This is a genomic window from Pseudoalteromonas sp. SG45-2, from assembly GCF_014164115.1.
In the GTDB taxonomy this organism is placed as follows: Bacteria; Pseudomonadota; Gammaproteobacteria; order Enterobacterales; family Alteromonadaceae; genus Pseudoalteromonas; species Pseudoalteromonas distincta.
This window is the reverse complement of record NZ_JACJEO010000025.1, coordinates 1-57,671: the sequence shown is the minus strand read 5'-3', so window position 1 is coordinate 57,671 and position 57,671 is coordinate 1. Positions and strand designations below refer to the sequence as shown.

Here is a 57,671-nt window from a genome sequence, read left to right as displayed (position 1 = left end):
CTGAGGAGAGGCACCGGGGTAATTAGCCTCAATATTAATGTAGTTAATCTCTACATTAGGAAACATTTGGCGTTGGATATTTAGAAAGCTAATAATTCCCATCACCACAATAAAAATCATCATTAGGTTGGCAGCAACGGAGTTATTAGCGAAGTAAGCAATAATACCGGTTTGTTTTTCAGCGTTAGGCGCTGTATTTGGTAGTTCAGTGTTACTCATAACTCAGCCTACCTTTATAATTTTTCAGTGGAAGCATTTTCAAGTGCCTCTGTATTTTTAGTATTTTGAAGGCCCGCAATTTTTACAGCCATGCCTTTTTGCGGATATTCTGGCAAAGTAATCACCAACATATCATCTGCTTGCAAACCATCACTGATGTAAAAGTACTCACCCTCTTCACGAATAACTGTGACTTTGCGCGGCTCAAGTTGCTGCTCTTCATTAACGATCCATACGGTTTTGTTATTAACTAACTCTTGCGGTAAGCGGTAAATATTATTGAGCATTGCACCTGCAAAATTTACCTGTACGTAGCTACCAAACTTAATGGCTGGTTGTATATTCTTAAGACCGTATGGGTCTTCTATACGCACTACTAAACTGCTCATACGCGTAGCGTTATCAACAATCCCTAGATCGCGGTCAATTACACCTTCACGGGTGAAGCTGTTTAGGCCTTTTTGAATAATCGTTGCGGTAATACCTTTAATACGCTCTGGCAAAAAAACGCTATCGAACCCTGCTATAGGAATAATCACTTCAGCGGTCTCAATATTATTGAGTTCAGCAACTTGCGAACCCATAGTGACAAATTGTCCAACACCTATATTTCGGCTAATCACCAATGCGTCGTAAGGGGCTGTAACATCACAATTATCCAAATCACGTTGCGCGCGCTTTAATGCAGCTTGCGCCGACTTTACAGATGCCTGCGCACTGAGCACTTGAGGTTTACGTAAAAATAAATCTGTGCGCGCTTTACTTGGAAAGCGCTTGGCTTCGTCTTCGGCTACTTGAGCTTGAGCTTGTTCCTCTATTAAACCCGCTTGTGCGCGAGCAAGCTCGGCCTCTGCAACAAGTACTGCTGCTTCATAGTTGTCTTTTTCGATAGTGAATAAGGTTTCACCGCGAGCAACTATGCCACCGGCTACAAAATTAGGATGCCAACTTAACACCTCGCCCGACACCTGCGCCGAGAGCAGTGTATTTTCAAGAGGCTTTACTTCACCGTAGCTATTAATAATAACTTGATGATCGTTTGCAATCACTGGCTCAACTTGCACTGTTGGACGAGTATCAATTACTTCTTTTTTTTCTGGATCTTTTGCAATGGCATTGATTCCCATAAAGCCAACAACACCAACAATGAGCGCTACAAATGGAAAAACCCATCTAAGTGAATTTGTTTGCATATCCTATTATCCCCAAAATTCTATTAACGCCATAATACCAGAGCCATATGAAACATTAAGGTGACATTTGTAAGCAACTGTTGCAAATACATATAAACCGCTGCTATTTAGGGCTATAGAATATAACTTCACATGCAGCTCACCTCATTCGTTATATTTTGTTACAAACTTTTATTCATTAATATCAGTTTATTAGCGTTAAACACTTAAATTTCATCGCGAAGATGTGCGAAATTAAATTAATTTACGTACAGTCCAATTAAATTAACAAATATTAAAAGTCTCAAAATGAAATTAACGACCATCACCCTTGCGCTTAGCTTAGCGTTTGGCAGCCATGCATTTGCAGCCGATAAAAAAGATGAAAAAGAGTCAAAAACACTTAGCGAAATGATCAAAGGACAAACCGAATTTGCCGGTATATTTAGCCTTTATCAAGACGAAAAAACCGGTAAGCACCTTATGGTGATTAACGAATCCCAACTCAATACGCCGTTTGTGTATTTTGCGCACACTGTCGATGGCGTTACAGATGCAGGCCATTATCGTGGTTCGTACCGCGAAACTAAGTTAATTGAATTTAGAAAATACTTTGACCGTATCGATATTATTAGCAAAACACCTCGCTACAAATTTGACGAAAGCAGTGCAATTTCAAAAGCGAGTGATGCCAATATTAGTGAAGCGGTACTTGCGAGCATTAAAATAGAAAAAGAAGAAGACGGTAAAATAGCATTTAATGTAAATAAGTTATTTTTAAGCGAAGCACTTCATAAAGTATCACCTACGCCAAATCCAGCAGATAAAAACGCTAAAAAACGCTTTAAAGTAGGTAAACTAGACGATAAAAAATCACGCATTATTAAACAGCGTCCATATCCTAATAACTTAGACGTAGTTGTTGATTACGTATTTACTAACCCAAGCCCAACGGTACGTGGCTCAAATGCAGTAAGCGACCCGCGTAGCGTATCGGTAAAAGTTCAGCACTCGTTTGTCGCTCTACCTAGCAATAACTACGCACCACGTATGGATGATGCGCGCATTGGTTATTTTACAAATCAATTTGATCAAATGACATCTACCGATTGGGCACCTTATCAAGATGTTATAAAACGCTGGGACTTACAAAAGAAAGACCCAAGTGCAGCGCTTTCAGAGCCAGTAAAACCGATTACTTGGTGGATAGAAAACACCACACCCATTGAATGGCGCGATACTATTCGTGACGCTGTTTTAACGTGGAATACCTCTTTTGAAAAAGCCGGCTTTAAAAATGCCTTAGAGGTAAAAGTACAACCAGACGGTGCAGACTGGGATGCGGGCGATATCAATTACAACGTACTGCGTTGGACTTCGTCACCTAAGCCTCCATTTGGCGGATACGGGCCAGCACTTGCTAACCCATTAACAGGCGAAATACTGGGCTCAGACATTATGCTTGAGTTTGTATTTATGAAAAACCGCTGGATTTACGACACACTTTTCACACAAGGAACAATGAGCCACGGTGAAACAACAAATACCGGCGAGCTAAATTGCTCTCTTGGGCATGAGATTCAACAAAATCTAATGCTTGCCAAAGGCCTTGCTAGCGGCGACAAAATTGAAGATAAAGAAATGCTTCGCCAAGGTCTAACGCAATTGGTACTTCACGAAGTTGGCCATACTTTAGGTCTTAACCATAATATGAAATCATCAATTTTGTGGGATGAAAAAGAAGTACACGATAAAAACAAAACCCAAGGCATAGTAACCGGTTCTGTTATGGATTATGCACCCGCTAACATTGCCCCAATTGGTATGCAGCAAGGTGATATTTTTCAAACAAAACCTGGTCCTTACGATGATTGGGCAATTAACTATGGCTACAGCGTAGCGCTTGCAGATGAAGCTGCTGAGCAAGCTCGACTTGAAAAAATACTTGCTCGTTCAAGTGAACATGCCCTTGCCTTTGGTAACGATGCAGACGATATGCGCGCACCAGGTCGCCATATCGATCCACGTGTAATGATTGGTGATTTGTCGTCAAACCCTGCTGCCTATGGCGCAGATCGTATGGCACTAATTAATAAACTATTTACTGAGCTAAAAGATAAAGCAACGGTTAAAGGTGAGTCTTACCAACAGCTTGTTACCTCTGCTAATAGCTTATTTGGTCAGTACCGAGCTCAAGCAGGTGTGGTTTCTCGCCAGATTGGTGGCGTATACGTTGAGCGCGCTGTAGTGGGTGATACAAATGCAGATAAACCATTTACACCGGTATCGCTTGAGCGTCAAACACAAGCAATGGATATACTAGCCAAGTTTGTATTTGCGCCAGACGTACTACAAAACATGCAACCTCTTTATAGCTACTTACAGCTGCAACGTCGTGGCTTTAATCACTATGGCAAAAATGAAGACCCTAAAGCACACCAAATGATTTTAGGGATGCAAAAGTCTGTACTTGCACAGCTATTACACCCAGCGGTATTACTGCGTATTTCTGACACAGCTCTGTACGGTAACGAATATAGCCTAACTCAGTTTATGGAAGATTTAACCGCCAGCATTTTCGTGAAAAGCAAAGACGCCAACTCTATTAGCCACAACTTACAAATTGAGTATGTTAACCAGTTAATTGCAATTGCGGGTCTTGGCAAAGCAAGCAAATACGATAACTTAGCTAAAACAGCAGCGTTATATCAGCTAACTCAAATAGCCGACACCAGTGTTGCTTGGGGTGCAGATACAGCAACTAAAGCGCATAAAAAATATATTGATCGCTTAATTGCAAAAGCGCTAGAAGCATAAAATACCTCTACTAATTGAGTAAACCAAGGCCACGATTTACGTGGCCTTTTTTATAACTTAATTCACAGTTTAAATATAAATAGTGCCTTTTAAATACCTTACAGCATGCCCGGTCAAAGTGACGGTTGTATCATCCACTTTGCAAATTAAATGCCCGCCTCTGCTTGAAGCCTGATAAGCACTTAACGTAGTTTTACCAAATTGCTGCGCCCAGTAAGGTGCCAAGCCAGTATGAATTGAGCCCGTTACATAATCTTCGTCGCCACCGCTTGCAGGCCAAAAATAGCGAGATATAAAATCATATTCAGCACTAGGTGCTGTAGCCACTACATCAAGTGGATAAAGCGTTTTTAAAAGCTCAGAGTTAGTTTTTAATTCAAGTATTTGATCGGCATTTTCATAAATAGCAAAGTAAGCTTGGCGATTTTTAAGTACTTTACTCGGTTGTATAGACAAGCCATCAAGCAATTGCTGCGGTACATTTTGTACCTCAATCGGTGCTTGCTTAGGAAAGGTCATTGCAAAGCTGCCATCAGCGTTTCTATTAACGATTAACTCGCCCACCGCATCAGCAACAAAGCGAATTTGCGATATATTATGCTCTTCACATAAAACATAGGCAGCCGCAAGTGTGGCGTGACCACAAAAGTCGATTTCCATTAACGGTGAAAACCAGCGAATAACAAAACTTCCATCGTCTTGCAGGCAGGTAAAAGCAGTTTCAGATACGTTATTCTCAGCGCCAATCTTTAGCATTAAATCGTCACTTAACCACGATTCTAGTGGGATCACTGCCGCATAGTTACCTTTAAATAACTCATTCGTAAACGCATCAATTTGATGAATAGCTAATTGCATTGTTTAAACTTTGTAATGATTAATAGCTTAAAACTGCCATACCTAAACTAAATTAGCACTTTTATTTTTGCTTTAAGCCATTACAGGTCGCATTCTATAGTATTGCATACAACCAAATTGCACAGCATTGGTAAGCAATAGCATAATAAACATAAGTAAGTGCGCCGTGCTTGGAGCAACTGTCGTAAGCTCAACAACTAAGCCGCAAATACCAGCAATAAACTGCAAGCTAAAGTAGCGCGCGCTTAAATTACTCACATTACCCGTACGCAATGTTTTATAAGTTTGCGGCATAACACGTACCGAACTCATCACAAGACCAACATACGTTAAAGCGCTTAATACCGTTGCAGTATCAAGGCTTGAATTTAAAAGCAGTGAAAAAGGCAGTAACGAAAAACCTAGCATAGTAACCAGCTGTACACGTTCTCGTTTAGCTGCATTGAAACGTGCAAAAAAATATAAAATAAGCCCGCTTAACGCACCGGTTACAATAAATGGTAACGCAATATAATAGCGCTCAAAGAAAATATTGTAGGTTATAAAATAAAGGCTTTGTGCTAATCCAAATGTCATCATTAATAGTGACAAACCAGAGACACTACGATTTTTTCGAATTTTGTTTAGTAATGGTAAAAAACTAAAAACCAAAATAAAAGAAGACAATATAGGCAAATAATGCGCCAAAGCAACCTCGCTCGTTATATAAATGTTAATTAAAAACAGAAATAAAAACATTTAATAAACATCTGTTTTTAAAAGGCTTTTACTATGAGCGCGGCATTGTAGAGCCGCGTAAATTTAACTCAACTAAATAAGACATTCTTATTTTAGGTACTGGCAAGCTAGGTATACAAAAACCGTAGAATTAAGTTCACGGTTTACTTATTTAATAGGAAACCTACTCACAAGCTATTAAATGAAAATGATAGTTGTTATCATGCGCAAGTCATTAACTGCAATATATAAAACTATCTATGAGAAAAACTCTTTTTAAAATTCACAGTTGGATCGCTCTTATAGCTCTCATTCCCTTGATTGTTATTAGTATTACAGGGAGCGTATTAGTTTTTAAAAGTGAAATAGATGGCTTACTTATGCCAAGCAGTCACTATGTTGTAAAAGCACTGCCAGAGCGCATGCCAATCGACAAATTAATCGCAAAAACAGAGCTTGCTTACCCTGAGTATGTAGTAGGTAGTTGGGAGATATTTAACGATGATACTGCTGATCGGGTTTACTTAGTTAAACGCGGGACAGAGCAATGGTATAAGTTTCATTTAAACCAGTATACGGGTGACATTTTGTCAGAGCCTGTTGGTACCAGCCATTATTTTACTGATTGGTTTTTAGAACTGCATTACACCTTTTTACTTAACGACTTTAAAAACCTGCCAGGGCAAACAGGCACAGTACTAGGCTTCTTTTTTGCTCTGTTTTTATTGGTATTAGGTATTACAGGACTTATTATTTATCGTAAATTTTGGCAGCGCCTATTTAGTGTGCGCTGGCGTGCAACACTGCAAATTGTACTTAGCGACATTCATAAAATGACTGGGGTGATAGGGTCGCCCATCATTATTATTTTAGCTATTACAGGTGGCTACTTTAACTGGGCTGTGTGGTATCACGAAGTTATTGAACACGCTGAGGAAGAGCACTTTGTACTAACCAAAAACTTGCACAGTAGCGATATTTCGTTTCAACACATACTCGATGACAGTAAAAAGCAAATACCCACTTTTAATGGTACGTTTTTAGTTATGCCGCTCGAGCCTGACGAAAATATCACCTTATTCGGCGAAGTCGACACAAATAACCCGCTTGCGAGCGAATACGCTAATACGGTTAGCTACGATAAGCATACAGGCGAACATTTAACTAACTGGGATATTCGCGAAGTAGGCGTTGGCTGGCAAGTAATTGATAGCTTTAGAAAACTTCATTTTGGCTACTTTGCAGGGCTAATAAGTAAAATACTGTGGTGCGTAATTGGTTTGAGCCCAGTGTGGCTAGCAGGTACTGGTTTTTACTTGTGGTTTACCCGCCGTAAACGTAAAAAACAATCACAAAAAAATCGCTCAAGTAAACGCAGTACAGCAAGTGCTTGATTAAAAACCCACCACATTGTAATGTAAAATTTAACAATGGAGTGGGTTTATGATGTTTTATAAAATAGCAGTCTGTATTACTTTTTTATATTTAGTTGGATGTAACACAACCAAGGTTCACCAAGTAGAACAACAAATAGAGCTTGAACAACTATTAAACCATTCTTTGTTTAATAAACTCGACACTCCTTCTGAGTACAGTATTTTCGAGCTGCCAAATGCTGAAAAAGAAAAATTTTTAGCCTATGCCGAAAAACAAAAACAGTCTGAAATCCGTCATGACCGCATTATTTACAACTACCTCGAAAGCAACTTAGCTAACTTTAAATACCACGGCGATACACTTACTTCAGCCCAAGCCTTAAAACTTTCGCAAGGCAACTGCATTAGCTTAGCTGTTTTAACACAAAGCTATGCACAAGCTCTCGGATTAGAAACGAGCTTTCAAGAAGTAACAAGTCAGCCTGTATACGCAAAAGAAAATAATGTTGTTTATGTAGCAAGCCACTTTAGAACAAGAGTATACGCCCCAAAAGTAGAGAAAAAAGATGATAATATTGTTGAATTTTTCAGAGCGGGCACCTTAATCGACTACTTTCCTACCCGTCGCAGCTTTTATTCAAGCAGTGCAGATTATAACGATTTAGTTTCTAAGTTTTACAGTAATTTAGCTGCAACAGCGCTAGCAGACAAACAGCTGGATATTGCTTACTCACTTATTTTACAAGCAAACAAATACACTCCCAATGATCCTGAATTATTTAATATAGCGGGCGTTTTGCATCGTCGGGCAGGTGATTTACGAAGCGCTAAAAATATCTATCAAACAGCACTTAGTAATAATGAAATAAGCATTAATTTAATCAGCAACTATCAGCTTTTAGCTAAAAAATTAGGCGACAAAGAGCTTGTTAAAGAGCTCACGTCACAATTAGTTAATAAAGAAAAAGACCCATATGAATTACTAGTAATCGCTAAAAACAACTTACAAGCTGGCCATGCTCATCAGGCTAAAGCACACCTTGAGCAAGCTATTACTAAAGCGCCTTACATTGCTGAGTTATACTTGGAACTCGCAAAAGTTCGCTATCAACAAGGTAATATTAAACAAACACAAACCTTGCTTGAGAAAGCTATCGAACTAGAACGTGATAACCAAAAAATCGATGTATATCAAGCTAAGTTACTATCCTTGCAGATGGATAAGTAACTTAGCCAATTAATATTTATAGCGAATAATAAAAGCTCAGCCACGCTCGCATTTCATCCTCAAAACTGTCGCCTTCTACTCGCGACAGTCCCATATTAAATATTAAGTCATTTATACCAGCAGGCCCCATTCCAAAACTAAAATCACCTTGGTGTTTTATCCCGTAACTTTGTGCATATACGGTGCCGTCGAGTTGATGCTGCTTGTAATAAAGCCACGGCATGCCTTCTTTAAAGCTAAAGCCGCCACCGTAACCTTGATAGCGCTTTGCAACTGCGCTATAAAAAGGCAGCTCAGATGAAAGTACATATTCACTATTTTGCTGCTGATTAATAAGATTTGAGCTAAAGCCACCTAATGCAAGGCTCCTGTCGTCACGTTGTTTTTGAGAAAAATTTGCATAAAGAGGAATACCAAACGCTTTACCAAAAATTTTGGCGGCTAAATCATAACCTTGCCAATTATTACTTTTGCTACTGCCATCGTACCAACTCGCATAAATACTTTGGCCTATAGCAAAGTCTTGACGATCATATTGCCAATTTTGAGCAATACCTAAACGCGTCCAACTTTTATGGCTTTGCTTATAATCAGTGTAATTGTAGGCAAGCTCTGGCGTTAAACTTAACTGCCCAAATTTAACGGGGTAACTTATTGCGGCAAAACCACCACGGGCATCCATGTCTGCACTTAGACTTTGCTGAGACTGGCGCGATGTATCTAAATTGTAGTCAAACAGTGCAAGTTTCAGTTTTACATCAAGCGCATTATATTTTGCCTGCACATAACCACCGTGCAATGCCCCATCGTGTAAATCAGTGCTATAACCCGCTTGTAAGTCGAGCTGCTTTAATAAGTCGCTACTTTTAATGCTTAAATCTAACAAACTGGTAGAAGCCGAATAATACTGCGTCCCTAGTGCAAAAGTAGCGTGCTGCTCGAGCACGTTGTAATTTGTTTGCTGCGTTGTTTGATGCGTATATATTTTAGCTTTTGGAAGCGTATGTTCGTTTACAATGAGCAGCGGTGCTTTTTTATTAGCCGAAAATTCAGTAACTACAGTGCTGTTTATAGCTTTTGGCAATGTTTTTACATTTGGCCCATCTGCGGTTATCGAAAAATAGAGTAACGAGCCATCGGCCATTTCAATCGGGTGGGCAACGGCTTCCTGCCCTTGAGTTAACTTGGTGAGTTTTTTACTCTCTATGTTGTAGTTATAAATATCAGTAGCGCTATTTAAGCCTGCAACAAAGTAAAGTGACTCGCCATTATGGCTAAAGCTAGGCTGACTTAAATATTGATACCCGTTTGGCATAGGTACTGACAGCTGTTGTTCGTCGTTTATACCTTGTATATACAATTGCCAATTTTCATTTAATGACGTTGATAAATAAGCTAATTTAGTTTCATCAGGACTGAGTATTGGGTAATCGTAGGTTGTCTCAAGGCTTTTTGTAAATAATGGTGTGATGGTTTGCGTATTGAGATCAACCTTTACTAATTCAGAGTAGCCATCTCTTATTTGCTCGCCATACAAGGTTTCGCCGTTACTGGTTACGCTAAATCGTCGTATACCAGCAAGTTCGGTAAGTTGTGTAATATTTCCAGTGTCAGTGTTATAGCTAAATATGTCAGACACTTTGTTATAAATACCCGACTCTTCATTGCTGTACGCATTAAAATATAACGTTGTGCTATTTACCCATTGCGGGTTTGCAATACCGGCTCGATTAATTTGATTAAGCACTTGTTTTTGTTCGCGCTTAAACACACTTGGCGCTGTATCGGGGATGTCTTGTGCATCGTTTTTGAGTAGCTCTTTTTGCGCTTTAGTAAACTCCTCTTGCGCCTTTATGTTGTCGTCCGTGCTATAAATTATAAGCTTGGTATTACTCTCTTTATCTCGCTCAACAATCGCAATTTTACTACCATCTTTTGAAAGTACTGGGTTACTTGCATATAAGTTAAGTTCAAGCCAAAGTTCACTATTAAGTAACGGCTCCCCTTGCTCTATTTGCATTGCTTTATAGGTATATTCAGCTATAAATCGGCGATATAGCTTGGCTGCACTTTGCCCAAACACACCGCTAAATGCCTCATCAAAATTCCGCGTTTTTACGCCTTGCATTCGCGTCCAAACACTATCGAGTGTTTGTTCTGAATAGTTTTTCTCTAACCAATTTAAAAAGCGACTACCCATTAAATACACCATTGAGCCGCCCATAAAGCCCTGCTCGCCATTTAACTGCCCATAGGTTGGCAGTGCGCCCTGTTGAGCAAATTCTCGCAGTATTGACTCTGAGTAGTTATCAAACAAACGTCCACGCCCCGTCATTTTAGACTCAATCAATGTGGCATAACCTTCGGCTACCCAGCGCGGCGTATCACTGTAGGTTAAGTCGTATAAATCCCATATACCACGTACTTTCTGCTGCCAGTGATTGCGTGTAGGCTGTGCTAAGTGCACTAAGTGAATATATTCATGCAACACAAGCAACTGCTGCCAGCCAGAGCTGTTTGATATAACTGTGTCGGATTGTGGTGGGGTTGTAAAAAGTGCCATTACAGGGTTACTTGAGGTAGGTAACGCAAAGCCGTTTGCTGCATTTAGGGGATCAAACACCACTACATCAACTGTTTTATCAAGTGCTCGGTTTTGCTGCTCAAGCACTTTGGTGCGAACTATTTCAAGCTCTGTTGCAGTTGATTTAGCAAAATCAGCATGCTCAATACTGTAGTGAATATTAAAGTGTTCGGTATGAATAGTTTGCCAATCGGCTGCAAAGCTTGGTGCTGCTAGTAATATAGCTGATGCGATAAGTGTTTTTTTCATGAGCGTCCCTAAAAGAATTCCTTAATACCATCTAGGGTATTATTAAATGTCTTTCATGGGCAGTAAGAAAGTGTAATAAAGCATGTGCAAATGTGTATTTACACATGTTTTACTAGGGGAGTTTACATCCAGCTGCGAGTATCTGACTCAATCTGCTTAATTGTAAAATCAATAATAAAGTCAGCATCTTGCTGCTTTATGTAGGGCATAAATGCAAACCCTGAAGCAAGTTGTATATACAGGCTTTTTAAGCCTGACTTTCTCATTAGGTACGTACTTATACTGCGCGCACTTTGCGCTTTATAAAGCTCAAAAACACGGTAATGAACGCCAATCATACCTTTGCGTACAACCATGTAAAATCGACCATTATCCTCATGCATGTAATAACCATAACGCTGATACGACAAAGTCACCAAGCCAGAAAACACCACTAAAACACCAAGGCTTATCAAAGTATTAATATCAGCAATAAAACAAAAGCCAAACACTAATACACTGGGTAACAGTGAATAAAAGCCTAAATTTTTATACAAAAGCGCTCGCTCTGCGCGCTTAAAAGCGAGTTTTTTACTATTAAACCACGGGTAAATCCATTGGCATACACTATCAACTTGTTCGCTATTTAATACAGGTAGTACTAACGTTTGTTTATTTTTTTTAGCCGCCACACCGGCTGCTATTCCGCCGCTACTTGCTTGTAAACACTCAACGGTAAATCGCTTTAGTAATCGCCCCATTAGGTTTTGTTTAATAACAATAGATTGCACCTTGTCCATGCTCATTGAAAGCTGATGGCGCTCTAACAAGCCAGCAATACGTTTAAACTTTTGACCTTTAAAATAAAGCTCAAAGTTATAAAAACGAATAAGCGACATAGTCACCGATAGCATTACAGCCACCAAAACTAACAAACCAATTAAGGTGATCATCGCAAAAGTAGCAGCGCTGGCCAGCATACCAAGCTCTTGTTGGTAAAAGCCTTCTACTTTCGCAATAATTTGCTTCTCTAAAAAATCAACAATTAGGTTTATAAAAGGGGCAAAAGCAGCGATTGCTAAAATAGCCATATTCGACATTAAACCAAATTTGGCTATTTCTTTATTGCTAATGCTTAGGCTGTTTTCGATAGTGTCTGTTTCGCTTTGTTCAGTATTTGGTGCTTCTTGCTGTTGCTGCGCTTTAAAATCAAATATTTGTTTACGCATTTGCTGTGCATAATCTTTAGTGACACCTGGTAAAACAACTTCTTGCGACACACTGCCAGCGGCATCAAAAATACAATTAACTAAGTTTACGGGGGTAAAATAAAACGGCTCGGCAATATTAACGTTTTGCACACGGCCAAATTTAAGCGTAAGTCGCTCTTTTTTAAATACACCTTTGTTAAGCAATATTTCGTTGTCGATACTAATACTAAACTTAAAATTTAAATAATATAAAAATGAGTAAACAAGTAGCAAAATTAGTGCAATACCGCCTGCAACCTGCGCCCAAAACAACTTATTTTCTACTTGAGTAACAAACACGACAAGCATGGGCAGTAAGTTTAAAAGGCCATCTTTTACAAAGCGCACACTAAAGTGCACAACAAAGTATAAAAGTGCCCAGGGCGATACTTTTTGCCAGTAAATAGGGCTGGCTTTATCTTCGATAGTTGTATTACTCATCGACTAAAGCTGCCTGAGTAGTTGCGTCGTCTTGGCGGTAGTTTTGTACAAATTGGCGCATATTTTTACAATCATCATGGGTTAGCCCACTAATTTGTAAATCGGCACTTACACCGCCAGCGCTAAATAATTTAATGCTCGCAAGACTAAGTTTTCGCTCTATTGGCCCTTGGTGTATTTCCATATGCTGTACACGCGCTAAAGGTAATACCGTCACTTGTTGCCAAATAACGCCTTTTTTAAAAGCAATGTCATGTTCTCGTACTGCAAAACCTCGCAACCTCACACTTATTATGTTGTACGCCATAGATACGGCTACCAAAATTGGCATACCAATTAGCAAATACGTTTGTGCATTATTAGCAAAGGCTTCATTAAAATAACAAACAGCAATAAGCGCTCCAATTAGCGGTACATAAAACAGAAGCGAGCTAAGTTGTGTATGTAATAAGGCTTTATCAGCCAATGGCTTAAAGCTAATATCACTATGCTTTGGCAAATCCATTATTTGTTGATTGTTAAACACTATTTGTCCCTATTTCTGCTTTTAATTATGACTAGCTTACCAACTAATGGTGGTTATTAATGTGTGGCTTTGTTTTGGCTCAAGCGTTACTTTATCTGTCAGTACATTAGCGGCCTCTAGACACAGCATTGTTTTATATTCATCATCAGCAAAGTTAGATAAGCGTTTTGACTTTTCTATCCATGGGTTCCACAGCACACACGAACTTGAGTTTTCGCGGCTCACATTAATAACACCTTCTGGCGTATTAATGCTTTGCATTGTACTTGCTTGTGTATAAACCATGTCGGTTTCGCGATTAAAGCTTACAACATCATTTTGTACAAATGGCCCTTCACTAAACTCAATATATTGCGCGCCTTGCAAACCATCAACATGGGTGTTTGTAATATCTGAGGTTGGAAAATAGGTATGCAGTGCTTGAGTGAAGCTAAATGGCACACTTCCTAAGTTAGTGGTCGTTAAGCGAACCTGTAATTTATCGCTTAATATAAACTCAACTTTTAATGCGGACTGATGCGGCCAATACGTTGTATTAACAAGTTTCATGGGGAGCTTTAAACTAACTGTAATTTGCTCATCAGATTCGTGTACTTCATCGGCTTGCCATACGCTTGTGCGCGCAAAACCGTGGGCAGGCCACCCATCATTAGCGTGTGTACCAAACCACGGCCAACAAATAGGAATACCGCCTCGAATACTCGCCCCTTCTTGATAGGTTTCCTCTTGTGAAACCCAAATAAGTGGCTTGTTATTTTTAGGGATAAACTCGGTAATTTGCCCACCTTGCAAAAATATTTTTGCGTCGCACTTTTCACTAGCTACTTTAATAAACTCAAGTCCGGATTCGCTTTGCTCAATGCTAACTGATGGCGATAATTTCATACCTTCCCCTATAATACTGATACTAAAGATTTTTAATGTTTACATCTAAACAATAATGCATGCTTAAAGTATACGCTATTGATATTAAATATTGATTGCTGAATTTGTTCATTGCCGATTAATACATATACAGTAAACTCACAAACAATTACTTTGTACTAACAGCTGTAAATGAATAATACTAAAGTCTATACAATAAGACTTGCCAATTATTCACAACATACGTACTGTGCGCAACTTAATGCACACAAGGTGCTAAGAAAATTTACCAATATTTAAACAATATAATTTTACATTAGTTACTGCTCTAACTATTAAAAACCAATAAAAGCGGGCTAAAGTACAATATATTATTTGAATTCAATTTATTTGATGTGTAACATTTCGCGATTACGGCAAACTACCGCCCCATCGACGAGATAAGCAAATGCAAAAATATGACGAGTTATTGGTTTCTTTACGTAAAGTTATCCGCGCGATTGACTTACATTCTAAGCAGCTAAATAAAACTTCGGGTTTAACTGGCCCACAATTGCTTATAATGCAAGAAGTGCAAAAAACCGATGGAATAACGGCGAGCCGTATTGCTCAAAATGTAAATTTAAGCCCAGCAACGGTCACCAATATTCTCGACAGAATAGAAAGCAGAAACTTAGTAACACGCGTACGCAGTCAAATGGATAAACGCAGAGTGAGCTTATACCTCACCGATAAAGGAAAAGAGTTACTTGATAAAGCACCTCAGCCATTGCAAGAACACTTTATTGAAAAGTTTTCTGCACTTGCTGAATGGGAACAGAGCCTTTTACTCTCATCAATGCAGCGTGTAGCCGCAATGATGGATGCAGATAAATTAGATGCATCGCCCCTTCTAGAAGTTGGTGCGCTTACTCAAGCTCCTAAAGAATAAATAATAAAAAAAATACATAGTTTTTGTACTTACCCTAAACGTAAGGCGTTTTTTTACGTCTTGAATTTTTTATTTTTTAATCAAAATCTGAGCGGCAATTATGACTAAACTCTCAAAATTAACACTAGCACTAGTTCTAGGTGGTGTTACAAGTACTTCTTATGCGTCTGATGATCTAGACACGTTACAAAGCCAACTTAAGCAGTTAAAGCAACAAATGCAACTGCTTGAAAATAAGTTAGCTGATGAAAAAACAAAACAGCAAAAAATTAATGAGCAACACAAGCAAGAAGTTGCAAAAATTAGTAAAAAAGCTGATAACAAAGAAGTTGTTGTTGCTGCCGCCGAATCTGAGAAAAAAGACGAAGGCGTTAAAATTGGTGGCGCAGTGCGTTTTAATTACAGCACTAATTCATACGATGAAGACACTCAAGATCGTAGCGGCGACTTAGACTTTGAAGTATTTCGCATTAACTTATCTGGCGAAATAAACGATATTTCTGTTAATGGTGATTTTCGCTTTTACGATTACATGACCATTGTTAAGTATGCATACTTAGGTTACGAATTTACTGATGGCTGGGAAGCACAAGCTGGTATTGCACCTGTCCCTTTTGGTAATGGCCCATACAACTCACACAGCTACTTTTTTAGCACTAACTACTATGTTGGCCTAGAAGACGACTTTGACTTGGGTGTAACAGTAAACCGTAAACTAAAAGATAACTGGAAACTAGACCTAGGCTTTTTCAAAAATGATGAAGTAGGCGGCGTTGATGGCAGCTCTGAAGTTAACGAGCGTTACTCTTTTGATATAGTTGGTAGCCGTGCAACAGCCGAAGGCACATACGATGCACCTGGCTCTCGCCTTGGTGAATACAACACATTTGCAGCTCGTACAGTGTACCAAATTGAGCATGGCGAAAACGCTAAAACCGATGTGGGTGTATCACTATTAAGCGGTGGCTTACATGATGGTAACGACCGTGCAGGTAACTACGGCGCATGGGCGTTCCACGTAAACAGCCAAATAAATAACTGGAATATTCAATTTCAGCACGGTGAGTACGACTACGACCTAGACGACAACAGCAACCGCTTTGTTGTAGGTGCGTTTGACTACTACGACACCGTATCAAGCGAAGCTACCATGACTAACTTTAACGTAGCTTACGACCTATCGGTTGATTTAGGCCCTATAACAGGCGTACAGTTTTACAACGATTACGGGATCATTTATGACAAATCTGACGACAGTGCAGATACATGGATGAACGTAACAGGTATGAGCGTATCAGCAGGCCCGTTATTTACGTACTTTGACTTTATTCAAGCACGTAACCAGCCATTTATTGGCGGAACAATTATTGGTGATGGCGATACAGAGCGTCGCTTTAACATCAACGTAGGTTACTACTTCTAGATAAGTAAAACCTATTTTATAAATTTAAAAGGGCAAACTTAGTTTGCCCTTTTTTATGTTTTTACACTTCGATTTTATAACTATTTGGCCTACAATCGAAAGTATCAGCCATTACTAAAAAGAGCCTAAGTGAATATAAAAGCAGTGTTTATTTGTTATAAAAACTTATGGTTTAAAGCACTTGGCTTAATACTTGTAGCCTTGGGTATTATTGGCATTGTGCTGCCGGTCATGCCTACCACTATATTTTTTATTTTAGCGCTCACCTGCTTTACTCGCTCATCACCCGCGCTTGAACAATGGCTGTTAAACCACCCTCGTTACGGTGTAACTTTGCAGCAATGGCAAGCCCATAAAGTAGTGCCTGTAAAAGCCAAATGCTACGCCGCCATTGGCATGTTAATTGGATTTACATTTTTACTGTATTCAGCCGCCCCTATTTGGGTTATTTATCTCGTTGCAGTAATAGAAGTATTGGTAATGATTTACCTTATTTTAAGACCTTCCAGCCCTCCTAAGCGTTAAATATTCATTTTTTACCTGCTTACCGCCTTTGTTTTAAAGTTTTTATGTAAAGATAAGTAAGTAAATTTGTAATAGCTAATGCAAATCATTATCATGCTGTAAATTTAATTTATTTACTGTTTTTATGTCGTTTATTAACAAGCGGGCTTTGTATAGCACAAGCCGTGCTCTACATATTTATATTTCTACAGCTTTGTTTTTTTTGCTTATCTTATTTTGCGTTAGCGGCATTGTGCTCAACCATATTGATTGGCTTAAAAACGATAAAAATAATGGCCAAGTAACGGCGGTAATTCCAGCAGAGCTAGTTACCAAAGCGAATGAGCAGCTAAATACGCTGCCAACGCTTTACCCTGAAATAGAAGCTTACCTAGCCGAGCAATATGCACTTACAAAAGTAAAAAGCATTGAGTGGGAAAAAGAAGACGCGCTTGTCATGCTCGACTACCCACTGCCTGCTGGGTTTGCCTACGCAGAGCTTGATTTTACAACTGGCGAGCTAAATCTTGATTACCAAACAGGTGGCTTTTTAAGCCTTATTGGCGACTTACATAAAGGCCGCCACAGCGGTGACGTATGGAGTTGGGTAATTGATATATCTGCCGTACTAATGATTTTATTTGCCATCACCGGCATGATTATTTTGTTTCAAAATAGAAAAAAACGCTTAGCAGGAATATGGATAACCGTACTCGGAGTGGCAACTCCACTGGTTATTTATTTATGTTGGGTTCCACAAATAAAAGGAGTGTCTTAATGGTTAAATTTAAATTATTTATAAGCGCCGCATTACTGCTCGTAGCTGCGTTTTTTCAAACAACGGCGCATGCAAAAACACCACAGCTAGAGGTTGAATTAACACTTCCTGACTTAGAAGTACAACCGTATCACCGCCCATACGTTGCAGTTTGGCTTGAAACACCAGAGCGCAAACACGTTACAACGCTTGCACTTTGGGTGCAAAAAGCAGAATGGTTTAAAGACTTACGCCAATGGTGGCGTAAAGCCGGTAAAAGCGATGCCAACTTTGACGGCATTAGCGGCGCAACAAAACGCGCAGGTACTTACACCATAAATTGGCAAGGTAATGATTTAGACGGTAACCCAGTAAAACCAGGTAAATACTTACTAAATATTGAAGTTGTACGCGAAGAAGGCGGCAGAGACTACACCCGCGTTGAGCTCGATTTAACTAAATCAGGCAAACTAACAATTGATGGTAAAAACGAGTTTTCTAAAAGCTTCGTCACTGTAAGCACTAAGTAGCTGCTACTTAATCATTTGAATTTAAGGAAATACAATGAAAATTAATTTATTAAAAACGGCATTAATCGGCGCATTGAGCTTATCTGCTTTAGTGTCAACTTCAGCAAGTGCACACGGACGTTGGTTACTACCTTCGCATACATCTTTATCAGGCGATAAAGCGCATTACGTAATGATTGACGCTAGTATCTCTAACGAAATGTTTGCACCAGACAAAGCCTTTAAACCTAAAGAAAAAGGCGCCGAGTACGACGACACATTATTAATGGCACTTGCGCCTAATGGTGAGCCAGTATCTGAAACCATTCGTGCTTATTACTTAAAGCGTAAAAGCTCAGCTGCGGTAAGCTTAACAGAGCAAGGCACTTACCACATTGCAATGACCCAAAAGCCAATGTACATGACCTTCTATAAAAACGAAGAAGGTAAGCGCAAGCGCGTATTTGGTAAAAAAACAGAAGCCGAGTTACCTAGCAATGCAAAAGATGTAACCACAACGAAGGTTGTTTCAACAGTAGATACATTTGTAAGCCGAAATGGCACCTCAAAACCTGCACAACTTGGTTTAGGCCTTGAGCTTAGCGGTCCAACGCATCCAAACGATTTATTTGTAGGTGAACAAGCACGTTTTCAGTTACTACAAGATGGTAAATCTGCTGGTGAAGGCGTTGAAGTAAGTATTTTAAAAGGCGACACACGCTACCGTAACGAGCGTGGCGAAGTAAAAGTAACGACCGATAAAGACGGTATGTTTACAATTACGTGGAAAGAGCCAGGCCTATACCTAATCGAAACCTCTAACAAGGTTACCGTAAATGAAGAAGGCGTAGATGCAGGACGTTATGCATTATTTACAACGCTTGAAGTTGCCCCTGAATAATTTAAATTACTAAATTTAAAAAATTGAAAGGCCAAGCATTTGCTTGGCCTTTTTACGTCTTACTAACTTTTATCTAAAATCCCCTTGAATTCGCAACCATTCGACACAAGATTGCAACTACAACGATCCAAACGCCTATATCACGCGTAGACAGTGACCTTACTTGTTAACAACTTAGAATATCTTAGATAGTTTTTATCTTTGCACTAGGGTAGTCGCTTCTATATGATGCGCTCCTTTTTAAAATCAATAGTCAGCAGCCCTCAAGGGAATCAACATCATGTTAAAGCCATTATCAGCCAAAAAAGTAGCACTTAGCCTGGCCGTTTCTTCTGCACTTAGTGCACCCTATTCTTCTGTATTTGCTGCAGAACAAGATGTTCAAGCCGAAAAAAGCATTGAAGTGATTTCAGTAACAGGTACTCGCCGTAGCTTACGCAGTATTGCCGAAAGCTCAGTACCTGTAGATATTATTACCAGCGGTGATATGCAAAGTACGGGTCAGCTAGAAATAAGCCAAATACTAGCAAACCAAGTACCTAGCTTTAACTACCCAAGTGCCACTATGGGTGATGGTACTGACCATGCAAAACCAGCTGTTTTACGTGGATTAGCACCCGATCACACATTAGTACTTATAAACGGTAAGCGCCGCCATGCCGGTGCGCTATTAAACTTAGCAGGTGTTGTTGGTCGAGGCTCTACCGCTGTTGATTTGAACATGATCCCAACCTCTGCAATTAAACGTGTTGAAGTACTTCGTGATGGCGCAGCCGCACAGTACGGTTCTGATGCAATTGCTGGGGTAATTAACATTGTACTTAAAGATGCCTCAGAAGGCGGCAGCGTTAGCGTAACGTACGGTAAATACGATACTCAAATGGCTGGCGTACCTCAGCTAGAAAGCACCTACGCAGATGCAAACGGCGACTTAGCCTTTAATACCGGTGGCGACAGAGAAGTAAACGACGGTGCAACACGCACTGTCAGCGCAAACTCTGGTTTTGCGTTATCTGATAACGGCTTTGTAAACGTATCAATTGAATACCGCGATAACGACTCAACGCAGCGCTCAGGCTTTGACCCACGCGAACAATACAGCCGTCTTGATGATGGCAGCCTAGACCCACGCGAATTTACTATCGATCGTTACAACCACCGTTTTGGTAAAGCAGACCTTGAAGATTACGCGTTGTTTTACAACATGGGTTACGACTTTGATAACGGCTTAAACCTTTATTCATTTGGTAGCTACTCAAAGCGTGAAGGTAATTCAGGTGGTTTTTACCGCCGTGCAAAAGACAGCCGTAACGTTTTAGAAGTGTACCCAGATGGATTTTTGCCGCAGATTGAAACAGACGTACAAGACTACTCATTTGCACTGGGCTTAAAAGGCGAAACTAACGACTGGACATGGGATGTAAGTACCAACTACGGCCGTAACGACTTTGGCTTTGGTGTTGTAAATAGTATAAACACATCACTAGGTGCCGACAGCCCAACCGAATTTGACAACGGTGCATTGGTTTACGATCAGTTTTTAGTAAACGCAACAGCCAATACCACACTCGATTTAGGCTTACCTGATGACGTATTTTTTACCGTAGGTACTGAATACCGCCACGAAAGCTACAAAATAGAAGAAGGCGAAGAAGCGTCTTACATCACCGCACTTGATAGCGACGGTAACCCAATTGCAGCCGGTGGCGCGCAAGTACTTGCTGGTTTTGGACCAGAAAGTGCGACTGACGAAAGCCGTCATAACATCGCTTTATTTGTTGAGTTTGATACCTACTTAACAGAAAAATGGAACGTCGTTTTAGCGGGTCGTTATGAAGATTACAGCGACTTTGGCGACACATTTACCTCTAAACTTGCCTCGCGTTACAGCATTACTGAAAACCTATCGCTGCGCGGTGCAATTAGCACCGGTTTCCGTGCGCCATCTTTAGCGCAAAGCTCGTACCGCCAAATATCAACAGTACTTGAAAACAACCAACCATTTGAAGTTGGTTTATTCCCAACCGATTCAGCCGCAGCGCAAGCACTCGGTGCTCAGCCGTTAGATGCTGAAGAGTCAGTAAACGTTACTGCGGGCTTTATGTACACGCAAGGCAGCTTTAGCTTAACCGTTGATGCGTACCGTATTGATATTGATGACCGTATTGTATTGTCTGAAAACTTAGAGGGCGATGCCGTAGTAGAAATACTACAAAATGCCGGTGAGCTAAATACCGAAAGCGTACGTTACTTTACCAACGCTATCGATTCACGCACGCAAGGTGTAGATATAGTTGCCACTTATAACCTAGATTTAGACAACTTAGGTGATTTACGCCTAAACGTAGCAGCTAACTTTAACGACACCGAAGTAACACACGTAAACGACAACCCAAGCGAACTTAACTCACTAGGTGACGACTACGTAGTGTTTGCGCGTCGTGAAGTAGGTCGCTTTGAAGAAGGCACGCCAGATAGCAAATGGAACCTATCAGCAGTGTGGAACTTTAACGAATGGCAAACAACGCTTCGTGCCACACGTTATGGTGAAGTCGCTGACATATCAACTACAGCTGATCGCGATGAATACTTAGACCCTAAATGGATCACCGACCTAGAAGTGGCATACCGTCCAGACGAATATTGGAAATTTGCCGTTGGTGCAAACAACTTGTTCGATCAGTACCCACAAGCCACCGTGGATAACATTGGTTACTCTGACTTTGGTCAAATATTCCCGTACACACCGTATGCACCTTACGGATTAGACGGACGTTTCTTATACGGTAATATTACTTACAGCTTTTAATTAGTTTACTAATAAAAGCAGAGCAATTATAAAAGGATGCATCACGCATCCTTTTATATTAATAATTAGTTATTTTAACCACTTATTAGTATTTCAACTTTCATAAAAAACCACCACCCTATATAAAACAACAGCTTACATTTCGGCCTCATTTTTGCTCTATATTGTTTATATAAATACAAACAAAAATACAAAGGACTAAACATGAGCTCATCAACTGTATCTAACATTACAAAACCACTTTCACTTATTGGCGGCATTTTATTATTAAGTGGCTGTGTATTTCACATATCGCCAAGCGTTGCCTCAGTAAAGCAAACTCAACAGCTATCACTGCCAAGCAATAATCTTGAATATTTAAATGTATTAAGCGGTGCAGGTAGCCTTGAAATAAAAGGCTCAAAAACGGCCACCAGCATTAGTGTTGATGCCACTATTTACACAGCCGACATTGAAGACGAATACGAACTAACGCTGGAGCAAGACGGTAAACAAGCAAAGCTTGTTGCCCAAAATAAAAGCCGTAATGGTATTAGCTTTTACAGTGGTCAATCTCCAAGTATTAATTTAGTGGTTACTGTGCCAAGTAATCTAAATTTAGATATTGATGATGGCTCTGGCGATATTTTAATAAGTGCTATGCAAAGCAATATTGATGTTAAAGACGGCTCGGGGAATTTAACGATAAGTGGGGCTAAAAACCTAACTGTTGACGATGGTTCTGGTGAAGTAAACCTTGAAAACATCGCAGGTAATTTAGAATTAACCGACGGCTCTGGCAGTATTCATATAAACAACGTAAGCGGTAATGCAACTATTGACGATGGTTCTGGCGAAATGCACGTGAGCAACATAACCGGTTTGCTAAACGTTGAAGATGGATCGGGTGATTTAGTGATAAGCCATATAAGCGGTGCAGTTAATGTTGATGATAACTCTGGTGACCTGCTTATTGAGCATATTGGTTCAAGCGTAACAATTGAAGACGGTTCGGGTGATATTCGCGTTAACCATGCAAAGGGGCTGACTATTACTGAGTCGGGCTCGGGCGATGTAAGTATCGATAATATTAGCGGTTCAGTAAAAGTAGCTGACTAACTTTATTTAAGCGTTATTCAACTGCCATTTAATATACTTTATGCCCTCTCAATCTGGGCATAAAGCACTCCCCTCAAAGTATAAATTATTTAAAAGCAGCACTGTTTCACGTTAACTATTTCCTAAAATAATGAAAATTTACTTATTTGATTTATTTTTTTGCTTTATATCTAATTTAGGTACATATTAATATTCAACTTTATTAAAAGGATATTAATACTATGAAATGGAAACTCTTAATTCTAATCACGACTCTATTCACGCTTGTTGCATGTGGCTCTGGAGGTTCAGACCCCAAAACAGTAACTAAACCGCTCAGCACTAACACAAAGCCTATTGCGGTTATTACCACCGAGCAATCGGAGTTTAAAGTAAATACCACCCTCGTTTTTAGCGCAGCACAAAGTAGTGACCCCGATGGCGATGCACTCAGCTATCAATGGCAATTAACCAGCAAAAACGAACAAGTAGAAATACCGATTACGGTTAATAACGAAAGTACCGTTGAGTTTTCAGTATCTGAAGCACAAGAGTACCAATTAGTATTAACCGTGAGTGACGGCAAGCTTTCAAGCACACCTGCACAAAAACAACTCACCGTTACTGCAAATACCCAACTAATTGCTAACGCAGGTAGCACACAAACCGTTAAGCAAGGGGATGTTGTGCTTTTAAATGGCGCGCAAAGTAGCACAACCAGCGGCGCCATTAATCAATACAAATGGCAATTTATTACCAAGCCCGTAGCAAGTAATGCAACGCTTGAAAATGCGACTCAAGTTAAAAGCCAGTTTGTTGCAGACGAAATAGGCGAGTTTAAGGTTGAGCTTACCGTTACTAATTCACAAGGTGATACGGCAAGCACTGTTGTACTCATAAAAAGTGAATCGCTTAATTCTAACTCATCGCCACAAGCGGTTATTAACGTAGAAAATAAAACAATTGCCCCAAATGAAGTTGTTACGCTTTATGGTAACCAAAGTACTGATCCCGATAAAAACGATACGCTTAGTTATGCGTGGGCAATTACATCAAAACCCGAGGGCAGCACGCCGGCTCTTTCAAACATGCAAAATCATACCGCTGGGTTTTCAGCGTCAACAGCTGGAGATTACTCGCTTTCACTCACTGTTACCGACCAACAAAACAAAAGCGATACCGCATCAGTTACTTTAACTGTTACCACAAGTAATAAAGCCCCCGTTGCAACACTTGAATCCGAACGTGATATTACGTTAAACGAATCTACCACTTTGCAGTGCCAACAATGTAGCGACCCTGACGGAGATACACTGAGCTATAACTGGCAGTTACAAGCTAAGCCTGTAAATAGTGCATCACAACTGACTAACAGCACATCAGCAACACCCTCTATTGTTGCCGATAAAGAAGGCGACTACGTTGTAGTACTTACAGTGTCTGATGGCCAATTAAGCTCAAACCAAGCAACCTCAGCACTGCATGCCAGTAGCAATAAAAAGCCTATCACTTTGGTAACTTATGAAACCTCTATAACGGTTGATGAACAAGTTTTACTTGATGCCTCGACTAGTTACGATCCAGAAGGCCAACCACTAAGCTACCAATGGGAAATCATTTCGTCGCAAGGCCAAGCAACGCTTAGCAGTAATACAATATCAAAACCAACGTTTAGCGCATCAGTAGAGGGGCAAGTTGTTATTTCGTTACGCACTAACGATGGCGTGCAGTTCTCTGACACAAAAACCCTAACAATTGATGTAATACAAAACGCATTGCCAGTAATTAGCTTCACGGGGGAGCAATCACGCTACGATGTAGTGGGCAATGCAGTTAAATTTGATGTAAGCCAAAGTTACGACCCAGAAGGAACCACTCTCGATTACGCTTGGACACTATCAGCCCCATCAGGCTCGAGCACCAGCTTAAGCAATGCAAACCAAAGTATTACCGAATTTATCGCCGATATGACAGGTAGTTACACGCTAACCGTTGTAGCAACTGATGCTGATGGATTTTCAAAAAGTGTGCAATTCTCAATTACAGTAACTAACTCTGCCCTACTTACCGGTCGTATTAAAGGACAACTCACTAATGTGCAAAAAGCGGCTATAAGTAATGCACAGCTAACAATTAATGGACTGCAGTACACTACCAACACAAACGGCTTTTTTGATGAAGAGGTTAATTTAGCACAAGGTGAAAAAATAACGATAACCACCGCAGACGAAAGACTCGCAACAGGGGTATATAACTCTGTAGCAATTACGCAAAGCAACTTTACTGTGGATATAGGCCAAAATAGCATGCCCGTTTTACAAGCTGTTGAGGTTTCGGTATTTGTGTGTGCTGAGTTTTCAGGCCCCGACACCGTTAACTTACGCTTTAACATGGTAGATACACTTTTAGCGTCAGATAGTTTTCAATTTAGCTTTGATCAAACCAAACCACTTACTTTGCAAAAAAGCGGAAGTACTTACCTCGATAGCGAATTGGATATCGACCTACCTGCATCAGCAGAGTTTGAAGTAACAGCAATTGAAACAAGCGTTGAAAATACAATCAGCTCAAACATTACTATTTACCATTCTGATTCAGGCCAACCAAGCTCAGCAATTATAAGTATTTGTAATATTTAGCCCCCCAAATAAGCCCTTCAACATAAAGTGCTATTCTTAGCCCAGTAGTTATAACCATTAGTGTTATAACTACTGATAAATAAGCAACTTTGAGCCATATAATCCATTGTATTTTATAAGCAGCTAAGCCATTCTAAAAGCCTTGATGTTATTAGGATAAACGCGTGTTAGAAATTGCTTTAATTTACTTAGCAGCAGCCATTGTAGCTGTCCCTATTGCAAAACGAGTCGGACTGGGCTCAGTGTTAGGTTATTTAATTGCCGGCATACTCATTGGCCCTTATGCGCTGGGTGTTGTGGGCGATCAAACCGATGTAATGCACTTCGCCGAATTTGGCGTAGTAATGATGCTGTTTTTAGTGGGCCTTGAGCTACAACCTTCGCGTTTATGGACATTGCGCCACTCTATTTTAGGGCTTGGCGGCTTACAGGTCGTGCTATCGGCAGCGGCTATTTTTGCGTTTTGTTATTGGTTTTTTGCCATGCATTGGCAAACCGCACTCGCCATTGGTTTAATGCTGGCGCTCTCCTCTACTGCTATTGTGCTGCAGAGCCTTGAAGAAAAAGGCTGGCTAAAGCAAGAAGCCGGACAAAACGCGTTTTCGGTATTGCTGTTTCAAGACATCGCAATTATTCCTATTTTAGCCCTATTGCCACTGCTTGCATTTGCCCCGCAAACTAGCACAAAAGAAATCAGCGACTCGATTATTGCAAGCTGGCCTGTATGGCAACAAGTATGTGTATCGGTTGCGGTTATTGCCGCTATTATTGCCGGCGGTAAATATGTATCGGCGCCGTTATTTAGATACATTGCCCAAACACACATGCGTGAAATATTTACTATTTTTGCACTGTTTTTAGTGGTCGCTATTGCACTGGTTATGCAAAGCATTGGTTTATCACCTGCTTTGGGTACTTTTTTAGCGGGTGTGGTACTTGCCGAGAGTGAGTTTAGACACGAATTAGAAGCCGATATAGAACCCTTTAAAGGCTTACTTTTAGGATTGTTTTTTATAACTGTTGGCGCATCAATTAACTTTGAACTGCTATTTAACGAGTTTAGTACTGTTATAGGCTTAGTGGTTTTACTTATTGTAGTTAAAGCCTGCATTTTATTTGCCCTTGCCGTTACCTTTAAAATTAACAGCAAACAGCAATTATTATTTGCCTTAGCGCTTGCCCAAGGGGGTGAGTTTGCCTTTGTACTGTTAAGCGTAACCACCACCTTAAGTATTTTAACGCCCGAGCAAACCAGCCTTGTTACCTTAGTTGTGGCGGTATCAATGCTAATAGCGCCGTTATTACTTATGGTTTATGAGCAAATACAAAAACGCAGCAGCAGTGCTCTGCCTGAGTTTGATAAGCCTGAGCAAATTAGCACCGCTAAGCACGTAATTATTGCGGGCTACGGACGTTTTGGCCAAATTATGGGTCGTTTACTGCACGCGCAAGGCTACGAAATTACTGTACTTGATCACAGCCCAAGCCAAATAGAATTACTACGCCGTTTTGGCAATACCGTATTTTATGGCGATGCCGCACGCCAAGAACTCCTTGAAGCCGCAGGCGCGCACACCGCGCAAATGCTGGTAATTGCAATTGATAACCCCGATAAAACCATTGAGATAATTAAGCTCGCGCATAAAAACTACCCGCAGTTAAAAATTGTTGCTCGCGCAATCGACCGCCGCCATGCGTATCAGTTACTTAATTTAAAAGTAGATGCGTTTAACCGCGAAACAGTCGACTCAGCTATTAACCTTGCCGTAGAAGCACTCGAGTTACTAGGTAACACTAAGCAAGATGCAGAGCGTGCTGGTAAGCTATTTAGAGACCACGACCGCGCTGCAGTACTGCAACTTGCTGCATTATGGGGAGACGACGCCAGCTACGGCGTAGCAGTGCGCCAACGCATGGAAGATTTAAAACAAGTGCTGCAACAAGATAAACAAGCACAAAGCGATTTAAATACCTGCGACAGCGGCGATTGCGAAGACGGCTTAACCGAAGTAGCGAGTAAACCTAAAAAGCCTGATGATGCTCATCTTGAGTAGCGTCTAAAAACTGATATGTGCTATTAGCGTGAGTTAATAGCACTGTGAATAAGCGCCACAATCAAATAAGTTATCTGAAAGCATAGCTGTACTTTTTAGTTAGTGTTCAAAGCGCTTATATGTTCCACGCCAATCTGAGTGTTCAGGATATTTAATCTTATAAGCATTTATTTCAGCCTTAGAAGCGTACTGAAAATAGATAGAGAAATAGTCACTTATGTAGCTTTCGCCGTCACCCATTCTCCAAAATATATCGCTCGGATGATAATTTGGAAATTTAATCCAAGGCGGTTTTGGCGGAGTATGCTTTAACTTATTTTCATAACGCTCTTTAAGCATTTTATTCCAAGCAGCTCTATGCTCTAGATACTTGCCCCATTTTTCATCGGTAGTGTTAGCTGGTTTTTCACTTCCCATTGATGAAATAGGTATAAGCATTAAAATAAACACTAAGACGGTGTAAATATTTATAAAATGACGCATGACTAAATATGAGCTTTAATAAATGCTTTTAGTTCTTCTTTTTCGGCTTCGTTTGTAAATGTGCTAGCTGGGATTATTAAAGCCAATAACTTGTCTACAAATATATATAAATCGCCTTTATTTTCTTCCATTGCTTCAACGGCTTGCCATTTATAAAAGTAACTTCCAAGATGATTAGTCTCGCGAATGCCATCAGCTTGAAATTCAATTGTTTTATTGCCAATCATTACGCCATTTTCATTGGGGATTGATTGCTCTTTTAACTTATGATTATTGTATAAAAATACAATAATTAATATTAAAAATGGCACTGCTACAATTAACCCACTTGGCCAATGAAAGTCAGAAAGGCGAATAGACTCGACCTGAAAGATAGTCATAAAAACAACAGTTATTACAAACCAAACAATCACATTTTTTATAACTCCTGAGTCTTTTTTACCTTGAGGCGTACACAACCTTTTTATTGCAAAATCAGCATAGTCGGTATAATTCTTTTTAGTAACAGTGATAGATTTGATCATAAAAAATGAATCCTAACTTTGTTTAAACATAGCGAACTACTTAAGCTATATAAATATAAGACCAAACAAAACCCGAACAAACTATTTCAAGCGCTTTGATCGACGTTTAAAAATAATTTAATAATTCGATCTATTTTAGTGGTGGTGGGGGCGCGATGATCATTTCTGGTTGATTTGCTCTGAGTAACTCTTTTAAATTTAACTGTATTCTTTCACCACACATTACAATTCCTTTTTTGTCTTTTGTTGTTGAATAACCAAGTACTATATTTAATGAATCTAATCTCTCAGGATTAACTTGAAAAAATACCTTGTAATAACCTTCATAACTATTAGCTTCAGTAAAATCCAAGTCTGCTAATAAAGTATCTTTTTCACTACTGTAAATGACGTTAAATAATAGTCTTTAAATATCTCAGGTACGTAGACATCATAGCCAACAAAGTTACCTACGCTATAGTCTTCATTTATTTTTGCAAAAGAGGCTGATTGGCCTAGTTCATCATTGCCGCAGGCAAATAATAAGCTAGTCCATAAAAAACATATAACTAAAAGTACTCGCATTTAAGTTCCAATATAACAGCTTTGCTAATAAGTACTTTTTCAAGCGTCCCTATTGCGTGGACTTCTATTAGTATCAAATAGCGTAAGTTATTGCGAACTATAAATAATTAGCAGCAGGCGGTGCTTATTTATAAGATGAGGCGATTATTCGAAGTATTATTTAGGCGGAAGTATTTTAAATTCACTTTATTTTAGAGGCCGGTTGATAGCTCACCACAGCTTGCTGACTGAAGTATAAATTTACCCCCAACACAGCAAGCTCGTCCTACGCCACATTAAAACTCAACTAAAACCTAGTGGTGATGCCCGCCTTGAATAGCCTCGCCCTGCTGGTTATAAAAGCCAGTTGCGCCGTGCTCAATAAAACCAAGGTTTATCATTTTAGCTAAAAATGGGTCGCCTTCGTTATCGCCAATGTCGGCGTAATCGGTGGTTTGAAAGCGATCCCACTGTGCAAATTGAGCACTAATTAATGGCTCATTAGTGTTTACATTATTAAGGCTTAGTAATGTACTTGTTTGGCTTTTTTTATTACTAATACTAAATGTTTTAACTAATTTTGAATGCGTAATAAAGGCAAGGTTAAAGTCGTTGCCATTTTCGCTCAGTGTATAGTTTTTCACTTCATCACAGCCTTTGCCTTGTGTGCTTACTAAGGTCATTTTTTCGATTAAGTGGTTATCCACCAGCTGACTTTTAGCACTCCAGTTTTGTACGCCGCGTACCTCAGATGGTTGATATTCAATACCGCGTTGCTGGGCATTAAAATAACGTATTGGTCGTATTTGATTATTGGCTAAGTGCTGCCAAAGCTCGGTTATTACTTCACTTTGATGCGCTACTTGCTGATTGTTTCGCCAAAGGGTAAGTGACTCGCTACTTTGCTGCGCTTTATGGCTGTTGGTAATTTTATAATCCGCTTTTAAATGCTTGGCATCAATATCACATTGCGAGGCAAAGCTACTTGTACTTACAAGCGTGGCAATTATTAATAACGCTTTTTTCATTTAGCTATCTCTTATTTATATTTCAAGTTTATGGCAATAACATAACGATTATAAATGTCAGTTTAATGACAAAAACCCCGCAAAGTATGCGGGGTTTTTTATTTAGATATATTTAACTAAATTTATAACTAGGCGGTATTTATTGCGCTAGTTTTTCGTCTGCTGCTTTTACAAAGTCAGCGGCAAAGTCCATTACATGGAATAAAAAGCTTTGCTCGTTTGTGCCTGTTACCAAGTGTGCACCTGGGCCCATTGCATAAACGCCAACATCTTCACCGGCATGTGTTTCTGAGCCAAGTGGTACTAACGACTCTTGGTGAAAACCCGGTGTTGTTGTATCAACATCGCTTAAGTCAACACGCCCTGTTACCGGTGCGGCTAAGTAAGATGCATCGGCATTGGTTTCATCGCCTAAATCTCTGTAACCTAAACCATTAGTGTAGCCAACAGTTGTATAAGGCATATCATCGGCGGCGAGGCTTGGCTCAGTTTCGCCCACGGCAACCACTTTACCTAAAATTGGGTTACCGCGTTTAGGGTAACCGGCAATGGTAAATACATGGCTGTGATCGGCAGTTACAACTATTAATGTTTCTTCTGGGTTGGTGTTTTCCATTGCCACTTTAACGGCTTTGGCAAGCTCAATGGTGTCGTTTAACGCGTTATAAGCATTACCCGCATGATGCGCGTGGTCAATTCGACCCGACTCAACCGTTAAGAAAAAACCTTGCTCGTTGTTATCAAGCACGCTTATTGCTTTTTCAGTCATTTGTGAAAGCGAAGGCTCGCCTGCTACATCATTTGCTCGATCAGCTTCGTACTGCATGTGGGATTCGTTAAATAAGCCAAACACTTTAGTGGCGTCGTCACTTATTGCATCAAAACCGGTTTGATCCATTACGTACGTGCCATTTGGATATTGCGTTTTCCACTCTGCGGTTAAGTCGCGGTTATCTGTACGATCCCCTTCAACAGCACTTACTGCATCGGTTGAATTAAACGCAGCATCTTTTGGTAAAAAGTGACGACGACCGCCGCCCATTACTACGTCAATACCGTCTACATCAACACCACTAAAGCGTGCTTCTAGGTTGGCTTCAAAGTTAACTAGTTGCGATGCAATATCTTCACACGTTGCGGCACTTTCTGGCATATCGGAGATATCTTCCCAGTTACGCTCTGCCGATTTAGCATACGTTGCAGCTGGGGTTGCGTGAGTAATACGCGCTGTAGAAATAATCCCTGTTGCTTTACCTGCAATTTCAGCAAGCTCTAATGAGGTAACTAGTTCGTGCCCTTTGCCTGATGCACAATTACCACGTTCAACCGCTTCATCTATACCTAAAACGCCCGCGTCGGTTTTAACACCCGATGCCATTGCGGTCATAGTGCCTGCCGAATCTGGCGTTTGCGCATCTACGTTGTATGTTTTTACAAAGCCCGAAAAAGGCATAGTTTCAAAGCTTAACTGGTGCTCTTCACCCATTTCGCCCTCTAACTGACCCGCTAAAATACGTGCTGCGGTTATGGTAGAAATACCCATACCATCGCCCACAAATAAAATAACGTTTTTAGCTTTGCCTGATTCAGTAACAATGTTGCTACTGGCTGTTTGTGCAGCACCTAATTTTGTTTGTGCTTCACTAAACCATGCATTACTAGTAAGCGAGGCTAATTGCTCGTTTGTGAGCGACGTTGCAGGTGCATTACACACTAAATTAGTTGAGTTAACTTCGTCGCTGTCTAGCACGTCGTTATTATTGGTATCTGCGCCTACTTGAGTCTCTACACCGCCATTAATGCACTGATCAGAGCCCACTGCAATAGCGTTATCTACTGCAATAATATTATTTTCATTTTTGTTATCGTCACTCGAGCAACCTGCTAGCGCGACCATTACTGCTAAAGAAAGTACTGTTAATTTGTTCATGTTAGCCGCCATTATTGCTGAGTTAGTTCAAGAGCTTGATTAATTAGATGAAACACTACGTTTTGTTCAATTACGCCTTGTGCTAGCTGAGCACCTGGACCTTTTGCATGCAGTGAAATATCTTCACCCGCGTGTGTTTCTGAGCCCATTGGTACAGTTGCTTCTTGGTGAAAACCTGGGGTCGTTGTATCAACGCCATTTAGCTCAACACGCCCTGCAACAGCAGCACTTGTGTAACTTGCATCCGCATCAGTCTCACTGCCCAAGTTTCTAAAACCTAAACCATTTGCGTAACCTACTGTGGTGTACGGCATATCGTCGGCGGCTAAGCTTGGTGTTGTTTCGCCTACTGCAACTACTTGACCTAAAATTGGATTACCACGCTTAGGGTAGCCGGCAATAGTAAATACATGGCTGTGATCAGCGGTTACTAAAATAAGGGTTTCTTCTGGATTGGTGTTATCTACCGCTGCTTGCACGGCTTTAGCAAACTCAATGGTGTCGTTAAGCGCGTTGTACGCATTACCCGCATGGTGCGCGTGGTCAATTCGACCCGACTCAACCGTTAAGAAAAATCCATTATCGTTTTTACCAAGCACTTCAATTGCTTTAGTGGTCATATCGGTAAGCGAAGGCTCGCCCGCTACATCATTTGCGCGGTCAGCTTCGTACTGCATGTGGGATTCGTTAAATAAACCAAATACTTTAGTTGCGTCATCTGCAATTGAATCAAAGCCTGTTTGATCCATTACGTACGTAGCATCTGGGTATTGTGTTTGCCACTCAGTTACTAGGTTGCGCTCGTCAGTACGGTCGCCTTCTATAGCGCTTACTGCGTCTGTTGAGTTAGCTGTTTCATCTTTTGGTAAAAAGTGACGACGACCGCCACCCATTACAAAATCAAGACCGTCTACGTCGGTCCCTACAAATCGTGCTTCTAGGTTTTTTTCAAAGTTAACCAGTTGCGATGCAATGTCTTCACAGCCACCCGTTACGGCATCTTCTGGCATATCTGATACGTCTTCCCAGTTACGGTCAGCCGATTTAGCATACGTGGCAGCAGGAGTTGCATGAGTAATACGTGCTGTAGAAATAATACCTGTAGATAGCCCTTTAATTTCAGCTAATTCGGTCGCGGTAATTAGCTCATTACCTGCTACTGTTGAACACACGCCGCGTTCAATATCTTCATCTACACCAATAACGCCCACATCGGTTTTTACACCCGAAATAATAGCCGTCATCGTGCCTGCTGAATCGGGCGTTTGAGCATCTACGTTATACGTTTTAACTTGTGCAGAGTATGGGAACTCTTCAAAGCTTAAATAACCTTCTTCGCCAGATTGGTTATTACGCTGCCCTTGCAAAATGCGCGCGGCAGTAAGAGTAGATATACCCATACCATCGCCCACAAATAAAATAACGTTTTTAGCTTTAGTGGCTTGTGTAGCCTGCGCTTGTGCTGTTTTTGTTGTTAGTTTAGTTTGCGCAGCGCTATACCAGCTGCTGTCTGTTTGGCTTTGCGGTAGTACATCAGCATGGCTCACTGCGCTAAACGTAAACGTTAGCGCGATTGCCGCAGCGACTTTTTTAATTTTCATCCGTAATTCCCATTGTTTAGTGGTTATTTTTTTGAAATGTGTAAACACAAAAAAGATCAACCGCTGCACTATAGAAAACAGATGTGACTGATAAAGGTAATTTTAATGAAAGTAAAATGACTAAACTATTACAAAGATAAGTCACAAAAAAAACGCAACGTGTAAAACGTTGCGCTTGTAGGGAAATTATTGAGGGAGTTATTTAAATATTAAAAACGTGCTTTAAACGATACTCCAAAGTAGCGCTCAGCATCACGTGGTATTTGGTAACGGAAGTTATCGCCACTGTAGGTAGTTGCGTAGCTTTCATCTGTTAAGTTTTTAGCAATAAGCGACACTCTAAACGCGTCATCTTTAAACGATAAACCCACACTTGCGTTTAAAATACCGTAATCTGGTAACAAAGCGGCTGGGTTAAATTCGCCTACGTTGTCTGGTAGGTCTGAGTATTGCTCGTCGGTATAAATGTAAGAGCCATTTATATGTACGTTAAAGCCATGGTCGGTTTCAATAAAGTAGTCAGCCGTTAGTGAGTATTTTAAATCTGGCGAAAATGGTACATCTAAACCTGAGCGGTCAGTACATGAACCTGCGGCTACCTCTGCCGGACAATTAAACTCGTCAATTTCAGCTTTAATGTAAGCAACACCACCGGTAAGCGTTAGCGACTCTGTTGCAGCCCACATAAAGTCAACTTCAACACCTTGCGTACTTACATCACCCGCATTGGTTAAGCGCGTAATACAAGTGCCGTCTGAACAGTCAAAGTTGTTAGCTTGAAAGCCTTCAATTTCGGTTCTGAAAAGCGCCATGTTAAATACAAATTCGCGGCTTGCGTATTTGTAGCCTATTTCATAAGCGTCAGACTCTTCAGGTGCTATTTCGCGGCTGTCGGTGTCTGGGTTAAAGTTATAATAAATATTAAAACCAGGGCCTTTGTAACCTTGCGAGTAAGTGCCGTATACCATTTGGCCATCGCCTAAATCGTATTGCATACCTAAACGACCCGATACGTTGGTTTCTTCGGCTTTACCTTCATCATCTGTATTAAGTGTTGCTGGACGTACGCCTACACCGGTGCGGCCATATACATCATTACTTACACGGCGATGCGTGTAAGACACTTCATCGTCGGTGTAACGAATACCAAATAATACGCGTAAATCTTCAGATAAATCGTAAGTACCATCGGCAAAAGCGGCCCAGTTATTAAATTCTGTGCTCATAAAAGCAGTGGCCGATACAATATCGTTTGCGTTACAGCTAACGCCTAGGCCTTGTGTGTAACCTTCTAAATCAGTAAGCGCTGTATCAAGTTCAGCGCCCGATAAGTTATTTTGCGCGTAAAAAACCATTGCGCTATCAAGCTGGCCACCATTATTTTGACAACTAGCATCGCGAGTAAAGTTACGTTGTGAATCCATGTTCCAATAAAATAAGCCAGCAACATAGTTAAATGGCCCAGCTAGGTTTGATGTAACTCTAAATTCTTGCGAAAACTGATCCCATTGCTGTGCACCTAAATCGTGTAATTGAAACGGCGCGTCAAATACCGGCTCGCTGCTGTCGCCAGCAATAGAGGTAAAGTCGCCTTCACGGTACTCTGTGTTATCCCACGAACGCTGCGCTGTAATTGAAGTATATGTATAGTCGCCAATTGTTTTATCAACCTGTACCGAAAACGCGCTATGTTCGTCAATTGTGCGCGACTCGTAGTCGTGATCAACGCTGCGTTGGTCTAAATCAATATCGGCTACGCCATCAACTATACCGTTACTGTTTGGTACTGATTTTGAATCTGGATTACGGCCACTTGGTAGTGCTTCTAAGTCGGCACAACAATCATCGTCAGCGTTATAAAATTCTGCAATAAATTTTACGCTTAAGTCATCCTCTGGCTCGTATTTAAATACAGCACGTGCACCTTCACGGTCGTAACCGTTTACTTTTTCGTTGTTGTAAACGTTATCAATGTAACCGTCAAATTTACCTTTAAATACCGTTAGGCTTGCCGCTAGGTCGTCGGTTAAACCGCCGCTTATAACGCCTTTAAAACGGTATTCGTTATCTTGATAAAACGAGGTTTCTACGCTGCCTGTTGTGTCGTACGAGGGATCTTTTGTTGTTATGTTTACCACACCTGCTGAGGCGTTTTTACCAAACAATGTACCTTGTGGCCCGCGTAATACTTCAATGCGGTCTACGTCGTATAAATCGGCAAATGCTTGACCCGAGCGGCCAAGCACCACGCCATCAACAACAGTTGCTACACTTGGCTCGGCAGCAATACTAAATGAAATAGTACCAATACCGCGCACTGTTAGCGCTGAGTTACGGGTTGTGGTGCCTTTTCTAAAGCTAACTGAAGGGACAAGTGACTGTAAGCCTTCCATGTTATTAGCAAAAGCTGAATTAATTTGATCGCTATTAAGTACCGATACCGCAACAGGTACTTCGTTTAAACTTTGCGTTCTTTTTTGTGAAGTAACGACTATTTTTTCAAACGTATCGTTTTTAGCTGTTTCTGTTTTTTGTTGTTCTTGTTCGGTTTGCTCTTGCTGCGCATGTACCTGCGCGCTAAGCGCTAAACCGGTTGTCATTGCTAACGTGACTGCCAAGCTTAAGACGGACTTTTTAGCTCTCATGTCATTCTCCATATTGTGCGTGTGTGCTGTGTGGTACCGCGCTAGCAATTGTGTGTGTTGCTAATAAAGCGGTGTCAGTGTGTGATACTTTCCTTAAAGCTCTTATATCTTATATAAGAGCTTTAAATTTAAACAAACTATCTTACTAATGCAAACATTATGTGAATTAAATGTGATTTAAGTTTGGTATACAGAATATAGCCGCAGGTTATGCGGCGTTTTTAGCACCAATACGCGCTAAGCTATTTTCGTAACTAACCTGCCAACGACGTACACTCCACCAGCTAAGCACTAAGGCTGTAGACCATACAGCAGCTAAACTTGGTACAAAGTACACACTGGTTCCACCAACCAATCCGAGTGGCGAAAATAATATATATAAGCTAACAATCAAGCTTACTAATACAATTGCGCAAGGTAATGCGTATTTCCAAGGGTTAAGGTCTACCTCAGCTTTGCGTGTAAATTGCCATGGTGTTTTAAGTGGTTTGTAGTAACCAATACCCAGCATTATCACCAATTCAATTAAGAACAAAATGGCGTAAATATGAATAAAGTTAATGTCTACATCCCATACAAATTTAAGCAAGGTGTAGGCAATAATATGGAATATAATCGCGACTTTAGCGCCCAGTGCAGGCACTTTTCGAGTAAACAAACCTACCAATACAATTGTGATGACCGGAATGTTGTAAAAGCCTGTAAACACACGAATTATGTGCCATAAACCTTCAGGTGCGAACATCAATAATGGCGCAGTTATAAACGACAATATGGCAATAACAATACTAGTAATTTTGGCTACTTTTATAAGTTGGCTGTCTGTTACCTTATTTTTTTTCATTGGCTTATAAACGTCTAAGCAAAACAAGGTTGCCGCGCTATTGAGGAGTGAATTAAATGAGCTAAATACAGCACCTAGCAATACGGCCAAAAAGAACCCAGATAAATACTGTGGAAGCACTTCTTTCACTAAATGTGGGTAAGCTAAATCGATAGTGGGTAGGCTTTCGTGTTTATAAAGATGGTAAGCAATAACGCCTGGGATCATCATCATAAACGGTACTAACACTTTAAAGTACCCTGAAAACAACACGCCTTTTTGCCCTTCTACTAAGTTTTTAGCGCCCAGCGTACGCTGGATCACGTACTGATTAGTACCCCAATAAAACAAATTAGCGAGGATCATACCTGTAAAAATAGTGCCAAATGGCACGGGATCATCCTCGCTACCAATAGCGTTGAGTTTTTCTGTATCGGTGTTTACAAGGGTGCTTAACCCTTCTGAAAAACTACCGTCGCCTAGTGCTATCAAACCTAGTGTGGGCACTAGAATACCAATAATTAATAACCCAACACCGTTAATGGTATCTGATACCGCAACCGCCTTTAAACCGCCAAAAACAGCGTATATAGCGCCAACTGAGCCCACTGTAATAATGGTCACAATCAGGCTTGCTTCGTAACTCATATTTAATAAGGTAGGAACATCAAACAGCCTAAGTACGGCTATTGATCCTGAGTACAAAACCGAAGGGATCGTTATAAAACAATACCCTACCATAAATAAGATCACCGTCATGCGGCGTACGGTATCATCAAAACGATCTCGTAAAAATTCAGGCAAGGTAGAAAACGCGCCCGCTAAATAACGAGGCAAAAAGATCAACGCCATAATGATGGTTGATACTCCTGCGGTTACTTCCCAAGCCATTGAGCTTAGGTTGTAACCATAGGCTGAGCCATTAAGGCCAATTAGTTGCTCTGCTGATAAATTTGTGAGGATCATCGACCCTGCTATAAACGTACCCGTTAACCCACGACCCGCTAAAAAGTAGCCATCTTGGGTGTTAACTTCTCCTTTGGTTTTTTGGTACGAGATATATCCCACCAGCGCCATAAACGCCAAGCACGATAGCAGTGTCATGGTAATGTTCATACCTTCCATCTTGCGCCCCTTTTAGCTTACTTTACTCGGTAAAAAGTAAGCTAATATCTTTATTATTGTGTGTTGTATGTGTGTAGTGTGTTTTTTATTAAGCCGAGATTTATTTAGGCCATGCTGTTAATTGGCTCATGTCTTGTTCTGTGTGTTGAACCTCTGGGCCAAGCATTAGGCTGTCGCCTTCGCGTACAAATACTGCCATTTCTTCAAGTGCGAGTTTGTGCTCGTAGTACTTACCACCTTCGTAAGATTGTTTATCAGGAAAGCGAATCCAGTTGCCTTGTGGTAAATAAAACTTCACTTTACCGTTTGGTACGACACACGGCACTACTAACAATTTTTCACCGCACATAAATTGCTGATCAAAACTATGCGCTAGCACATCATCAGGAAATGCTAAAACCATTGCACGCTGAATTGGCAAGCCAGTTTGCTGTGCTTGTATGGCACATGTTTGTAAGTACGGAATTAACTGGTAGCGTAATTTAAGCGCTGCAAATACCGCATCACTTGCTTGCTCTGTGTAAGACCAAGGTTCGCGAGGACCAATACCATGTAAGCGCATATGCGCACTAAATACCGACGCTTGCGCCCAGCGTACATAAAGCTCTGCATCGCGAGTGTCTTTGTAAAAACCGCCAATGTCGGTTGCAAAAAATGGCCCGCCCGACATACCCCACGCTAAACTGCCACGAATACTTGCCGCTAAACCCTGCCAATCGGCCTGTGGGTCGCCGCCCCATTGTGCAGGAAAACGTTGGCTGCCAGTCCATGCTGAACGGCTAAACAAAAATGGCCCTGTTTTACAGTACTTTTCTGCAGCTTCATAAACGCAGCGGTTGTACAGCATGCTATAAACATTATGCAGTCTAATGCCGCTATCGCCACTGTGCGATACCATGTTTTCGTCTTCTAGCTGTTCGCCAAAGTCTGCTTTTATCATATCTACGCCCAGCTCAAACAATGGCTTGTGCGATTCGAGCCAGTATTCGTAAGCGTCGGGGTGAGTAAAATCTAAAATACCCGACTCTGGTAATGGTGTAAGTACTTCGCCAAATGGGCTTAAATCCCACTCGTATTGATACGCTTTACCGGTGCGTTTATCTTTTATAAGCCAGCCATTTTCGGCCGCTTTAGCAAATAATGGGTTATTTACCGAGATCATCGGGTATTCCCATACGCAAATTTTAAAATCCATGGCTTTTAGTTCATCAAGCACTGGTTTTGGGTCGGCGTAGCGTGTTGGATCCCATTCAAATGCAAAGCGGGTGTCGGTGTCTTGCCATGCGCGGCCATCAAGAGTAATTACGTCGCACGGCATACTTTTAGCACGCACTTCGCGGGCAACACTCAGTAATTCGTCAGCATCTTTGTAATACGCTTTTGATAAAATAACACCAAAGCTCCACTGCGGTGGCACCGGTGCAAAACCTGTTAGCTCACAGTAACGGTTAATGCTTTGAGCAGGTGTTTGTTCTTGATATAAAAATACATCTAGCGCGTCATCTTCAACTAAACATACATATGCGCGTTGCGACCAAAGTGCATAGCCTACGCCATGAGTTACCGGTGCAGGTGTGTGTACAAATAAGTTCCAGCCTTCTGGGCTCCATGCATACGGTGTGTTTTTATAAGACTTTTCGGCGTTAACGCCTAGCGCATCGTGGTTGTATGAACGAATAAGTTGGCCGCGTTTATCAAGCTTGCCCCATTTTTCGCCAAGACCATACACGGCCTCATCGTAGTTAAGCTCTAAGCTTAGTATCCAGCCGTTATCAGTTTTAGCCAGTGGCGGTAAACGATGCTGGCGTACAAAGTGGCCATCGGTTGCTGATTGCTGCACTAGCTCATCGTTTTTATAAAGTTTGAAATGAAAAGGGTCGCAGTAAAACTCTAGCCGGTATTCGCCACCACTTACACTGTAATCATTATTGTTTTTGCTAAGTGTGAGGGGGTATTCTGATGGGGTTGTGGTTAATATTTTAAACTGCTCGTCATGCGTGGTGCCTGCATTTAAACGTAAACCAAACTGGCTTATCGTTACGCTAATATCACCAAACTGAGTGGGCAAAACCAACACATTACCTTGTAACTTTGGCTGTGCGGTTAAGCGTGCTGGTTCTATTGCGTTCCAGTCTGGCTCACGTAATTCAAATGCATTCATGGGAGTTCCTTAACCAATTATTAGTCTTGTATAAGACACAAGTTAAATAATTGTAATCCCCATGTCAACGTAAATAAACTCAAGATGAATTATTTACATCGCAATTTTTAAAAAATGCCAGGTGCCGATGTAGCCACCAGCGATACGCCGCTCAGTCCTAGTAACGTAATAGCTATAATGCGTATCCATTTAGCGTCAACGTAAGGCGTTAATTTACGAGCAAAATGCGTAACTAACAACACTAAGGGAATAGCCGCTGCAATTAAAAACATAATGTCGAGCCCCGGCAAAGTACCAAATAAGGCGATACCTACACGTACTAGCCCGCCAATAGTAAATACCGCTAATAACGTACTGCGAATAGCTTCAATAGACCAACTTTGCTTATAACACTGAAACACAAGCGGCGGCCCTGAAGTTGAAAACAACCCACCAAGTAATCCACTCACCCCTCCAGCTATTAAAAACGAACGAGGACGACTTTGTTTATTAGCACGATCGCGGCCAATCAGCATTAAAGCGCAGCACAGCAGAATACTTACACCTAAAATAAAGTTTAAATAGTGCGTTAAATGCGACGACATAAACTCAAGCAGCACAAAACCTATCAGCATTAACGGTATACCGGTATACAACATAAGTTTTAGCTCGGGTACTTTTACCGAACTGCGGTTTTTAACGACCACGGTTGTTGAATTAACTAACCCTAGCAAACTCACTAAAAATGTAGTTGCCGTAAGTGGCAATACATCAAGCAACGTAAAGCTTGCAACTACCAGCAACCCAAAGCCAAACCCGCTAAGAGTTTGCATTACAGTGGCAAGGCTTAGGCACAACGCCATAAGCAAAATGAGTTCAAAAGAAATACTGAGCACTTTTAATTTCCTAAGGGTGAGCTATTGTAGTGTAACGATTTGTTTTTAGGCATAATGTATATTTTGCGCCTATTAAACATTACAGCAGTAGTTCACGTTTAATTGAGCTAGCGCAAATATGCGTAAAAGGTTTCACCTATGCTATAACTACAGGTGGATTAAATTTAATGGTAAATAATAATGAGTAACTCTATGTTTGATCACAAATTAAGTGGCCCAAGCTTGGCTTTTCAACCACTTTACTTACAAGTGGCTGATTATATTAAACAGCTCATTGTTGAAAGACGTTGGGTACCTGGCGAAGCACTACCAAGCGAATTTCGCCTTGCTGAAGAATTTAACGTAAGCCAAGGTACAGTTCGTAAAGCACTAAACTTATTAACCGACAATAAAATAGTAACTCGTCGCCAAGGCGTTGGTACGTTTGTATCAGAGCATACTGCGCAAGATGCCTTATTTAGGTTTTTTCCGTTACAAGCAGACGGTAAAGGTGCCGATTTGCCAAAGGCTGAACTGCTATCGGTTGAGCTTTGTGCAGCGCCAGTTGAAGTAATAGAAGCGTTACAACTCAATAAAAAAGACAAAGTTACCAAGCTTGTTCGTAGGCGCATTCTTAATAACGAATTTTGCATGAGCGAAACTATATATCTACCACAAAGCTACTTTCCTGATATACATCAAAGTAGTGATATTCCGCATACATTGTACCATTACTATCAAACCAAATTTAACCAAACTGTACACAAAACCCAAGACAGTATTAAAGCTGTACTTGCTACAGCTGATGATGCCAAAATGCTTGCTATTAAAGCTGGCGACCCACTGCTGTTGGTATCACGAATTACCGAATCAATCGAAGGTAAGCTAATTGAATACCGCCAAAGCAAATGCCGTAGCGATCATTACCACTATCAAATTGAACTTGATTAATTAAAAGCGTGTTTAGTGCTAAAAACTCACTTTAGCGCATAATAATTAAATATTTTTTAAAGGCAGCAAACGCTGCCTTTTTGCTGCCTGTAGGTTTTTTAACCCACCCATTTACTACTTTGCTGTTAACACAGTATTGACACTGTTTGATTCGTATAATAACTTATGTCTTATACAAGACCCAAGTCATTATGCATTTTTAACAGGAATTCCCAATGAGTTCATTAAATAATATCCCTCCAGTAGGGTTCGGTTTATGGAAAGTAGCACAAGAAGATTGTGCACAAACGGTATACCAAGCCATTAAGGCAGGTTACCGCCATCTTGATTGCGCATCAGACTACGGTAACGAAGAACAAGTAGGCGATGGCATAGCCCAAGCAATAAACGATGGTTTATGTACTCGCGAAGAATTATGGGTAACATCAAAACTGTGGAATACCTTTCATGCACCAGAGCATGTTGGCCTCGCGATTGATAAAACACTGAGTGATTTAAAGCTAGATTACCTAGACTTATACCTAATTCATTTTCCGATTGCGCAAACATTTGTGCCAATAGAAACCCGCTATCCACCAGAGTGGTTTGTTGACCCAGACGCGCAAAATCCACAAATGGAGCTGGCAAAAGTGCCGCTATATTTAACGTGGCAAGCAATGGAAGAGCAAGTACATAACAACAAAGCTAAACGCATTGGAGTATGTAATTACTCAAGCGCGCTGCTTCACGATTTAATGACCTACGCAAATATCAAACCCGCTATGTTGCAAATTGAGTCGCACCCTTATTTAACGCAAGAGCGATTAGTAAGATTAGCTAAGCATTACGATATTCCGGTTACTGCGTTTTCACCACTGGGTGCGCTTTCATACCTTGAGCTAGAAATGGCTGATAAAACTGAATCAGTTCTTGAGCAAAGCGTTGTTAAAGCGGCTGCACACAATCATGGCAAAACGCCAGCACAAGTAGTTCTTCGCTGGGGCGTGCAACGCGGCACAGCCATTATTCCAAAAACTTCAAAACTTGCACGCATGAAAGAAAACCTCGCACTGTTTGATTTTGAATTAACAGAGCAAGAAATGGCGCAAATTTCTGCGCTTAACAGTAATCGCCGATTTAACGACCCTGGGCACTTTTGTGAAGCTGCCTTTAACCGTTTTCACCCAATTTACGATTAGGAATATATAATGTCAGCTACCGAAATTAACTACGCCTCAGTGCCAACTCAATTAACGTTTGATGACTCGGTTTTTCCGTGCATTGTGGTTAATAACAATAACGCCAGCACCGTTGAAGAAGCGGTAGCTTTCATTCGCGCAAATAAAAGTGAATTGGCTAAAAAACTTCGCAGCTCAGGTGCTGTGTTGTTTCGCGGCTTTCCTATAAATAGTGCCGAAACCTTTGATACTTTTTCAGCCGGGTTTGACTACACAAACTTTACCTATAAAGAGTCACTGTCTAACGCGGTACGTATTAATTTTACCGAACGTGTATTTACAGCTAACGAAGCGCCAAAAGATGTAGAAATATACTTACATCACGAAATGGCGCAAACGCCTATTTCGCCAAGTAAATTATTCTTCTTTTGTAAATCGGCCGCAGAAAAAGGCGGTGCAACACCTCTTTGCCGATCAGATAAATTATTTAGTGCGTTAAAAGAATACGACAGCAAGCTTGCCCATGACTTTGAACACAAAGGCCTAAAATATATCACCTATATGCCAGCCGCTGACGACGCAACATCAGGCCAAGGCCGAAGCTGGAAAAGTACGCTAAGTGTAGAAACCAAAGACGAAGCACATAATAAATTAACCGAACTTGGTTACGAGTGGGAATGGCTTGAAGACGGCTCACTAAAAGCCGTTACACCGGTACTGCCTGCGGTAGTAACTCTTGAAAATAACGTACAGGTTTTTTATAACCAACTGATTGCCGCTTACATGGGCTGGAAAGGTGTACGCGAAAACCCATCAATCGCCATTACTTTTGGCGATGGTAGTGCAATACCCAAAGCAGGACTTGATAAAATTGTTGAGCTTTCTAAAGTATTTACCTTTGATCTTGCATGGCAAGACGGTGATGTTGCTTTAGTTGATAACGAAATGGCTATGCATGGTCGTCGACCTTTTACAGGTGAACGTAAACGCCAAGTGTTAGTAGCACTTACCGCAGCAAAAGCGTAATGCAGCGTTTAAGTGGTAAATTAAGCAGTAAAATATCACCTTTATGGCAAGGCGCCAGCATTGCTGCAATGACTGGCCTTGCCGCTTTATTTTTGAGTGAGCATTACGGCGCGCCAGCCATGCTGTTTGCTTTGTTACTGGGTATGGCAGTCTCATTTTTGTATCAAAGCGATAGCCCTTGCGCCAAAGGTATCGATTTTACCGGCACCACGGTTTTGCGTGTAGGTATAGTACTGCTAGGCACACGCATAGCGCTGGGAGATTTAGTAACACTGGGTTGGCAAACAGCACTTATGTTAGCGGGCGCCATATTTACCACTATTATTTTAGGTGTAGTGCTAGCGCGCGTATTTGGCTTACAAAAACGCTTTGGTGCACTAACAGGTGGCTCGGTTGCTATTTGTGGAGCGTCTGCTGCGCTGGCTATCTCGTCTATTATGCCAAACAGCGAGCATAAAGAACGCGATACCCTATTAACCGTTATTGGCGTAACAGCTATGTCGACTATCGCTATGATCCTCTACCCTATCGTGGTTAATTATCTTGAGTTTGACGCCCATAATGCAGGCGTATTTTTAGGTGGCACAATACATGATGTAGCCCAGGTAGTGGGTGCAGGTTATTCGGTATCACCCGAGACAGGCGATATAGCAACTCTAACTAAGCTAGTACGTGTTGCAATGCTACTACCCGTTGTACTTATTATGATGGTTGTTATTAATCACTCAAATAAAGAAAAACACGGAGAGTTACCTAAAGTACCTGGGTTTTTAATTGGCTTTGTAATACTTATGGTAATAAATAGCTGCTTTTCAGTTCCTACAATAGTACTTGAAACCGCTAACGAACTTTCGCAGTTCTTTTTAATTGCTGCTATTTCAGCCATAGGTATGAAAACTAATTTAGGAAAACTAACCGAAGTAGGTATGAAACCCATTATTTTAATTGTGGCTGAAACACTTTGGATTGCGTTATTAATACTTGGATTTGTAATTTGGAGCTAAAGAATTACATTATTTAGGGTATATATTAAAATATTTAGTAGGTAATTAGGTCATGTTTTAACCAATTAAAACCTGTATTTCACCTACTCTAAAACCGTGTACAAAAATAAGCATAAAGCGTTGATTAGAATAGATTTACCTTTAATTAAGAAGTAAAAAAGATCATCTCAATCATAACTAATTAGTTAAAAAACAAACAAACAAATAAAGCACTTACTCTAAAATAAATTTACAATAGGGCTTGGTATATAACTTAATTTACTGTTATCCTGCTTGCCATCGGGTTGACAGAAAACCCTATTTATTTGTAAGTACCACGTTGTTTTAGTAATAATCCTTCGCGTTATCCTCAGTTAAATGTATGTTTTCTTCCTGTTAAATTGCCTAATTTAAGGCGCACTTTTATTAATCCTTAGGATACTATTATGTCTACAACTACAACTGGTACAGTTAAATTTTTCAACGAAGCAAAAGGTTTTGGTTTCATCGAGCAAGAATCTGGTCCTGATGTTTTCGCACATTTCAGCGCAATCTCTGGCGACGGTTTCAAAACTTTAGCTGAAGGCCAACGTGTACAGTTTACTGTTACTCAAGGTCAAAAAGGCCCACAAGCTGAAAACATCGTTAGCATCTAATTGCTTTCGTTAAATGGGTTAGCAATAACCCATTTTGAATACTAGTTTGAAAGAAGTTTTGTTTTATTTGTTAGTACCGAGTTGTTTTAGTAATAATCCTGCACGATATCCTCAAGTTAACTATTTTTTCCGGCTCAATCGCCTCTTTTCAGGCACACTTATATTAATTTTTTAGGATACATATTATGTCTAATACAACTACTGGTTCAGTAAAATGGTTTAACGAAGCAAAAGGTTTTGGTTTTATCGAGCAAGAATCTGGCGCAGATGTTTTTGCACATTTTAGCGCAATCTCTGGCGACGGTTTCAAAACTTTAGCTGAAGGCCAACGTGTACAGTTTACTGTTACTCAAGGTCAAAAAGGCCCACAAGCCGAGAACATTGTTAGCATCTAATTGCTAAACAATTGAATGGGTTAGAGATAACCCATTAATATATTTACCTTCATAATTATTTAGTCGAATATCTTCAAAACCTCCTCTGTAAATATTTTCCAAGCGCAATCTCATTTGTATACACAACTCATTAATTAGTACATTTTTAAACACATTTACTACTATCTCTCTTGAGCGAAAGCGTTGTATTGCCTACAATAGCGCATACTTCATTCAATATAGAATATGACCATGAACGACACTACCGCAAAACCTGCTTTACCAGATCGCCTTTCTATCAACCCACGTAGCCCACATCATGTGGAAGAAGTTTTTGAACACGATATTGGTATCACGTTCAACGGCAAAGAGCGTTTTGATGTTGAAGAATACTGCATCAGTGAAGGTTGGATAAAATTTGCATCTCCAAAAGGGCTTGATCGTCGCGGGCAACCACTTTTACTTACAAGAAAAGGTACTGTTGAAGCCTTTTATAAATAAGCTAATCATACTTATTAAAAAGCGACACCTTATTAGGTAGTCGCTTTTTTTGTGCATTTTTATAACTCATTTAATAGGTTTAGCTTTATTCATGCTCAACCTGATGAAGTTTCATTATAATTATTTAAAAAGTATGTTTGAATAGCGCCATATAGTTTAGATATACAGAAACCCACAATGAATAAAGTAACTATTTTAGATGGCGGCATGGGACGTGAACTTAAGCGCATTGGCGCACCGTTCTCACAGCCACTTTGGAGCGCACACAAGCACTAATAGAAGCCCCGCATTTTGTAACCCAAGCACACCAAGGTTTTATAGATGCCGGTGCTGAAATAATTACAGCTAACAGCTACGCCTGTGTGCCCTTTCATTTAGGTGAAGAACGCTACGAAAGCCAAGGCGCGTTACTCGCAGAGCAAGCGGCGCTTATTGCTAAAGAAGTAGCTCAAAATGCTAAACAAAGTGTATTAGTTGCAGGGTCATTACCCCCTGCATTTGGTTCATATCGCCCCGATTTATTTGAAAGTAAACGTGCCTTTACTATTTTAGATACGTTATACAATGCACAAAATCTCCATGTAGACCTCTGGCTTGGCGAAACAATATCAAGTATTGAAGAAGCGCAAGTAATGGCAAGCGTACTTAAAGGCTCAACTAAGCCATGTTATTACGCATTTACCCTAAGTGATGAAGTAACTGAGCAGGCAACGCTGCGTTCAGGAGAGCTGGTAACCGATGCCATAACCGCACTACTTGAGCAGCAAAACATTGCAGGTATTTTCTTTAATTGCTCTATCCCTGAAGTTATTGAGCAAGCACTGCGTGATACTAACAACGTATTAATTAAGCAAAATAAAAAAGTATCGTTAGGCGCATTTGCTAACAGCTTTACTCCTATTTCAAGTGCTCACAAAGCAAATGAAGCAGTGCAAGACTACCGTGATTTATCTCCTAACGAGTATCTTGAGTTTGCAAAACAATGGCATAGCCTTGGCGCAAATATTATTGGTGGTTGCTGCGGAATTAATCCAAGCCATATCGAAGCACTCTTACAATGGAGAAACGCCATTGAAAAACCTTAACTTTGAGCTGGCTATTCCTGCAATTACATTAGTAATTACCTTATTAGTTATCTCAACTTTATATCCAGAGCAGTCACAATTATTAACAAGCAACGCTATGCATTTTGTAACAGGCTGGTTTGGTTGGTTAGTAGAACTTGTGAGCTTGGCTTTAGTTGGTTTTTTATTTTGGTTAGCTTTTTCAAAGTACGGATCTATTAGGTTAGGTGAAGAAAAAAAAGAGCACTCTAACTTTTCGTACGGCGGTATGATTTTTACCGCAGGTGTAGGTGCTTCTCTTATATATTGGGGAATTGGTGAGCCTATGTATTATTTGCAATCGCCACCACTTTTTGCCGAACCAAATAGCTACGCAGCAGCAGCTTGGTCTGTTACTTATTCTATTTTTCATTGGGGCGTGACTGGCTGGGCCATTTACTGCTTTCCGGCAATCCCGTCTGCGTACGCGTTTTACGTACAAAAAAAGCGTACTTTAAAGCTCTCTACCCTTTGCGAACCTGTAGTAGGCAGCAATCCTATTATTGCTAAAGCAATCGATTTACTTGCAATTTTTGGCACCCTCGCAGCTTTTGCAAGCTCGCTAGCACTTACTGTATCTTTATTAAGTACTGGCGTTTCTGCATTATTAGGAATTAAAAACAGCTTATTACTCCAAGGCAGTATTATTTTATTATTTGTTTTAATGCTTGTTGCGGTAATGCTTGTTGGCTTTAAAAAAGGCATTAGTAAAGTGTCCGACTATACGGTTGTAGCAGCAATATGCTTTGCCTTATTTGTTTTACTTGTGGCTGACTCTCAGTTTATTTTAAATAACTTTACTGACTCAATAGGTGTCATGCTCGATAACTTTTTTAGAATGTCACTTTGGACCGACCCAGTTCAAAAAAGTGGTTTTTCGCAATCGTGGACTCAATACTATTGGTTTTGGTACTACGCTTATTTAATTATGATGGGGCTTTTTATTACCCGCATTTCGCGTGGACGTACTATTAAAGAAGTTATTTTGTAAACTATCTCGATGGGTTCACTCGGTTGTGCATTCTTTATATCAATCTTTGGTGGTTATGCAGTATGGGCACAATTAATTGGTGGCTTACCTGTTCAACAATGGATGAGCGAAGGCGGTTTAACGTTTGCAGTAGTTTCACTAATTCAAACTCTACCATCGGGTAATATTGGCTTAGTATTATTTTTGATTATTCAATTTTTTTAATGCTAACGACTATGTCAAGCGCAAGCGTTGCCACCGCTATGTTGACAACTAATAAGCTAGAACTAAATGGCGACCCCGATCATAAAGTTAAGCTTCTATGGGCTGGTGCAATTGCACTCATTAGTTTTAGCGTATTTTTATGCGGTGGTGGAATAGATACTATTAAGTCACTCTGCGTTGTAGCAGGCCTACCAATGATGTTTATTTACATGATCTTAGTAAAGCAATTAATGATGCAGCTAAAGGGTGTAAATCAAATAAAAACACTTGATCAGTATGAAAGTATAAATTCCGAAACAGTTAAAGTGAATTAGTAACATTTTAAGGCCTCATATTATGAGGCCTTATTTACTATTACTGAGCATGTTACTAAAGCATGAAAGAGGTCGCCTTTTAAAACAAAGAAGCCTTAGTATTTAAAATAAATCAGTATTAATTTAGCCGACGAGAGCCATACCACCAGCAGCAACTAAGCGTTAAACCATTTGATCCAATTTGCTACCTGAACACGGGCATTTTTCGTCATTTTGCTTAAGGCATTGCTGATAATTAAACCAATGGGCCACAGCAATAAAAGCCGAGCCTATTAAGGTTAGTGCTTTTTCGGCTATTTCATGCCCTAGCAATACCGCACATATCATAAAAGACAGCCCAATAACGCCGCAGGCCATATAACGTTTACGCTTGTGCTTTTTACAGCCTAAACTTAATGCCAATAAACTGGTGGGCAATACCGCCGCAAGAATCCATAAATGAAACTGCTCACTATCTATTTGCAATACGGCAAAGCTTGGTAATAATGCTAAAATAACCGGGGTTGCAAAACAATGTACTGTGCACATTACCGATAACCCAATTGCCATACGATCCATAACACTTTGACTCGACTTCATTATTTCCTCTACTAAATCAGTGTCTCCACTCAAAAACGTTACTTTTAAAGAGACATTTTAATAACATCAGTTAATTTCTATTGATATATTATAACATTACTCAAATAATTGATATAATATAACATCTAACAAGGTAGTCAAATGAAACGTAGATCACAATTAGCTGTTCTCATAGCAGCTTTATTGCCGGCTAGTGTGCTTGCATCCACAATTGAAGACGTTGTTTTAAACAACAAAGGTAAAGTAGTTACCAATGCAACGGTAGAAGTTGAAGGCTCAGACCTTAAAGTAGCCACCGATAAAAACGGTAAATTTGTAATAACCGAGCTAAAAAATGGCTTAAAAGAGCTACATGTTGTAGCCCCTGGCTATGCGCATCTTCATCGCGATATAACAATAACGAATGATGAAAACCAATCAGTTACGTTTAATTTAAAGCGCTCACCTATTGAAGTTATTGATATTGAAGCAACCCCTATTCATATGTCGGCAATGGAATCTGCATCGCCTGTTAGTGTTTTATCTGGCGAACAACTAAGGCGCCAACAAGCCGCAACCCTTGGCGATAGCCTTGAAAAACTCCCAGGCGTTAATACAAATTTTCACGGAAAAGTAGCCAGCACACCTATTATTCGTGGCTTAAGCGGCCCGCGTGTACTCATTACTCAAAATGGCCTTGATGTCAGTGATGTATCTCGCGTTGGCCCCGATCACTCTGTTGCATCGGAGGCTTCTACTGCACAACAAATTGAAGTATTACGCGGCCCTGCAACACTGTTTTATGGCAGTGGCGCAATTGGCGGTGTGGTTAATGTGGTAGATAACCGCGTACCAACCGACAGCACAACACGCGGTGAGTGGAACGCAGAGCATAACTCTGTTGATAACCAAAAAGTGGTCTCGTTTAATGCCACCACAGGTACCGATTCATTTGCTTTTTATGCCGATGCGTTTTGGCGTGAAGCTGATGACTACGAGGTACCTGTAGCCGCAGCTATAGATAGCGACGGTGAAGGCCATAGTGGCGATTACAAAGTTGAAAACAGTAATGAAGAGTCTGATGGTTTTACTGTTGGCGCTAGCTATTTAATAGATAACGGCTTTATTGGCTTAGCAGTAGAGCAATTTAATCGTCAATACGGTATTCCTGGTCATACGCACGGCGAGGAAGGAGAAGAACACAGCGACGAAGAAGAAAGGGTATTTGCTGATTTAGAGCAAACTAAAGTGCAATTATTAGGTGAGTACAACCTAGATAATAAATGGCTAAACAAAGTTAACCTGCGCGCTGGCCATACCGACTACGAACACGCTGAAATTGAAGGTGGCGCTGTAGGCACCACATTTAAAAACGAAACAAACGAATTACGCATAGACCTACTACATAACCAATTTAGCGAGTGGAATGGCGGCATTAGCTTTCATTACAAACAAAGCGATGTTGAAGCACAAGGTGAAGAGGCTTTTACGCCTCCATCTAAAACCGAAAGCTTTGCTGTAGCGTTAATGGAAGAAAGGCACTTTGGGGATTTTTTAGTGCAGTTAGGTGGGCGTATTGAGCGTGTAACAATTAAAGCAGGCGACGTATTACTGCCAAATATTGACGCTCACGCACACGATGAAGTAGAAGAAACCGACGAGCATGATCACGACCACGAAGAAAGCGCAGAAACCATTCGCGTATTTGATGTAGAGCATGAATTTACACCAATCAGTTTATCGGCAGGCGTAGTTTGGGATTTTACACCTAACTATAACTTAGGGCTTTCGGTATCGCGCTCTGAACGTGCGCCTTCTGCCTCTGAATTGTTATCGTTTGGGCCGCACATTGGTACTGGCACTTACGAAGTAGGCGCACTATTTGATTTAGATGAAGACGGCCATTTGGGTTTATCTGATCAAGCAATAGATCTGGAAACAGCCAATAATGTTGATTTAACCCTGCGTAAAACCCAAGGTGATGTTGGCTTTATTCTAAATGCCTTTTACAACCAAGTAGATAACTATTATTACCAAATAGACACTGGTTTATACGCACAAAGTGGCCACGACCATGGCGATGAAGAAGGCGCTGACGAACACGACCATTCATCAGAACTGCCGGTTTATTTATTTAAAACAGGCGACGTAATTTTACACGGGTTTGAAGCGCAAATTGCGTGGCAATTAACCGATGAATTTAAAGTAGATTTATTCTCTGATTACGTGCGTGCACGCCTTAAAGACGGCGGCGATTTACCCCGTACACCACCGCTTCGTTTTGGTAGCGAGTTAAGCTATCAAACAGATAAATTAAGTGCGCATATTCACGTTACTCGCTATCAAAAGCAAGACCGCACAGCCCCACAAGAAACAGCCACAGGCGGTTACACATTGGTTGATGCAAGCATCTCTTACGACCTTTCAGTATTAAACCAAGATATGTCTGTGTACCTGCGAGGCACCAACTTAACAGATACAGAAGCACGCGTGCACAGCTCGTTTGTAAAAGATATAGCACCACGTCCAGGGCGTAGCTTTGCGCTAGGCATTCGCGGTTATTTTTAAGCATTAAAAAATTATAATTAAAGGAAATAAACATGAAAAAACTATACAAATTAAAGCTTATTGCACTGGCTATTAGCACTACATTTATTACAGCCTGTGGCGATGCAGAGACTAATATTGTAGAAAAAGATCCTATTATTGTAGAGGACGAGCACGATCATGACGATGATCACGACCATGATGATGGCTACACAATTGATTCATTAGGCAGATTAGCTGTGCTTGCAGGCAACAGCAACGAAGCCAGCTTTTATGACCTAGATGACAACGCTTTACTTGAAACATTTACCCTGACGAATGATTCAAACACGCTGTCGTCATCACCTGATTTTCGTTATGCCGTTATTGCTAGCCGCGCTCAAGATTACTTAGGCTTTATTGATGGTGGTTTATGGCGTGAAGACCATGGCGAGCACCTGCACGATTACGAGCAAAGCCCAGCGGCTAGCAGCTATGAGTTAACAAGTGGCAGTCGCCCTACACACTTAATAACTCACGACGGGCAATTAGCTGTTTTTTATGATGGTGATACAGATTCAGGCACGGTTGCCTCTGTTGAAGTATTAACAGATAACGACATAACCAGCGCAACAGCAACACTACCGGGTATTAGCTACGATATTAATATGCACGGCGTAGCAGAGCCACGCGGTGAGCATTTATTATCAACACTTCGCCGTGATGACAGCGAAAGCACATCGGTTGCTAAAGTACTGCCAGACCAAGTAGGTGTTTATCATTTTCATGATGGTGAATACGAGCTTGAACAAACCTTAGAGCTGACGTGTCCTGATTTACACGGTGCGGCACAAAACCACGACTACGTAGTATTTGGCTGTAGCGATGGTGTGTTATTAGCCCACCAGCACGATGATGAATACGAAGCTGAAAAAATAGCGAACATTGCAGCCGTTGGCGATTTACGTATTGGTAGTATTTATGGCCACGAAGATAGCGAGACCTTTATTGGCGTAGCATCTGGCCATGGTGGCGGCGAAGCCGTAATTGTAACTATTAACCCTGCAACAGCACAAATGGAAGAACTAGAATGGCAACTAGCTGATGGCGCAAGTGCCGTGTCGTACTCTTTTTCTGCCCATGGCGAGCACTTTTTAATATTAGACAGCTTAGGCTTTTTAAATGTATTTAGCGCACACGACCATGATGGCGAAATGCATTGGGAGCTTGAAGGCCAAGTTGATATTACCGAGCAAGATGTATCGACCATGCCTGAGGGCATGAACTTTAGCATGACAGTTGCGCAAAATGGTCAGTTTGCTTACGTTGCCGACCCGATTGCTCAGCACGTTGTGCAAGTACACCTTGAAGACTTAGAAATTGAAAGTGAGCTAGAGCTTACTTTTGCTCCTAGTGCAATTACTTGGTTGGGTATTGCGCAAGAAATAGAAGATGAAGATCACGACCATTAATTTAAAACTAACGCTTTAAGTTAAAGCCACAAAGTAAAAAACCCGTAATTAGGTTTACTAATTACGGGTTTTTTACAGCTATTTATTTAGCTCTATTGTTACTTACGGCGCCAGCCACTCCATACATCATCTATATCATCGGCTTTATTTTTTTTCTTTTTCTTGCCTGTGCCTTCTGGTTTTGCCATTGGCTTTTCATTTTTAAGCGCCTCGGAAGCATCAAGATTAGCTTGGTTTACAGCAAAACCGGTTACTTCTTCACGCTCTAAACGTAGTTTGTTTTTCTTCTCGATTATTTTAAAGTGATGCAAATCTTCGTAATCAACCAATGAAAGCGCTAAGCCTACTTCACCAGCACGGCCGCTTCGACCAATACGGTGCATATAATCAGAAGGACTTCGTGGTAGATTAAAGTTTATTACCACTGGCAGCTTTTCAATATCTAAACCACGTGCAGCAATATCGGTTGCGATAAGCACCTCTATTTCGCCGGCTTTAAATTTTTCAATTACACGAGTACGCTCACTTTGGCCTTTATCACCATGGAACACTTGTGCATTCACACCGCGTTTTTCAAGTTTACTGGCTAAATGCTCACAGTCTTTTTTAGCATTTACAAAAATAAGTGCTTGGCGCCATTTATGGATTTTAATTAAATGCGCTAAAACCGTGGTTTTTTCGCCTTTATTTACCGTAAACACGCGTTGAACAAGTGTGCTTTCGTCTTTGTTTTGTAGTTGTATTTCAACTGGGTCGTTTAAAAGCTCTTGCGTTAATAGCTTAACTTGCTCAGGGAAAGTTGCTGAAAACAACATGGTTTGTTTTTTAGCAGGCATTAACGCTAAAAGATCAGCCAGCTCTTCGGCAAAGCCAAGGCTTAGCATACGGTCGGCTTCATCAAGCACTAAGGTCGTTACTTTATCGAGCTTAATCGCATTGCTTGAGATTAAATCAAGCAAGCGACCAGGTGTTGCCACAATAATATCGGCGCCGCCGCGCAGTGCCTGCATTTGTGTATTAACCGATACACCACCAAACACCGCAACCGTTTTAATCGCGCCATTAAAATTTGCAGAATACGATTTAACGCTATCGGCCACTTGCGTAGCAAGCTCACGGGTAGGTACTAAAATAAGCCCCGTTACAAAATTACCTTTACTCGCTGGTTTTCTACTACCTTGCTCAACGAACATCTTTTGTAGCATAGGCAGCGCAAACGTCGCAGTTTTACCTGAGCCGGTATTTGCCCCCGCAATTAAATCGCTACCTGCAAGTACACTTGGAATCGCCTTAGCTTGAATAGGTGTAGGCTGGGTATATTCCAAATCGGTTAAACGAGCTTGTAGCTCTGGAATAAGGCCAAGATCGTTAAAAGTACTAGGGCTTGTTGCTGAGGTCATGAATATTACGGGCTCATTGCTAAAAAAGTAGCCTGTAATTTTAGCGTATTTAGCGCTTATTAAGTAGGGATTAGTGATCTAAATAAAATGAACCTTGTTTTATTCAACGATAATCCTCTGGATATTGCCTTGTATTAATACTATTTCTCATATAGTTCAATCATTACGAAAATCGCATGAACACGCTGTATTCTTGATTTCAACATTTCAAGTGTGTTATTTTTTGATATCTGATGGATTAATTTTAGATACAAGGAAATATCATGTCTCAATTTGATTTATGCTTTAATACAAAAAGCAGAGCAAGCCTACCATTTAACACTAGTGATTTAGAGCAACTAAAGCGATTTAGAGAAGATAACCCTCATATTATAGGTAATTTTATACCTCAAGGAACTCCCTTTATTTTAAGATCTCCACAGTCTGGGGATATGAGTGACTTTAGGCGTTCTCGTCCTGACATAGCTTGCGCACTTGACAGTACTGTGTCTTGGCCTCAGCATACAAAAAGAAATGTCAGTACTATAGTAAACAGCTTCGGTGATGAAGATGCCTTGGCTATTGCCGCACTATATGACGCAGAAATCTCCCCATACGTGGACAAAGTGAGAAAACTGACAGAACTAAAATTTTTAGGTAGAAATTTTGACGCTATTGCCGCTACTGGTGCGGCATTTACTTCCCTAGAGTCAAGCCAAGTAAGATTGAGCTCATTTGGAAAAGCAATTCTAAAATACCAAACTAGCTTGATTGAAATAAGAAAAGCATCGCAAAACAAGCAACCTAAGTTAGAACTAATCAAGCTAGGTAACAGAGCTAAGCAAGCTCACCTAGAGCTTAATACTGTATTTAAAAGGGAAATGGTCAAATTCAAAGGCAAGGTGAAAGCATCTGCGAAAGGTAATATATGGTCTAGTGCACAGCGAGGCATTGATACAGCAAGAAGCGCAAGAACTTCTACTCCCCTCAAATTAACTTCTTTAGCTAACATACAGCACTTACGTAGACTAGAACAAAATTCTAATTTTGCAGGAAAGTTTATCATTGCTGTTGATGCTGGTCTTAGGGCTGATAGCGTTTATAAAGATTACAAAGCAGGTAAAGATTGGCAGCGACGTGCCATTGTTGAAACAACAGGGCTTGGTTTAGGGACAGCCGCAGGCATTGGCGCCGGAAGTGCAACAGTTACAGCTGGTGTAGGTATAGCAATTGCCATGGGGCCAGTTGGTTGGGTTATCTTAATTGGAGCCGGCCTCGGGGCTGGATTCATGGTCGGTAAAGCGGGTGATGAAGTTGGTAAGTTTATTTCTGGCGAATTATATGATTTAAGCTCAAGCATTGACTGGTTTTAAATTATGTATGTAATGCCTGAAAAAATATTTTTATTTATCTCTTTACCAATAATAATGAGCTATCTTATTTCAACCTTATGCTTCACTCGCATTACAATGAAACACATTGAGAGAAAATTGCGCGAAGAAGGGGTACATGAGCCGCTTTGGGACAAAGGAATAGGCATAAGAGTAAGCATGTATGGCAAAGTTATTAGACGGCAAAAGCCAGTAAAAGCTACGATAGTTAATGATGAAGCGATTTTGCGACACGCGCGGCCTATAGACTTAATTTTAGCTCGTATAATGCACATATCATTTTTAGGTTTGATGTTAGTTATTGCCTATGGCTACTTTGCTTATGACTTAAGTGAGCGCACATATTAAAAAGGCGCATTAAGCTGTCTCTTATACACAAATCCCTGCTAAGAAATTAGCGGGGATTTTTTTGAACTAAATCTCAATGTCATGATCAGATCTTCAAATCTTGTTTGAGGGCACATTATGATTAACGAACATACTC

The 57,671-nt window shown here is 40.6% G+C and carries 48 protein-coding genes and 1 pseudogene (1 of these 49 running past the window's edge); 28 read left to right on the top strand and 21 right to left on the bottom strand.

Going from position 1 to position 57,671, the window contains the following annotated elements; genetic code table 11:
* Positions 1-219: the 5' portion of an efflux RND transporter permease subunit gene (locus tag H5116_RS16910; protein WP_182696054.1), read on the bottom strand. Its footprint begins 2,937 nt before the window's first position; only the first 219 of its 3,156 coding nucleotides appear in the window; the start codon lies at positions 217-219; its stop codon lies off the left edge, out of view.
* A gap of 14 nt (positions 220-233) precedes the next feature.
* Positions 234-1,412: an efflux RND transporter periplasmic adaptor subunit gene (locus tag H5116_RS16905; protein ID WP_182716686.1), complete on the bottom strand. Its 1,179-nt coding sequence runs from the start codon at positions 1,410-1,412 to the stop codon at positions 234-236.
* A gap of 288 nt (positions 1,413-1,700) precedes the next feature.
* Here H5116_RS16905 and H5116_RS16900 point away from each other — a divergent pair, with 288 nt between their 5' ends.
* Entirely contained in the window at positions 1,701-4,208 is a 2,508-nt protein-coding gene (locus tag H5116_RS16900) for a zinc-dependent metalloprotease (protein ID WP_182716685.1), read from the top strand.
* 69 nt (positions 4,209-4,277) lie between these two features.
* Here the strand turns inward: H5116_RS16900 and H5116_RS16895 are convergent, their stop codons facing one another.
* A complete protein-coding gene (locus H5116_RS16895) occupies positions 4,278-5,066 on the bottom strand; it encodes a PhzF family phenazine biosynthesis protein (protein WP_182716684.1) in 789 nt (262 codons plus the stop codon).
* Between the two features lie 72 nt (positions 5,067-5,138).
* A complete protein-coding gene (locus H5116_RS16890) occupies positions 5,139-5,753 on the bottom strand; it encodes a PQ-loop repeat-containing protein (protein ID WP_033013459.1) in 615 nt (204 codons plus the stop codon).
* Between the two features lie 290 nt (positions 5,754-6,043).
* On the opposite strand from H5116_RS16890, the gene H5116_RS16885 reads away from it, so the two are divergent.
* The gene (locus tag H5116_RS16885; protein WP_024605420.1) at positions 6,044-7,177 is read left to right on the top strand and encodes a PepSY domain-containing protein; all 1,134 of its coding nucleotides are present in this window, start codon (positions 6,044-6,046) and stop codon (positions 7,175-7,177) included.
* A 49-nt stretch (positions 7,178-7,226) separates the two neighbouring features.
* Positions 7,227-8,387 carry a lipopolysaccharide assembly protein LapB gene (locus H5116_RS16880; RefSeq protein WP_182716683.1) on the top strand — a complete coding sequence of 387 codons (1,161 nt, stop codon included), beginning with the start codon at positions 7,227-7,229 and terminating at the stop codon, positions 8,385-8,387.
* Between the two features lie 16 nt (positions 8,388-8,403).
* On the opposite strand, the gene H5116_RS16875 is transcribed toward H5116_RS16880, so the two are convergent.
* The 4 genes from H5116_RS16875 to H5116_RS16860 all read right to left on the bottom strand — a co-directional run bounded on the left by H5116_RS16875 (position 8,404) and on the right by H5116_RS16860 (position 14,301).
* A complete protein-coding gene (locus H5116_RS16875; RefSeq protein WP_182716682.1) occupies positions 8,404-11,220 on the bottom strand; it encodes a PD40 domain-containing protein in 2,817 nt (938 codons plus the stop codon).
* 122 nt (positions 11,221-11,342) lie between these two features.
* Positions 11,343-12,890 (bottom strand): PH domain-containing protein, encoded by a 1,548-nt coding sequence (locus H5116_RS16870; protein WP_182716681.1) that lies wholly within the window; start codon positions 12,888-12,890, stop codon positions 11,343-11,345.
* A complete protein-coding gene (locus H5116_RS16865; protein ID WP_024596094.1) occupies positions 12,883-13,416 on the bottom strand; it encodes a PH domain-containing protein in 534 nt (177 codons plus the stop codon). The genes H5116_RS16870 and H5116_RS16865 overlap by 8 nt, the downstream gene beginning before the upstream one ends.
* A 36-nt stretch (positions 13,417-13,452) precedes the next feature.
* The gene (locus tag H5116_RS16860; RefSeq protein ID WP_024596095.1) at positions 13,453-14,301 is read right to left on the bottom strand and encodes a D-hexose-6-phosphate mutarotase; all 849 of its coding nucleotides are present in this window, start codon (positions 14,299-14,301) and stop codon (positions 13,453-13,455) included.
* Positions 14,302-14,728: 427 nt separating this feature from the next.
* Between H5116_RS16860 and H5116_RS16855 the strand changes: the two genes are divergently transcribed.
* The 10 genes from H5116_RS16855 (at position 14,729) to H5116_RS16810 (ending at position 27,884) form a co-directional block, all read left to right on the top strand.
* Positions 14,729-15,211 carry a MarR family winged helix-turn-helix transcriptional regulator gene (locus H5116_RS16855; RefSeq protein ID WP_002960189.1) on the top strand — a complete coding sequence of 161 codons (483 nt, stop codon included), beginning with the start codon at positions 14,729-14,731 and terminating at the stop codon, positions 15,209-15,211.
* A 100-nt stretch (positions 15,212-15,311) separates the two neighbouring features.
* Entirely contained in the window at positions 15,312-16,634 is a 1,323-nt protein-coding gene (locus tag H5116_RS16850; protein ID WP_182716680.1) for a carbohydrate porin, read from the top strand.
* Between the two features lie 129 nt (positions 16,635-16,763).
* Complete coding sequence (locus H5116_RS16845) at positions 16,764-17,159, top strand: YbaN family protein (RefSeq protein WP_024596096.1); 396 nt, start codon at positions 16,764-16,766, stop codon at positions 17,157-17,159.
* A gap of 124 nt (positions 17,160-17,283) precedes the next feature.
* Positions 17,284-17,916 carry a PepSY-associated TM helix domain-containing protein gene (locus tag H5116_RS16840; RefSeq protein WP_182716679.1) on the top strand — a complete coding sequence of 211 codons (633 nt, stop codon included), beginning with the start codon at positions 17,284-17,286 and terminating at the stop codon, positions 17,914-17,916.
* The gene (locus H5116_RS16835) at positions 17,916-18,425 is read left to right on the top strand and encodes a DUF2271 domain-containing protein (protein WP_024596098.1); all 510 of its coding nucleotides are present in this window, start codon (positions 17,916-17,918) and stop codon (positions 18,423-18,425) included. The genes H5116_RS16840 and H5116_RS16835 overlap by 1 nt, the downstream gene beginning before the upstream one ends.
* Positions 18,426-18,459: 34 nt before the next feature.
* Positions 18,460-19,305 (top strand): DUF4198 domain-containing protein, encoded by an 846-nt coding sequence (locus H5116_RS16830; protein ID WP_024596099.1) that lies wholly within the window; start codon positions 18,460-18,462, stop codon positions 19,303-19,305.
* A gap of 280 nt (positions 19,306-19,585) precedes the next feature.
* On the top strand, positions 19,586-22,114 hold the full coding sequence (locus H5116_RS16825) for a TonB-dependent siderophore receptor (RefSeq protein ID WP_029753253.1): 2,529 nt from the start codon (positions 19,586-19,588) through the stop codon (positions 22,112-22,114).
* Positions 22,115-22,318: 204 nt separating this feature from the next.
* Positions 22,319-23,212, top strand: a complete 894-nt coding sequence (locus tag H5116_RS16820; RefSeq protein ID WP_182696062.1) for a hypothetical protein — start codon at positions 22,319-22,321, stop codon at positions 23,210-23,212.
* 221 nt (positions 23,213-23,433) lie between these two features.
* Positions 23,434-25,830: a PKD domain-containing protein gene (locus tag H5116_RS16815; RefSeq protein WP_182716678.1), complete on the top strand. Its 2,397-nt coding sequence runs from the start codon at positions 23,434-23,436 to the stop codon at positions 25,828-25,830.
* Between the two features lie 164 nt (positions 25,831-25,994).
* The gene (locus H5116_RS16810) at positions 25,995-27,884 is read left to right on the top strand and encodes a monovalent cation:proton antiporter-2 (CPA2) family protein (protein WP_010554522.1); all 1,890 of its coding nucleotides are present in this window, start codon (positions 25,995-25,997) and stop codon (positions 27,882-27,884) included.
* Positions 27,885-27,983: 99 nt separating this feature from the next.
* Here H5116_RS16810 and H5116_RS16805 read toward each other — a convergent pair whose 3' ends face one another.
* From H5116_RS16805 to H5116_RS16760, 11 genes are all read right to left on the bottom strand, one after another.
* Positions 27,984-28,367, bottom strand: a complete 384-nt coding sequence (locus tag H5116_RS16805) for a hypothetical protein (RefSeq protein WP_002960201.1) — start codon at positions 28,365-28,367, stop codon at positions 27,984-27,986.
* 2 nt (positions 28,368-28,369) lie between these two features.
* Positions 28,370-28,891 (bottom strand): YcxB family protein, encoded by a 522-nt coding sequence (locus H5116_RS16800; RefSeq protein ID WP_182696065.1) that lies wholly within the window; start codon positions 28,889-28,891, stop codon positions 28,370-28,372.
* Positions 28,892-29,021: 130 nt separating this feature from the next.
* A complete protein-coding gene (locus tag H5116_RS20420) occupies positions 29,022-29,243 on the bottom strand; it encodes a hypothetical protein (protein ID WP_259398850.1) in 222 nt (73 codons plus the stop codon).
* 5 nt (positions 29,244-29,248) lie between these two features.
* Positions 29,249-29,455, bottom strand: a complete 207-nt coding sequence (locus tag H5116_RS20415) for a hypothetical protein (protein ID WP_259398849.1) — start codon at positions 29,453-29,455, stop codon at positions 29,249-29,251.
* Positions 29,456-29,748: 293 nt separating this feature from the next.
* Entirely contained in the window at positions 29,749-30,462 is a 714-nt protein-coding gene (locus H5116_RS16790; protein ID WP_182696067.1) for a hypothetical protein, read from the bottom strand.
* A 139-nt stretch (positions 30,463-30,601) separates the two neighbouring features.
* Positions 30,602-32,392, bottom strand: coding sequence for an alkaline phosphatase (locus H5116_RS16785; RefSeq protein WP_182716677.1), 1,791 nt, complete (start codon positions 32,390-32,392; stop codon positions 30,602-30,604).
* An 11-nt stretch (positions 32,393-32,403) separates the two neighbouring features.
* Entirely contained in the window at positions 32,404-33,993 is a 1,590-nt protein-coding gene (locus H5116_RS16780; RefSeq protein WP_024595529.1) for an alkaline phosphatase, read from the bottom strand.
* 209 nt (positions 33,994-34,202) lie between these two features.
* Positions 34,203-36,638: a TonB-dependent receptor gene (locus H5116_RS16775; protein ID WP_182716676.1), complete on the bottom strand. Its 2,436-nt coding sequence runs from the start codon at positions 36,636-36,638 to the stop codon at positions 34,203-34,205.
* Between the two features lie 208 nt (positions 36,639-36,846).
* Positions 36,847-38,586, bottom strand: coding sequence for a solute:sodium symporter family transporter (locus H5116_RS16770; protein WP_182712502.1), 1,740 nt, complete (start codon positions 38,584-38,586; stop codon positions 36,847-36,849).
* A gap of 100 nt (positions 38,587-38,686) precedes the next feature.
* A complete protein-coding gene (locus tag H5116_RS16765) occupies positions 38,687-40,747 on the bottom strand; it encodes an alpha-xylosidase (protein WP_182716675.1) in 2,061 nt (686 codons plus the stop codon).
* Between the two features lie 107 nt (positions 40,748-40,854).
* Positions 40,855-41,622: a sulfite exporter TauE/SafE family protein gene (locus H5116_RS16760; RefSeq protein WP_024595864.1), complete on the bottom strand. Its 768-nt coding sequence runs from the start codon at positions 41,620-41,622 to the stop codon at positions 40,855-40,857.
* A 180-nt stretch (positions 41,623-41,802) separates the two neighbouring features.
* On the opposite strand from H5116_RS16760, the gene H5116_RS16755 reads away from it, so the two are divergent.
* The 11 genes and pseudogenes from H5116_RS16755 to H5116_RS20220 all read left to right on the top strand — a co-directional run bounded on the left by H5116_RS16755 (position 41,803) and on the right by H5116_RS20220 (position 49,861).
* Positions 41,803-42,552 carry a GntR family transcriptional regulator gene (locus H5116_RS16755; protein WP_024595865.1) on the top strand — a complete coding sequence of 250 codons (750 nt, stop codon included), beginning with the start codon at positions 41,803-41,805 and terminating at the stop codon, positions 42,550-42,552.
* A 215-nt stretch (positions 42,553-42,767) separates the two neighbouring features.
* Positions 42,768-43,730 carry an aldo/keto reductase gene (locus H5116_RS16750; RefSeq protein ID WP_182716674.1) on the top strand — a complete coding sequence of 321 codons (963 nt, stop codon included), beginning with the start codon at positions 42,768-42,770 and terminating at the stop codon, positions 43,728-43,730.
* 9 nt (positions 43,731-43,739) lie between these two features.
* On the top strand, positions 43,740-44,735 hold the full coding sequence (locus H5116_RS16745; protein WP_182716673.1) for a TauD/TfdA family dioxygenase: 996 nt from the start codon (positions 43,740-43,742) through the stop codon (positions 44,733-44,735).
* Positions 44,735-45,739 (top strand): YeiH family protein, encoded by a 1,005-nt coding sequence (locus H5116_RS16740; RefSeq protein WP_182716672.1) that lies wholly within the window; start codon positions 44,735-44,737, stop codon positions 45,737-45,739. Before H5116_RS16745 ends, H5116_RS16740 begins: the two co-directional genes overlap by 1 nt.
* Positions 45,740-46,164: 425 nt before the next feature.
* Positions 46,165-46,374 carry a cold-shock protein gene (locus tag H5116_RS16735; protein ID WP_024595869.1) on the top strand — a complete coding sequence of 70 codons (210 nt, stop codon included), beginning with the start codon at positions 46,165-46,167 and terminating at the stop codon, positions 46,372-46,374.
* A gap of 185 nt (positions 46,375-46,559) precedes the next feature.
* Positions 46,560-46,769: a cold-shock protein gene (locus tag H5116_RS16730; RefSeq protein ID WP_007580429.1), complete on the top strand. Its 210-nt coding sequence runs from the start codon at positions 46,560-46,562 to the stop codon at positions 46,767-46,769.
* Between the two features lie 231 nt (positions 46,770-47,000).
* Complete coding sequence (locus tag H5116_RS16725) at positions 47,001-47,249, top strand: DUF3297 family protein (protein ID WP_002963088.1); 249 nt, start codon at positions 47,001-47,003, stop codon at positions 47,247-47,249.
* A 177-nt stretch (positions 47,250-47,426) separates the two neighbouring features.
* Positions 47,427-48,334, top strand: a pseudogene (locus H5116_RS16720) (homocysteine S-methyltransferase family protein).
* Positions 48,321-49,343 (top strand): BCCT family transporter, encoded by a 1,023-nt coding sequence (locus tag H5116_RS16715; protein WP_220487486.1) that lies wholly within the window; start codon positions 48,321-48,323, stop codon positions 49,341-49,343. Before H5116_RS16720 ends, H5116_RS16715 begins: the two are co-directional and overlap by 14 nt.
* 9 nt (positions 49,344-49,352) lie before the next feature.
* A complete protein-coding gene (locus H5116_RS20225) occupies positions 49,353-49,547 on the top strand; it encodes a BCCT family transporter (RefSeq protein ID WP_220487485.1) in 195 nt (64 codons plus the stop codon).
* Between the two features lie 11 nt (positions 49,548-49,558).
* Positions 49,559-49,861, top strand: a complete 303-nt coding sequence (locus H5116_RS20220; RefSeq protein WP_220487484.1) for a BCCT family transporter — start codon at positions 49,559-49,561, stop codon at positions 49,859-49,861.
* 162 nt (positions 49,862-50,023) lie between these two features.
* Here H5116_RS20220 and H5116_RS16710 read toward each other — a convergent pair whose 3' ends face one another.
* Positions 50,024-50,440 (bottom strand): MerC domain-containing protein, encoded by a 417-nt coding sequence (locus H5116_RS16710; RefSeq protein WP_182716690.1) that lies wholly within the window; start codon positions 50,438-50,440, stop codon positions 50,024-50,026.
* 141 nt (positions 50,441-50,581) lie between these two features.
* Here H5116_RS16710 and H5116_RS16705 point away from each other — a divergent pair, with 141 nt between their 5' ends.
* Together H5116_RS16705 and H5116_RS16700 are read left to right on the top strand one after the other, a co-directional pair.
* Entirely contained in the window at positions 50,582-52,987 is a 2,406-nt protein-coding gene (locus tag H5116_RS16705; protein ID WP_182716671.1) for a TonB-dependent receptor, read from the top strand.
* 32 nt (positions 52,988-53,019) lie between these two features.
* On the top strand, positions 53,020-54,417 hold the full coding sequence (locus H5116_RS16700; protein WP_182716670.1) for a 5-methyltetrahydrofolate--homocysteine methyltransferase: 1,398 nt from the start codon (positions 53,020-53,022) through the stop codon (positions 54,415-54,417).
* A 98-nt stretch (positions 54,418-54,515) separates the two neighbouring features.
* On the opposite strand, the gene H5116_RS16695 is transcribed toward H5116_RS16700, so the two are convergent.
* The gene (locus H5116_RS16695) at positions 54,516-55,817 is read right to left on the bottom strand and encodes a DEAD/DEAH box helicase (protein WP_182716669.1); all 1,302 of its coding nucleotides are present in this window, start codon (positions 55,815-55,817) and stop codon (positions 54,516-54,518) included.
* A 263-nt stretch (positions 55,818-56,080) separates the two neighbouring features.
* Between H5116_RS16695 and H5116_RS16690 the strand changes: the two genes are divergently transcribed.
* Together H5116_RS16690 and H5116_RS16685 are read left to right on the top strand one after the other, a co-directional pair.
* Complete coding sequence (locus H5116_RS16690; protein WP_182716668.1) at positions 56,081-57,169, top strand: hypothetical protein; 1,089 nt, start codon at positions 56,081-56,083, stop codon at positions 57,167-57,169.
* Between the two features lie 12 nt (positions 57,170-57,181).
* On the top strand, positions 57,182-57,535 hold the full coding sequence (locus H5116_RS16685; RefSeq protein ID WP_139015392.1) for a hypothetical protein: 354 nt from the start codon (positions 57,182-57,184) through the stop codon (positions 57,533-57,535).
* The last annotated feature ends 136 nt before the right edge of the window (positions 57,536-57,671 follow it).

Excerpts from the sequence above, each read along its gene's own strand:
- H5116_RS16905 (WP_182716686.1), bottom strand. The coding sequence starts at position 1,412 with ATGCAAACAAATTCACTTAGATGGGTTTTTCCATTTGTAGCGCTCATT.
- H5116_RS16900 (WP_182716685.1), top strand. The coding sequence starts at position 1,701 with ATGAAATTAACGACCATCACCCTTGCGCTTAGCTTAGCGTTTGGCAGC.
- H5116_RS16895 (WP_182716684.1), bottom strand. The coding sequence starts at position 5,066 with ATGCAATTAGCTATTCATCAAATTGATGCGTTTACGAATGAGTTATTT.
- H5116_RS16885 (WP_024605420.1), top strand. The coding sequence starts at position 6,044 with ATGAGAAAAACTCTTTTTAAAATTCACAGTTGGATCGCTCTTATAGCT.
- H5116_RS16880 (WP_182716683.1), top strand. The coding sequence starts at position 7,227 with ATGATGTTTTATAAAATAGCAGTCTGTATTACTTTTTTATATTTAGTT.
- H5116_RS16875 (WP_182716682.1), bottom strand. The coding sequence starts at position 11,220 with ATGAAAAAAACACTTATCGCATCAGCTATATTACTAGCAGCACCAAGC.
- H5116_RS16870 (WP_182716681.1), bottom strand. The coding sequence starts at position 12,890 with ATGAGTAATACAACTATCGAAGATAAAGCCAGCCCTATTTACTGGCAA.
- H5116_RS16860 (WP_024596095.1), bottom strand. The coding sequence starts at position 14,301 with ATGAAATTATCGCCATCAGTTAGCATTGAGCAAAGCGAATCCGGACTT.
- H5116_RS16855 (WP_002960189.1), top strand. The coding sequence starts at position 14,729 with ATGCAAAAATATGACGAGTTATTGGTTTCTTTACGTAAAGTTATCCGC.
- H5116_RS16850 (WP_182716680.1), top strand. The coding sequence starts at position 15,312 with ATGACTAAACTCTCAAAATTAACACTAGCACTAGTTCTAGGTGGTGTT.
- H5116_RS16840 (WP_182716679.1), top strand. The coding sequence starts at position 17,284 with ATGTCGTTTATTAACAAGCGGGCTTTGTATAGCACAAGCCGTGCTCTA.
- H5116_RS16835 (WP_024596098.1), top strand. The coding sequence starts at position 17,916 with ATGGTTAAATTTAAATTATTTATAAGCGCCGCATTACTGCTCGTAGCT.
- H5116_RS16830 (WP_024596099.1), top strand. The coding sequence starts at position 18,460 with ATGAAAATTAATTTATTAAAAACGGCATTAATCGGCGCATTGAGCTTA.
- H5116_RS16825 (WP_029753253.1), top strand. The coding sequence starts at position 19,586 with ATGTTAAAGCCATTATCAGCCAAAAAAGTAGCACTTAGCCTGGCCGTT.
- H5116_RS16820 (WP_182696062.1), top strand. The coding sequence starts at position 22,319 with ATGAGCTCATCAACTGTATCTAACATTACAAAACCACTTTCACTTATT.
- H5116_RS16815 (WP_182716678.1), top strand. The coding sequence starts at position 23,434 with ATGAAATGGAAACTCTTAATTCTAATCACGACTCTATTCACGCTTGTT.
- H5116_RS16805 (WP_002960201.1), bottom strand. The coding sequence starts at position 28,367 with ATGCGTCATTTTATAAATATTTACACCGTCTTAGTGTTTATTTTAATG.
- H5116_RS16800 (WP_182696065.1), bottom strand. The coding sequence starts at position 28,891 with ATGATCAAATCTATCACTGTTACTAAAAAGAATTATACCGACTATGCT.
- H5116_RS20415 (WP_259398849.1), bottom strand. The coding sequence starts at position 29,455 with ATGCGAGTACTTTTAGTTATATGTTTTTTATGGACTAGCTTATTATTT.
- H5116_RS16790 (WP_182696067.1), bottom strand. The coding sequence starts at position 30,462 with ATGAAAAAAGCGTTATTAATAATTGCCACGCTTGTAAGTACAAGTAGC.
- H5116_RS16785 (WP_182716677.1), bottom strand. The coding sequence starts at position 32,392 with ATGAACAAATTAACAGTACTTTCTTTAGCAGTAATGGTCGCGCTAGCA.
- H5116_RS16780 (WP_024595529.1), bottom strand. The coding sequence starts at position 33,993 with ATGAAAATTAAAAAAGTCGCTGCGGCAATCGCGCTAACGTTTACGTTT.
- H5116_RS16775 (WP_182716676.1), bottom strand. The coding sequence starts at position 36,638 with ATGAGAGCTAAAAAGTCCGTCTTAAGCTTGGCAGTCACGTTAGCAATG.
- H5116_RS16770 (WP_182712502.1), bottom strand. The coding sequence starts at position 38,586 with ATGGAAGGTATGAACATTACCATGACACTGCTATCGTGCTTGGCGTTT.
- H5116_RS16765 (WP_182716675.1), bottom strand. The coding sequence starts at position 40,747 with ATGAATGCATTTGAATTACGTGAGCCAGACTGGAACGCAATAGAACCA.
- H5116_RS16755 (WP_024595865.1), top strand. The coding sequence starts at position 41,803 with ATGAGTAACTCTATGTTTGATCACAAATTAAGTGGCCCAAGCTTGGCT.
- H5116_RS16750 (WP_182716674.1), top strand. The coding sequence starts at position 42,768 with ATGAGTTCATTAAATAATATCCCTCCAGTAGGGTTCGGTTTATGGAAA.
- H5116_RS16745 (WP_182716673.1), top strand. The coding sequence starts at position 43,740 with ATGTCAGCTACCGAAATTAACTACGCCTCAGTGCCAACTCAATTAACG.
- H5116_RS16740 (WP_182716672.1), top strand. The coding sequence starts at position 44,735 with ATGCAGCGTTTAAGTGGTAAATTAAGCAGTAAAATATCACCTTTATGG.
- H5116_RS16735 (WP_024595869.1), top strand. The coding sequence starts at position 46,165 with ATGTCTACAACTACAACTGGTACAGTTAAATTTTTCAACGAAGCAAAA.
- H5116_RS16730 (WP_007580429.1), top strand. The coding sequence starts at position 46,560 with ATGTCTAATACAACTACTGGTTCAGTAAAATGGTTTAACGAAGCAAAA.
- H5116_RS16725 (WP_002963088.1), top strand. The coding sequence starts at position 47,001 with ATGAACGACACTACCGCAAAACCTGCTTTACCAGATCGCCTTTCTATC.
- H5116_RS20225 (WP_220487485.1), top strand. The coding sequence starts at position 49,353 with ATGGGTTCACTCGGTTGTGCATTCTTTATATCAATCTTTGGTGGTTAT.
- H5116_RS20220 (WP_220487484.1), top strand. The coding sequence starts at position 49,559 with ATGTCAAGCGCAAGCGTTGCCACCGCTATGTTGACAACTAATAAGCTA.
- H5116_RS16710 (WP_182716690.1), bottom strand. The coding sequence starts at position 50,440 with ATGAAGTCGAGTCAAAGTGTTATGGATCGTATGGCAATTGGGTTATCG.
- H5116_RS16705 (WP_182716671.1), top strand. The coding sequence starts at position 50,582 with ATGAAACGTAGATCACAATTAGCTGTTCTCATAGCAGCTTTATTGCCG.
- H5116_RS16700 (WP_182716670.1), top strand. The coding sequence starts at position 53,020 with ATGAAAAAACTATACAAATTAAAGCTTATTGCACTGGCTATTAGCACT.
- H5116_RS16695 (WP_182716669.1), bottom strand. The coding sequence starts at position 55,817 with ATGACCTCAGCAACAAGCCCTAGTACTTTTAACGATCTTGGCCTTATT.
- H5116_RS16690 (WP_182716668.1), top strand. The coding sequence starts at position 56,081 with ATGTCTCAATTTGATTTATGCTTTAATACAAAAAGCAGAGCAAGCCTA.
- H5116_RS16685 (WP_139015392.1), top strand. The coding sequence starts at position 57,182 with ATGCCTGAAAAAATATTTTTATTTATCTCTTTACCAATAATAATGAGC.